At 58.7% G+C, this 41,133-nt stretch carries 34 protein-coding genes, 1 tRNA gene and 2 pseudogenes; 21 read left to right on the top strand and 16 right to left on the bottom strand.

The features are described 5' to 3' along the window. Positions 1-63: 63 nt before the first annotated feature. The 3 genes from FQ187_RS26800 to FQ187_RS26790 form a co-directional block, all read right to left on the bottom strand. Entirely contained in the window at positions 64-984 is a 921-nt protein-coding gene (locus tag FQ187_RS26800) for a hypothetical protein (RefSeq protein ID WP_178122774.1), read from the bottom strand. A 243-nt stretch (positions 985-1,227) separates the two neighbouring features. Then, positions 1,228-2,463 (bottom strand): tyrosine-type recombinase/integrase, encoded by a 1,236-nt coding sequence (locus FQ187_RS26795; protein WP_149631778.1) that lies wholly within the window; start codon positions 2,461-2,463, stop codon positions 1,228-1,230. 167 nt (positions 2,464-2,630) lie between these two features. Further along, positions 2,631-2,707, bottom strand: a tRNA-Arg gene (locus FQ187_RS26790). A gap of 350 nt (positions 2,708-3,057) precedes the next feature. Here FQ187_RS26790 and gabD point away from each other — a divergent pair. From gabD to FQ187_RS26775, 3 genes are all read left to right on the top strand, one after another. Next, complete coding sequence (gene gabD / locus FQ187_RS26785) at positions 3,058-4,500, top strand: NADP-dependent succinate-semialdehyde dehydrogenase (protein WP_134419242.1); 1,443 nt, start codon at positions 3,058-3,060, stop codon at positions 4,498-4,500. A gap of 183 nt (positions 4,501-4,683) precedes the next feature. Further along, positions 4,684-5,961 carry a 4-aminobutyrate--2-oxoglutarate transaminase gene (gabT, locus tag FQ187_RS26780; protein ID WP_149631777.1) on the top strand — a complete coding sequence of 426 codons (1,278 nt, stop codon included), beginning with the start codon at positions 4,684-4,686 and terminating at the stop codon, positions 5,959-5,961. Between the two features lie 149 nt (positions 5,962-6,110). Continuing rightward, entirely contained in the window at positions 6,111-7,325 is a 1,215-nt protein-coding gene (locus FQ187_RS26775; RefSeq protein WP_149631776.1) for a response regulator, read from the top strand. 127 nt (positions 7,326-7,452) lie between these two features. Here the strand turns inward: FQ187_RS26775 and FQ187_RS26770 are convergent, their stop codons facing one another. Beyond that, on the bottom strand, positions 7,453-8,442 hold the full coding sequence (locus FQ187_RS26770) for a sensor domain-containing diguanylate cyclase (protein WP_149631779.1): 990 nt from the start codon (positions 8,440-8,442) through the stop codon (positions 7,453-7,455). Between the two features lie 151 nt (positions 8,443-8,593). Continuing rightward, on the bottom strand, positions 8,594-9,778 hold the full coding sequence (gene desA / locus FQ187_RS26765; RefSeq protein WP_056745676.1) for a delta-9 fatty acid desaturase DesA: 1,185 nt from the start codon (positions 9,776-9,778) through the stop codon (positions 8,594-8,596). 147 nt (positions 9,779-9,925) lie between these two features. Here desA and dibA point away from each other — a divergent pair, with 147 nt between their 5' ends. From dibA to FQ187_RS26730, 6 genes are all read left to right on the top strand, one after another. Next, positions 9,926-11,851, top strand: coding sequence for a phosphodiesterase DibA (dibA, locus tag FQ187_RS26760; RefSeq protein ID WP_149631775.1), 1,926 nt, complete (start codon positions 9,926-9,928; stop codon positions 11,849-11,851). Positions 11,852-11,979: 128 nt separating this feature from the next. Continuing rightward, positions 11,980-12,162: a sulfur starvation response protein OscA gene (gene oscA, locus FQ187_RS26755; protein ID WP_007945260.1), complete on the top strand. Its 183-nt coding sequence runs from the start codon at positions 11,980-11,982 to the stop codon at positions 12,160-12,162. Between the two features lie 71 nt (positions 12,163-12,233). After that, positions 12,234-13,247: a sulfate ABC transporter substrate-binding protein gene (locus FQ187_RS26750; protein WP_149631774.1), complete on the top strand. Its 1,014-nt coding sequence runs from the start codon at positions 12,234-12,236 to the stop codon at positions 13,245-13,247. Positions 13,248-13,431: 184 nt separating this feature from the next. Continuing rightward, positions 13,432-14,250 carry a sulfate ABC transporter permease subunit CysT gene (cysT, locus tag FQ187_RS26740; protein WP_149631773.1) on the top strand — a complete coding sequence of 273 codons (819 nt, stop codon included), beginning with the start codon at positions 13,432-13,434 and terminating at the stop codon, positions 14,248-14,250. Positions 14,251-14,261: 11 nt separating this feature from the next. Continuing rightward, entirely contained in the window at positions 14,262-15,134 is an 873-nt protein-coding gene (gene cysW / locus FQ187_RS26735) for a sulfate ABC transporter permease subunit CysW (protein WP_149631772.1), read from the top strand. A 3-nt stretch (positions 15,135-15,137) separates the two neighbouring features. Further along, complete coding sequence (locus tag FQ187_RS26730; protein ID WP_149631771.1) at positions 15,138-16,127, top strand: sulfate/molybdate ABC transporter ATP-binding protein; 990 nt, start codon at positions 15,138-15,140, stop codon at positions 16,125-16,127. 91 nt (positions 16,128-16,218) lie between these two features. Here FQ187_RS26730 and FQ187_RS26725 read toward each other — a convergent pair whose 3' ends face one another. Then, a complete protein-coding gene (locus FQ187_RS26725; protein ID WP_149631770.1) occupies positions 16,219-16,743 on the bottom strand; it encodes a DUF962 domain-containing protein in 525 nt (174 codons plus the stop codon). Between the two features lie 84 nt (positions 16,744-16,827). Between FQ187_RS26725 and FQ187_RS26720 the strand changes: the two genes are divergently transcribed. From FQ187_RS26720 to FQ187_RS26705, 4 genes are all read left to right on the top strand, one after another. Beyond that, positions 16,828-17,514, top strand: coding sequence for a Crp/Fnr family transcriptional regulator (locus FQ187_RS26720; protein ID WP_149631769.1), 687 nt, complete (start codon positions 16,828-16,830; stop codon positions 17,512-17,514). A gap of 70 nt (positions 17,515-17,584) precedes the next feature. Then, positions 17,585-17,950 (top strand): response regulator, encoded by a 366-nt coding sequence (locus tag FQ187_RS26715; RefSeq protein WP_149631768.1) that lies wholly within the window; start codon positions 17,585-17,587, stop codon positions 17,948-17,950. Positions 17,951-18,060: 110 nt separating this feature from the next. Next, positions 18,061-18,309 (top strand): helix-turn-helix domain-containing protein, encoded by a 249-nt coding sequence (locus tag FQ187_RS26710; protein ID WP_074872489.1) that lies wholly within the window; start codon positions 18,061-18,063, stop codon positions 18,307-18,309. Beyond that, positions 18,302-19,534 (top strand): type II toxin-antitoxin system HipA family toxin, encoded by a 1,233-nt coding sequence (locus FQ187_RS26705; protein WP_149631767.1) that lies wholly within the window; start codon positions 18,302-18,304, stop codon positions 19,532-19,534. The genes FQ187_RS26710 and FQ187_RS26705 overlap by 8 nt, the downstream gene beginning before the upstream one ends. Here the strand turns inward: FQ187_RS26705 and FQ187_RS26700 are convergent, their stop codons facing one another. Then, positions 19,535-20,539 (bottom strand): AraC family transcriptional regulator, encoded by a 1,005-nt coding sequence (locus FQ187_RS26700; protein WP_149631766.1) that lies wholly within the window; start codon positions 20,537-20,539, stop codon positions 19,535-19,537. A 100-nt stretch (positions 20,540-20,639) separates the two neighbouring features. Between FQ187_RS26700 and FQ187_RS26695 the strand changes: the two genes are divergently transcribed. The 4 genes from FQ187_RS26695 to FQ187_RS26680 all read left to right on the top strand — a co-directional run bounded on the left by FQ187_RS26695 (position 20,640) and on the right by FQ187_RS26680 (position 24,623). Beyond that, positions 20,640-21,713 (top strand): fatty acid desaturase, encoded by a 1,074-nt coding sequence (locus FQ187_RS26695; protein WP_149631765.1) that lies wholly within the window; start codon positions 20,640-20,642, stop codon positions 21,711-21,713. A gap of 363 nt (positions 21,714-22,076) precedes the next feature. Next, entirely contained in the window at positions 22,077-22,658 is a 582-nt protein-coding gene (locus tag FQ187_RS26690; protein WP_149631764.1) for an alpha/beta hydrolase, read from the top strand. Positions 22,659-22,731: 73 nt separating this feature from the next. After that, positions 22,732-23,664 carry a sigma 54-interacting transcriptional regulator gene (locus FQ187_RS26685; RefSeq protein WP_149631763.1) on the top strand — a complete coding sequence of 311 codons (933 nt, stop codon included), beginning with the start codon at positions 22,732-22,734 and terminating at the stop codon, positions 23,662-23,664. 176 nt (positions 23,665-23,840) lie between these two features. Further along, positions 23,841-24,623, top strand: coding sequence for a MetQ/NlpA family ABC transporter substrate-binding protein (locus FQ187_RS26680; RefSeq protein ID WP_010464830.1), 783 nt, complete (start codon positions 23,841-23,843; stop codon positions 24,621-24,623). A 714-nt stretch (positions 24,624-25,337) separates the two neighbouring features. On the opposite strand, the pseudogene FQ187_RS31030 reads toward FQ187_RS26680, so the two are convergent. Then, positions 25,338-25,532 (bottom strand): annotated as a pseudogene (locus tag FQ187_RS31030) (AAA family ATPase); the annotation flags it as partial. After that, positions 25,513-25,701 (bottom strand): annotated as a pseudogene (locus tag FQ187_RS31025) (AAA family ATPase); the annotation flags it as partial. The pseudogenes FQ187_RS31025 and FQ187_RS31030, both read right to left, overlap by 20 nt. 157 nt (positions 25,702-25,858) lie before the next feature. On the opposite strand from FQ187_RS31025, the gene FQ187_RS26670 reads away from it, so the two are divergent. The 4 genes from FQ187_RS26670 (at position 25,859) to FQ187_RS26655 (ending at position 33,448) form a co-directional block, all read left to right on the top strand. Further along, positions 25,859-26,962 (top strand): efflux RND transporter periplasmic adaptor subunit, encoded by a 1,104-nt coding sequence (locus tag FQ187_RS26670; RefSeq protein ID WP_149631762.1) that lies wholly within the window; start codon positions 25,859-25,861, stop codon positions 26,960-26,962. After that, on the top strand, positions 26,959-28,026 hold the full coding sequence (locus FQ187_RS26665) for an efflux RND transporter periplasmic adaptor subunit (protein WP_149631761.1): 1,068 nt from the start codon (positions 26,959-26,961) through the stop codon (positions 28,024-28,026). The genes FQ187_RS26670 and FQ187_RS26665 overlap by 4 nt, the downstream gene beginning before the upstream one ends. Then, positions 28,023-31,076, top strand: a complete 3,054-nt coding sequence (locus tag FQ187_RS26660) for an efflux RND transporter permease subunit (RefSeq protein ID WP_149631760.1) — start codon at positions 28,023-28,025, stop codon at positions 31,074-31,076. The genes FQ187_RS26665 and FQ187_RS26660 overlap by 4 nt, the downstream gene beginning before the upstream one ends. Before the next feature lie 125 nt (positions 31,077-31,201). Further along, complete coding sequence (locus FQ187_RS26655; protein ID WP_149631759.1) at positions 31,202-33,448, top strand: glycoside hydrolase; 2,247 nt, start codon at positions 31,202-31,204, stop codon at positions 33,446-33,448. Positions 33,449-33,531: 83 nt separating this feature from the next. On the opposite strand, the gene FQ187_RS26650 is transcribed toward FQ187_RS26655, so the two are convergent. The 7 genes from FQ187_RS26650 to FQ187_RS26620 all read right to left on the bottom strand — a co-directional run bounded on the left by FQ187_RS26650 (position 33,532) and on the right by FQ187_RS26620 (position 40,789). Next, positions 33,532-34,161, bottom strand: a complete 630-nt coding sequence (locus FQ187_RS26650; protein ID WP_149631758.1) for a bifunctional 2-polyprenyl-6-hydroxyphenol methylase/3-demethylubiquinol 3-O-methyltransferase UbiG — start codon at positions 34,159-34,161, stop codon at positions 33,532-33,534. A gap of 185 nt (positions 34,162-34,346) precedes the next feature. Next, complete coding sequence (locus FQ187_RS26645) at positions 34,347-34,991, bottom strand: methionine ABC transporter permease (protein WP_149631757.1); 645 nt, start codon at positions 34,989-34,991, stop codon at positions 34,347-34,349. Then, the gene (locus FQ187_RS26640) at positions 34,981-36,102 is read right to left on the bottom strand and encodes a methionine ABC transporter ATP-binding protein (protein ID WP_149631756.1); all 1,122 of its coding nucleotides are present in this window, start codon (positions 36,100-36,102) and stop codon (positions 34,981-34,983) included. Before FQ187_RS26640 ends, FQ187_RS26645 begins: the two co-directional genes overlap by 11 nt. Positions 36,103-36,104: 2 nt before the next feature. Next, positions 36,105-36,914, bottom strand: coding sequence for a MetQ/NlpA family ABC transporter substrate-binding protein (locus FQ187_RS26635; protein ID WP_149631755.1), 810 nt, complete (start codon positions 36,912-36,914; stop codon positions 36,105-36,107). 51 nt (positions 36,915-36,965) lie between these two features. Beyond that, positions 36,966-38,318 (bottom strand): LLM class flavin-dependent oxidoreductase, encoded by a 1,353-nt coding sequence (locus tag FQ187_RS26630; protein WP_149631754.1) that lies wholly within the window; start codon positions 38,316-38,318, stop codon positions 36,966-36,968. Continuing rightward, positions 38,319-39,524, bottom strand: a complete 1,206-nt coding sequence (locus FQ187_RS26625) for an SfnB family sulfur acquisition oxidoreductase (RefSeq protein WP_149631753.1) — start codon at positions 39,522-39,524, stop codon at positions 38,319-38,321. It abuts the gene before it with no gap. A gap of 23 nt (positions 39,525-39,547) precedes the next feature. Beyond that, entirely contained in the window at positions 39,548-40,789 is a 1,242-nt protein-coding gene (locus FQ187_RS26620) for an SfnB family sulfur acquisition oxidoreductase (protein WP_149631752.1), read from the bottom strand. Positions 40,790-41,133: the final 344 nt, after the last annotated feature.

Below are 41,133 nucleotides of genomic sequence, written 5' to 3'. Positions count from 1 at the left end.
GCCTGAAAGTGTCCGGATGGCCGTGGAATCGGTGTCCGGATGCTCGTGGAATGAGTGTCCGGATCAGCGTGGAATCAGTGTCCGGATGTTGGTGGAATGGGTGTCCGGATGGTCATGGAATCCCCACTCCTGTTCTACCAATGCTTTTTTCAGCTCCCGCTCTGAAATAGTAGGATTGGCCAAAATGTGACGATCAGCTGCCTTGCAAACGCGTTCGCGGAGATCCGCTGCATTCTGCTGCTTTACTGACTCCGGCTTCCTGTTGGCCTTGCCCGCAGCCGCGCCTCTTTGCGATGCCTTGGCGGAAAACGCTTTACTCAGCGCCTCGCTTAGAAAATTGGCCACATTGAAGTTACCCTTCGATACGTCGATGTCCTCAACTTGTCTGTAGAGGCTCGCTAGCATGATCGCCTTGTCGGCATCGCCCATGAATGTGCGGAAGGATTCACGAGCGTCAATTTCTCCGCCTGGATCCTTTAGTCGCTCCTTTTCGGCCAGTGCGCAATATTTCTTAGGATCTGTTACTTGCATTTGGGCTATGAGGTCTGCGTCCAGGTCGAAGACGTAGAGTTCCGTTTCAAAGAGCCAGTTGGCGAGAACTTGAACAGCTTGAATGCTTTGCACCAGGGTGTAAGTCGCCACGAGTTGCGAGTCCGCAGCGTTGCGATCAACGCTATCAAACCGTCGTATGACACTCGGCAATGAGGCTGCATCGGCGTAGCTGGCATGTTCCTCGATCTCGTCGCGGAGTCGAAACATCGTGGCGACCACCGATCCTGCTCGATCAGGATAACGGCCATCCTCAAGCCAGAATGAGGTGGCGTAATTGGCCAGCTCCAGCGCCTCGTTGAAATACTTTCGAAACGGCGAATACAACGCTAACTCACGCACGGCCTGTTCGATGTCGTCTAGTTCCCACAACAAATTACTGACATCGAAGCCAGCAATTTCCAGGCGGCCAATCGGCATATTCTCATCGTCCATTCACCGCCCCTTGGCCCCGCTTGGCGTCATGGATGCAGCGTTTCACGACACGGTCCTCCTCGACCAACAGTGAGGTGGCTGGGCCAGTGTTGTTACACGATTCGACCGCGTAACACATCGTGTAGCGTTGAGCATTTCTTCGTGTAACGTGAGCTAAGCCCTTTATATTCAATAAGTTACAGATTGGCGTAACACCTGTAACACGCGTAACACCGTTTTTTGGGGGGGAGTGGATAAGGAGTTTCATATCACCTTTCCAAATTGGCCTTGCACGACATTGCCAACTACTAGCTCATCAAGATGATCTGCGTACCACTGCATCATGACTTTGCGCTGAGGTAGGTACACCGCCTTGTTGTACACCCCTGCAATTCCCTCTTTGACATGAGAAAGCTGGGCCTCAATGTGGTTTTCGTCGAATCCCTGTTCATTAAGGATCGTGCTAGCAATGTGACGGAAGCCATGGCCAGTTTGCCGGCCCGCATATCCCAGCCTGCGCAGCGCCATCAGAAAGACAGTATTGCTTCGGGGAATGGTTCGATCTTTTCTTCCAGGGAAGAGAAGAGGGTATGCGCCTGTCAGCGTGCGCAGCTCCGTTATCGATTCAATGGCCTGCCGAGATAGAGGCACTACATGCTCGCGCCGACGCTTCATTCTTTCGGCTGGGATCGTCCAGAGCTTTTTGTTGAGATCGATTTCTGACCAGCGTGCTTCTCGAATCTCGCTCGGGCGTGCCGCTAACAGAGCAAGCAAACGAAGCCCAAGACGGACATCTTTTGCGTGAGGGTAAGAGTTGATAGCTCGAAGTAATGCGGGCAGCTCTTCTATTGATACGTGTGCATAATTTTCAGCACTACGTGTCTGAAGAAATTTATTAAGGCCTTCAAGGGGGTTGTGGATCGCTCGGCCTGTCACTCGTGCCAAGTCGTAGATCTCTTTGCAGAAGGCCCGAACTCTGCCCATTTGCTCAATGATCCCTTTCTGCTCCATGCCGCGCAGAAACTCCATCCATTCAAGGGGCAGTATTTCTGTGTAGATGCGTTTGCCGAAAATGGGGAATACGTGAAGCTCCAGGGCTCCAAGGACTCGACGGGACGTGCCAGCTTCCCAGCTTGAGCGCCTAGCCTCAAACCATTCGCGCCCTAACGCTTCGAAAGTGTTGTTGGCAGCCACCCGGTCAGCAATCTTGCGAGCCTGCTTACTGACTAAAGGATTTTTACCAGTCGATGCGTCATCCCGCAGTTGCGCCGCCTTCTGCCTGGCTAGCGAGCCACTGATTTCGGGGTAACCGCCTAGGCCCAGCCAGGACCATTTCCCGTCTGGTTTTTTGTAGCGCAATTCCCACGACTTCTGCCCATTTGCCTTGACTCGAAAATACAAGCCGTTGCCGTCTTGCTCGCGGTACGTCGCACTCTCTGCCTCCAAGCCTGCAAGAGTAGTGTCGGCCAGTGGGCGGCGTTTGATTTCAGTACGCTTCACTGCGTGTATGCCTCCAGTTCAATGAATCTCAAAGCATACACGTGGGCATACACGGCGTGAAGTTATAGAGGTAGACAGGGAGGGATAGCCAGAAACAAGAAAGCCCGCACGGGGCGGGCTTCTTGGGGTGTTTCGTAGACTGTCTGAGACAGGTCTAGACTGCTATATGGTGCACCAGGCGGGATTCGAACCCACGACCACTGCCTTCGGAGGGCAGTACTCTATCCAGCTGAGCTACTGGTGCAATGCGGGCGCCATGATACTCATATGCACTGCGGGCGTCCATGCTGCTGAATCGCCTGCGCTTTTCCAAAGCGTAACCTGTGTCTGCTACGTTGATCAGAAAAATTAGGCAAATGCGCCGTTTTCGTTCTTTTTTTCGAACGCCCTATTGTCCTTTATCGGCATTGATCCTAGGATTCGTTCGAGATTTCAAACGCTCTTGTCTGGGTGCTGAACCGCACGAGTTTCAATCAGTGCGCTATTTATGTGCTTCAGCCCGGTGAATGATTTCCCTGACGGCAGCCTATAAGGCGCCTTTCTACAATCATAATTCGCTCCGCGCTTGCCGCGGTGCTGTTAAGGAAAGCCGACATGCAGCTTAAAGACACCCAGTTGTTCCGCCAACAAGCCTTTATCGATGGCGCTTGGGTTGATGCGGACAATGGTCAGACGATCAAGGTCAACAACCCGGCAACGGGCGAAATTCTGGGCACCGTGCCGAAAATGGGCGCTGCCGAAACCCGCCGTGCAATTGAAGCCGCTGACAGAGCGCTGCCGGCCTGGCGTGCACTGACCGCCAAGGACCGTGCGAACAAGCTGCGTCGCTGGTTCGAACTGATCATCGAGAACCAGGACGACCTGGCTCGTCTGATGACCCTCGAACAAGGCAAGCCATTGGCCGAAGCCAAGGGCGAAATCGTTTACGCCGCTTCCTTTATCGAGTGGTTCGCTGAAGAAGCCAAGCGCGTCTACGGTGACGTGATTCCGGGTCACCAGCCAGACAAGCGCTTGATCGTGATCAAGCAGCCAATCGGCGTGACCGCTGCAATCACCCCGTGGAACTTCCCGGCCGCGATGATCACCCGTAAAGCCGGCCCGGCCCTGGCCGCCGGTTGCACCATGGTGCTCAAGCCTGCTTCGCAAACTCCGTTTTCCGCATTCGCTTTGGCTGAACTGGCCCAACGTGCCGGCATTCCTGCCGGTGTGTTCAGTGTTGTGTCCGGAAGCGCCGGCGACATCGGCAGCGAGCTGACCAGCAATCCGATCGTGCGTAAATTGTCCTTCACCGGCTCGACCGAGATCGGTCGTCAGCTGATGGCTGAATGCGCCAAGGACATCAAGAAAGTGTCCCTGGAATTGGGCGGCAACGCGCCGTTCATCGTGTTCGACGACGCGGACCTGGATAAGGCCGTCGAAGGCGCGATCATTTCCAAGTACCGCAACAACGGCCAGACCTGCGTCTGCGCCAACCGGCTGTACATTCAGGATTCGGTCTACGACGCGTTCGCCGAGAAGCTGAAAGTGGCTGTGGCCAAACTCAAGATCGGCAACGGTCTGGAAGAAGGCACCACCACTGGCCCGCTGATCGACGAAAAAGCCGTGGCCAAGGTTCAAGAGCACATTGCTGACGCGATCAGCAAAGGCGCAACCATCCTGGCAGGTGGCAAGGTCATGGAAGGCAACTTCTTCGAGCCGACCATCCTGACCAACGTGCCGAAAAACGCTGCCGTGGCCAAGGAAGAAACCTTCGGTCCATTGGCTCCACTGTTCCGCTTCAAAGACGAAGCCGAAGTGATCGCGATGTCCAACGACACCGAGTTCGGTCTGGCTTCGTACTTCTATGCTCGCGACCTGGGTCGCGTGTTCCGTGTGGCTGAAGCCCTGGAATACGGCATGGTCGGCGTCAACACCGGGTTGATCTCCAACGAAGTCGCGCCATTCGGCGGCATCAAGGCGTCGGGCCTGGGCCGTGAAGGCTCCAAGTACGGCATCGAAGATTACCTGGAAATCAAATACCTCTGCCTGGGCATCTAAGCCCGGCAAGGCATTGCTTCAAGCGCAAAGGGCACGAGAGCGCTGTCCCTTTGCGTGCTTCAAACGGAATTTTCTCTGTGGTCCGGAAAGCTGTGGCAGTCGATCATCGCATGCTGCCGCAGTTGCCTCCCCGCCGCATTTTCCTTGAACCACGCCGCCCGATGAGCGGTGAATGAGGACTTTATGAGCAAGACTAACGCATCCCTGATGAAACGCCGCGAAGCCGCTGTACCACGCGGTGTTGGCCAGATTCACCCGATTTTCGCCGAGTCCGCGAAGAACGCCACCGTGACCGACGTTGAAGGTCGCGAGTTCATCGACTTCGCCGGCGGTATCGCCGTGCTGAACACCGGTCACCTGCACCCGAAAATCATCGCCGCCGTGACCGCGCAGCTGAACAAGCTGACCCACACCTGCTTCCAGGTGCTGGCTTACGAACCGTACGTTGAGCTGTGCGAAAAAATCAACGCCAAGGTGCCTGGTGATTTCGCCAAGAAAACCCTGCTGGTGACCACCGGTTCCGAAGCCGTGGAAAACGCCGTGAAAATTGCCCGTGCCGCGACTGGCCGTGCTGGCGTGATCGCGTTCACCGGCGCCTACCACGGTCGCACCATGATGACCCTGGGCCTGACCGGTAAAGTCGTGCCTTACTCGGCCGGCATGGGCCTGATGCCAGGCGGCATCTTCCGCGCGCTGTACCCGAACGAACTGCACAGTGTGAGCATCGACGATTCGATCGCCAGCATCGAACGCATCTTCAAGAACGACGCCGAGCCGCGTGACATCGCTGCAATCATCATCGAGCCGGTTCAGGGCGAAGGTGGTTTCTACGTCGCGCCTAAAGAGTTCATGAAGCGTCTGCGCGCGCTGTGCGACCAGCACGGCATTCTGCTGATCGCTGACGAAGTACAGACCGGCGCTGGTCGTACCGGCACTTTCTTCGCCATGGAACAGATGGGCGTTGCTGCCGACCTGACCACCTTCGCCAAATCCATCGCTGGCGGCTTCCCGCTGGCCGGTGTGTGCGGCAAGGCCGAATACATGGACGCCATTGCTCCAGGCGGCCTGGGCGGCACCTACGCCGGTAGCCCGATCGCTTGCGCCGCGGCCCTGGCCGTAATGGAAGTGTTCGAAGAAGAGCAGCTGCTGGACCGTTGCAAAGCTGTCGGCGAGCGTCTGGTCACTGGCCTGAAAGCCATCCAGGCCAAATACCCGGTGATCGGCGAAGTCCGTGCCCTGGGCGCGATGATCGCGGTCGAGCTGTTCGTTGATGGCGACAGCCACAAGCCGAACGCTCCAGCGGTAGCCGCCGTTGTGGCCAAGGCTCGCGACAAGGGACTGATCCTGCTGTCCTGCGGCACATACGGCAACGTTCTGCGCGTCCTGGTACCACTGACTTCGCCGGACGAGCAACTGGACAAAGGTCTGGCAATCATCGAAGAGTGCTTCTCCGAGCTGTGATTTCCAAGCTCTGATCGATTTGTGAACTGATCGACAAAAAAACCCGCTTCGGCGGGTTTTTTTGTGTCCCTGAAACCCATCGATGGCAAATGCGCTGTATCGAATGGCCAGCATTGACTAAGGTGCAAGCACTACTTTGGAGTGTGTAAATGACTGCTGTGGTGTTACCCGCTGCACCGCGTGTGCTGATTGCCGAGGCCGATCCCTGGTCCCGCGACCTGCTCAAGCAGGTTTTGTTGAATGTGCGCTGCGACGCGCGGCTGGATCTGTGTGCCGATGGTCAGGAAGCGCTGCACCTGTTGGCGGAAAATCCTTACGACCTGGTGATCGTCGACTGGGAGTTGCCCGGCGTCGATGGTTTGAATGTCTTGCGCAATGTCCGCCAGCGCAAACGTAATCCCCCCCTGCCGTTCATTCTGATGAGCTGCCGCAATGACAGCGCCAGTGTGCGCGAAGTCTTGCCCCTGGCGCCTGCTGCGTACCTGACCAAACCCCTGAACATGGAAAGCCTGACCCACCGTCTGCAGGATTTGCTGCTGAACGCTGGTGAAGAGGTCTCTTGCGAGACGCCGTCATTGGCGCCGGGCATCACTTTGTCGGCATTTCTGGAGCGTCGTCGCGAGTTTGCCGACGGTGCGCCGCTGATGACTGACGTGCAGTTGGCGGTCAAACGCAGCCTCAATCCCAACGGCCTCGATTTGACCGTGCTGCATGACGAGATCCGCACTGATCCGCAAGTCACCGCTGTGCTGATCGCCGCCGCCAACAGCGCGGCCCAGCACCATGGCGCCGCCGTACAAACCCTGTCCCAGGCGCTGCACCACCTTGGCACCGGGCAAAGCATGAACCTGATTCTGGGGCTGGCGCTCAAACGCAGTGCCCGCCTCAGTGATCCGTTTCTGGCCGACTATGCCGAGCGCTATTGGGAGCTGTCGCTGCGCACTGCCGAGTATGGCCGGACCCTGGCGCGTTTACTGGATCTGGATCAAGAGCGCTGTTATTGCGCCGGCATGTTGCATCGCCTCGGCGACCTTGCGCTGTTGCGGTGTTTGCAGGAATGGAAGCAGGCCGGTGGTGAGCTGGATGAATGGGAGGAGGTCGGCGAGGCACTGGCTGAATTCGGCGCGGCGTATGGTTCGGCGCTTCGCACTCGCTGGCGCCTGCCGCTGGAGCTGCGAGAGCTGATTGCGGCGGTCTACCAGCTCGGTGGCGGGGTTTACTCCCGCGAAGCGCTGGTGATGAACATGGCTGCGCAACTGGCGCGACTGACCGAGCATGAGGGCATTGAGGAGCTGTCGAAGAGCAGGACGGCGCGGTTGCTCAAGATCGGGTTGCCGGAATTGATGCGGTTGCGCAAAAAGTAGCCATTGCCCAAACCCCCTGTGGAAGCGGGCTTGCTCGCGAAGGCGTCGTGTCAGTCGATATCAATGTTGCATGATACGGCGCCTTCGCGAGCAAGCCCGCTCCCACAGGGGTTTTGTGTTGAGCCTGTCAGGCCGAGATGATGCGGTTCTTGCCCTGGTGTTTGGCTTGGTACATTGCCGCATCCGCGCGGGCAAACAGGCTGTCGACGCTTTCGTCCTCGGCGGTGAGGCTGGTCAGGCCCTGGCTGACAGTGATGCCGAACGTCTGGTCGCCATGGCTGAAACTCAATCGCTGAATCTCCCGTTGCAGGCGCTCGGCCACTTGCATGGCCATGTCTGGCGCACAGCCGGGAAACACCGCTGCGAATTCCTCACCGCCAACTCGCCCGAACACATCGCCGCGACGCAAAGCCGCGCGACCGCTCTCGGCGATTCGTTGCAGCACGTTGTCGCCTTCCTGGTGGCCGTAGGAGTCGTTGATCACTTTGAAGTCATCGATGTCCAGCAGCAGGAACGCCAGTGGCGTGCCTTGGTGCCGTGCCTGTTCGAACTCACGGTGGGCGCATTCGAAGAAGTGTCGGCGGTTGCTGCTCTGGGTCAGCACGTCGGTGGTGGCCAAGCGTTGCAGCTCGGTTTCCATCTGCTTTTTGTCAGTAATGTCTTCGGCAATGCCGACAATGATCACCGGTTGCCCCGGCTCGGCCTGACGGTTGATGAAGCACTTGTCACTGAGCCAGCGGACCTGGCCGTCGGCGGCAATGATTCGGTATTCGCGGTCTTCATCGGCGCCTTTGACCAGTACTTCGGCCAGGCTGCGTTCGGCATAGTCCAGATCGTCGGGGTAAATGCTGTCGCGCCATTGGTTGTAGTCGGACAGCAACAAGCCTGCGGAGCGACCGAAAATCCGTTCATACGCAGGGCTGACATAGAGCACACGACGGGATTCCCAGTCGAAGGCCCAAAGCACGGCGTTGACGCTCACCAGCAGAGCGCTGAACAGTTGTTCGCGTTCGCTCAGGCGCGCCACTTCGCCTTGTGCATGCATCAGCGCCAGCAAGGTTTGCGCGGCCTCGGGCCACTGCGGGAGGGATGAGTCTTGCAGGCTTTTATTGACCATCGACACAAAATCTCAAAGGGCGTGCGCCGCTCGAGGTTCGAAAGCGGCCAATACCAGAGCCCGCCTAAATGGCGAAGTGTCTTTGAGATAGGGGATTTGGAGCGAAGTTCCGAAGGGTGCGCCCACGAACGGGGCGCACCGATCAACGGCGTCAAACAGCGGCGGGGCGCAGGGAGTAGGTTTTCAACTGATCGGCGAAGTCGCGCAGGGATTGAATCCCGCTGGCTTCGGCTTCGTGTACCCAATCCTTGATGGCGGCCAGCATGTCGTGACCATTTGAGCTGGTCTTGACCCAGATCTGCTGCAAGGCCAGGCGTTTCTCGTAAATTACCTTCAGCGCCTGACTGTGCTCGAGCATGGTCTGGATGCGAATGTGGTGTTTGTCATCCAGCAGGCTGGTTTCCCGCGAGAGCAAGCGCTTGGCACGGTGGAACTGGTGACGGACCGAGTGATCGACCTTTTCCAGCTCTTGTTTGACCAGCGGTGCGATCACCAATTTGCGGTACTGGGCCATGATCTGGAAGCGGTTGTTGAGGATCGCCATGGCGGTGTCCATGTCCAGGTTGCCTTTGCCTTCGACCCGATGGGCGATTGGCGCGACCCGCTGAACCTTGGCCAGACGCAGGAAGCTGAAGACCTGGATCCAGGCCCAGCCGAGATCGAATTCCCACTTCTTCACCGACAGTTTTGCCGAATTAGGGTAGGTGTGATGGTTGTTATGCAGTTCTTCGCCGCCGATCAGGATGCCCCACGGCACCAGATTGGTCGCCGCATCGCGGCATTCGAAGTTGCGGTAGCCGATGGCATGGCCCAGGCCATTGACCACGCCGGCGGCCCAGACCGGGATCCACATCATCTGGATCGCCCAGATGGTGATGCCGATGGTGCCGAACAGCAGCAGATCGATGACGCCCATGATCGCCACGCCCAGCAGCGGGAAACGGCTGTACAGGTTGCGTTCGATCCAGTCTTCGGGGCAGTTCTTGCCGTAGATGCGCAGGGTCTCGGGGTTTTCCGCTTCGGCACGGTACAGCTCAGCACCTTTGCGCAGAACGGTGGACAGGCCCTTGATGACCGGGCTGTGCGGGTCATCGACGGTTTCGCATTTGGCGTGGTGCTTGCGGTGGATAGCAGTCCACTCGCGGGTGTTCTGTGCCGTGGTCAGCCACAGCCAGAACCGGAAGAAATGTTTCAGGCCAGCATTGAGCTCAAGCGAGCGATGGGCTGAATAACGATGCAGATAGACCGTGACGCCGATGATCGTCACGTGGGTCATCAGCAGGGTGACTGCCACCAGTGACCAGGGCGACAAGCCGAGAAAACCTTCGTACCACATAGGCTATTGGGCCCTCGATAAAGAAAAAAACAGCCGTTGCATTATCACTTAGCCCACAGATAAAACCAGTCGCCCTTTCAGATAAGAGTGGCTGGATGTTTCTTTAAACGATAACTCCATCCTTTTTGAAGGGACATGGACAGCCGAATGTCTGCCACCTATCGCGATGCTTTGCGTGCAGCACTGCTTTACCTTCTGGTTTCTGTAGGTTGGCTGCTATTCAGCGGTCATTTATTGAACAGTTTCTTCGATAGCTCTGCTGAGCTAATGCTATGGCAACTGATCAACGGTTATGCCTGGGTGGTATTCAGTGCCGGTTTGATTTTCCTCGCCCGGGCGCGATTGTTCCGTTGCCTGGGGATCGGCGCAAAATTGCGTGAGCGCACTGAAGACCGCGAGCGTTTGCGTCAGGCGGCGGCGGTGTTCGATTGCACGCGTGAAGGGGTGCTGGTCACCGACAACAAAGGGTTGATCGTCCATGTAAACCGGGCCTTCATGGCAATCACCGGCTATCAGAGCGAGGAGGTGCTCGGCCAGCGCCCCAGTCTGTTCAAGTCCGGTCATCACCCGCCGGCTTTCTACCAGGCGATGTTCGCGACACTCAACAGCACCGGCGAGTGGAGCGGGGAAATCTGGAACCGCCGCAAAAGCGGCGAGATCTACCCGCAATGGCAGACCATCCGCGTCATTGACGACGAGTGGGGGCGGCGCAGCCATTATGTGGCCGTGTTTTCCGACATTAGCGCAATCAAGAACTCCGAACATGAGCTGACGCACCTGGCTCACTACGATCCGCTGACCGATCTGCCCAACCGCTTGCTGTTCACCGACCGCACCGAGCAGGCCCTGGCTTCGGCGCAGATCCACAAGCGCGGCTGCGCGTTACTGATGATCGATCTTGATCACTTCAAGATGATCAACGACAGCCTCGGGCATAGCATTGGGGACCAACTGCTCAAGGGTGTGGCCGAGCGTTTGAAAGCGATGGTCGGTCCGGGAATCACGCTGGCGCGCCTCGGCGGTGACGAGTTCGCCGTGCTGGCTGAAAGCTGTCCGCAAATGGTGCACGCGGCGGCGCTGGCTCAGCGGATCATCGATGGCCTCAAAGAGCCGTTCCAGATCGACAGGCATCAGTTGTTTGTCAATATCAGCGTCGGCATCAGCCTGTTCCCCGGCGACGCCTTGAGTGCCGAGCAGCTGTTGCGCAACTCCGACTCGGCGCTGTTCAAGGCCAAGGGTGCCGGCCGCAACGGCTACGCCCTCTATACCGAAGAATTGACCGCCCATGCCCAGAAACGGGTCGAGACTGCATTCGAATTGCGCCGTGCGCTGGAGCAGCAGGAATTGCGGGTTTATTACCAGCCGGTTCACGACCTCAAGACCAGCCGCCTGATCGGCGTCGAGGCATTGGTGCGCTGGGAGCATCCACAGCGAGGGTTGGTGTCGCCGGCAGAGTTCATTCCCATTGCCGAGCGCACCGGTCTGATCGCCGAAATTGATGCCTGGGTGATGCGCCAGGCGTGTGAGCAGATGTGCCAGTGGCAGCAGGCCGGGGTGGTGTTGTCGTTTGTCGCGGTGAATGTTTCTTCTCGATTGTTCGCCCGCCGTGAGTTGTTTGGGCAGGTGGCGAAGGTGCTGAACGAAACCGGGCTGGATCCTGCCTGTCTGGAGCTGGAAGTTACCGAGAGCGCTGTGATGGATGACCCGGAAGTCGCGCTGGAGCAGATGCACAGGTTGCGTGAATTAGGCGTTCGGCTGGCCATCGATGACTTCGGTACAGGCTATTCGTCGTTGCTGCGCCTCAAGCGAATGCCGGTACAGAAACTCAAGATCGATCAGGGCTTCGTTGCGGGGTTGCCGTGGGATGAGGATGACGCGGCGATTGTGCGGGTGATCATCGCGCTGGCCCAGAGCATGGGGATGCAAGTTCATGCCGAGGGGGTCGAGCAGGTCGAGCAGGCGGGCTTCCTGCTCGAGCACGGCTGCGATCTGGGGCAGGGCTACTGGTTTGGACGGCCGGTGCCGGCCGGGCAGCTGGATTGGAAACGTGCTCCATTGATTCTTCAGCACTGATCAGTTTTTTGGTTATATTAAAATTCTTAAATAGTCTTTTTAAGAATATCCGCGCTTATCTACTATTGGTCTCACGCCGCAAGCAGTCCCGCCACTGCCAGGCAACCTCTAGTTGAAGGAGCAGCACCATGAGCGCATCCCTGCGTAGCGTTGACGGCCAGGACGAAGCAACCATTTTGCGTGAGATCCAGAGCGCCTTGCGCGATCTGCGTTTTGGCGCAGTGGAAATCACCGTGCACAACGCCCAGGTGGTCCAGATCGAGCGCAAAGAGAAATTCCGGTTGCAGAACCCAAGCAACAAACCGAGCTAAAAAACCGGCAACCCGATACCAGCACACCATAAGAAAAAGCCAACACAATCAGAATTCCAGGAGCTTTCACCATGTCGTCGATTCGTCATTTCGCTTTGGCCGCCCTGGCCAGTGCCCTTTTTGCTGGTTCCGCGGTTGCCAAGGATTACGAACTGCTTAACGTGTCGTACGACCCGACTCGCGAGCTGTATCAGGACTACAACGCTGAATTCGTCAAGTTCTGGCAGAAAGACCACGCCGGCGACAACGTGAAAATCCAGCAGTCCCACGGTGGTTCGGGCAAGCAGGGCCGGGCAGTGATCGACGGTCTGCGTGCCGACGTGGTGACCCTGGCCCTGGCCGGTGACATCGATGAAATCGCCAAACTCGGCAAGACCCTGCCAGCGGATTGGCAGAAGCGTCTGCCGGAAGCGAGCACGCCTTACACCTCGACCATCGTGTTCCTTATGCGCAAGGGCAACCCTAAAGGCATCAAGGACTGGGGCGACCTGACCAAGAACGGCGTGGAAGTCATCACCCCAAACCCGAAAACTTCCGGCGGAGCACGCTGGAACTTCCTCGCGGCGTGGGCCTATGGCCTGAAAGCCAATGACGGTAACGAAGCGAAAGCCAAGGAATACGTGCAAACCCTGTTCAAACACGTGCCTGTGCTGGACACCGGTGCTCGCGGTTCGACCATTACCTTCGTCAACAACGGTCAGGGCGACGTGTTGCTGGCCTGGGAAAACGAAGCCTTCCTGGCCCTGAAAGAAGACGGTGGCGCTGACAAGTTCGACATAGTCGTGCCTTCGCTGTCGATCCTCGCCGAACCTCCGGTAGCCGTGGTCGACAAGAACGCCGAGAAAAAGGGCAACACCGAGATCGCCGAAGCGTACCTCAAGCACCTGTACAGCCCGGCCGGCCAGGAAATCGCGGCAAAAAACTTCTATCGTCCACGTGACAAGGATGTTGCCGCCAAGTACGCCAAGCAGTTCCCGACACTGGACCTGGTGACCATCGACAAGGACTTCGGCGGCTGGAAAACCGCTCAACCGAAATTCTTCAACGACGGTGGCGTGTTCGACCAGATTTATCAGGCGCAATAACCTGAAAACGATCAGTTAAACGCAATTCATGTGGGAGCGGGCTTGCTCGCGAAGACGGCGGCACAGTCAATATCGATGTTGTCTGACACACCGCTTTCGCGAGCAAGCCCGCTCCCACAGGTTACGCACCAACGGGTCCCGATTTCACCGTCGGGGCTTTGCGCGTTCTCAACCAAGGACTTTTATGTCGCGTCGTATCTCCCCCGTCATACCCGGCTTCGGGCTGACGCTGGGCTACACCTTGGTGTACCTCAGCCTGATTGTGCTCATTCCACTGGCGACGATGTTCGTGCATGCCGCTCAACTCACCTGGGACCAGTTCTGGGCGATTATCTCGGCGCCACGGGTGCTGGCGGCGTTGAAGCTCAGCTTCGGCACCGCGCTCTATGCCGCGATCATCAACGGCATCATCGGCACGCTGCTGGCCTGGGTGCTGGTGCGCTATACGTTCCCCGGTCGCAAGATCATCGACTCGATGATCGACCTGCCGTTCGCACTGCCCACTGCCGTGGCCGGTATCGCGCTCACTGCGTTGTACACCCCCACAGGATTGGTGGGTCAGTTTGCAGCGGACCTGGGTTTCAAAATCGCGTATACCCCCCTCGGCATCACCCTTGCCCTCACTTTTGTGACACTTCCATTCGTAGTACGTACCGTACAGCCAGTATTGGCTGATATCCCGCGTGAAGTGGAAGAAGCGGCGGCGTGCCTGGGTGCAAAACCGTTGCAGGTTTTCCGCCATATTCTGGTGCCCGCGCTGCTGCCAGCCTGGTTGACCGGTTTTGCGTTGGCCTTTGCCCGCGGGGTCGGCGAGTACGGTTCGGTGATTTTCATTGCCGGCAACATGCCGATGAAAACCGAGATCCTGCCGCTGCTGATCATGGTCAAACTCGACCAGTACGATTACACCGGCGCCACGTCCATTGGTGTACTGATGCTGGTGGTTTCCTTCGTCCTGTTGCTGCTGATCAACTTGCTGCAGCGGCGCATCGAAACCCCATAAGGAGGCGCGAAATGTCCCAATCGTCTATTAGCGCCGCTTCCTCGGCCAACGCCGCCCGCCGTGGCAGTGCCACTTCGCGGCGAATCCTGATCAGTCTTGGCTGGTTGGTCTTTGCGCTGTTTCTGTTGCTGCCACTGTTCATCGTGGTGTCCCAGGGGCTGAAAAATGGCCTCGGTGCGTTCTTCACCGCGATCTTCGAACCCGACGCTCTGTCGGCCCTGAAACTCACGGTGATTGCCGTGCTGATTTCAGTGCCGCTGAACCTGGTGTTCGGTGTCAGCGCCGCGTGGTGCGTGAGTAAATACTCGTTCCGCGGCAAGAGCATGCTGGTGACCCTGATCGACTTGCCGTTCTCGGTATCGCCGGTGATCGCCGGTCTGGTCTACGTGCTGATGTTCGGTGCTCAGGGCCTGTTCGGGCCGTGGCTGCAGGACCACGACATCCAGATCGTCTTCGCCTTGCCGGGCATCGTGTTGGCGACGATCTTCGTCACCGTGCCGTTCGTGGCGCGTGAGCTGATCCCGCTGATGCAGGAACAAGGCACGCAGGAAGAAGAGGCCGCGCGTCTGCTCGGGGCCAATGGCTGGCAGATGTTCTGGCACATCACCGTTCCCAACATCAAATGGGGCCTGATCTACGGCGTGGTGCTGTGTACGGCGCGGGCCATGGGGGAGTTCGGTGCGGTGTCGGTGGTTTCCGGGCACATTCGCGGGGTGACCAACACCCTGCCGCTGCACGTCGAGATCCTCTACAACGAATACAACCACGTGGCCGCGTTCGCTGTTGCGAGCCTGTTGCTGATCCTGGCGCTCTTCATCCTGCTGCTCAAGCAGTGGAGCGAAAACCGTATTAACCGCCTGCGCGCCAGCGCCGCGGAGGAATAAGTCATGTCGATCGAAGTGCGTAACGTCAGCAAGAACTTTCACGCGTTCAAGGCGCTGGACAACATCAGCCTGGACATTCAAAGCGGCGAACTCGTGGCGCTGCTTGGCCCGTCCGGTTGCGGCAAGACCACTCTGCTGCGGATCATCGCCGGTTTGGAAACCCCGGATCAGGGCAGCATCGTGTTCCACGGTGAAGACGTCTCCGGTCACGATGTGCGTGATCGCAACGTCGGTTTCGTGTTCCAGCACTACGCGCTGTTCCGCCACATGACCGTGTTCGACAACGTCGCGTTCGGCCTGCGCATGAAGCCGAAAAACCAGCGTCCGAGCGAAAGCCAGATCGCGGTGAAAGTCCACGAGCTGCTGAACATGGTGCAACTGGATTGGCTGTCTGATCGCTACCCGGAACAACTCTCCGGCGGTCAGCGTCAACGTATTGCCTTGGCTCGTGCCTTGGCGGTTGAACCGAAAGTCCTGCTGCTCGACGAACCCTTCGGCGCCCTCGACGCCAAGGTCCGTAAAGAGCTGCGTCGCTGGTTGGCACGCCTGCACGAGGACATCAACCTGACCTCGGTGTTCGTGACTCACGACCAGGAAGAAGCGATGGAAGTCGCCGACCGCATCGTGGTGATGAACAAGGGCGTGATCGAGCAGATCGGCTCACCGGGCGACGTCTACGAAAACCCGGCCAGCGATTTCGTTTATCACTTCCTGGGTGACTCGAACCGGTTGCATCTGGGTGAAGACAACCATGTGCTGTTCCGTCCTCACGAAGTGTCGCTGTCGCGCCATGAGCTGGAGGATCACCACGCAGCAGAAGTGCGGGATATTCGTCCATTGGGCGCGACGACACGGGTGACGCTGAAGGTCGAAGGCCAGAGCGAATTGATCGAAGCTGAAGTGGTGAAAGATCACGACAGCCTGATCGGGTTGGCGAAGGGCGAGACGCTGTTCTTCAAGCCGAAGGTCTGGCAGAAGCTCGCCAACATCTAAGATCAAAAGCTTCGCGAGCAAGCCCGCTCCCACACTGGATCTATGGTGGACACAAATCCAATGTGGGAGCGGGCTTGCTCGCGAAAGCGATCTACGCAGCGGCGCGATTCGGATTGACCCGCACACCACCCACCCGCGCCTCGATCTGCTCTTTGAGGTCATGCCGCAACCCCAGCAAAAACGCCAACTCAACCACCACGAACAACGGCCCGACAATCAACCCCGTCACATCATCGACAAACGCCGGTTTGCGTCCTTCGTAGTGATGACCGACAAACTGAATCGCCCAACCCACCACAAACATCCCGATGCCGCTGGCAAGCCAGACTAGCGTGCTCTGCTGTGCGAGCACATGACCCAACCAAACACAAAGCCCCAGCAACACGGTCATCAGCACGCCCAGTCGTAACTCCAATCGAAGATAAAACCACGTCGAAGCCAGCGCCAAAAGCACTGCCGGTGACACCCACACCCCGGCCAGCGGCCACGCGGGCCGTGACAGCAGCACCGCCACCGCGACGACGATCAGCGGAATACCGATAAAGTGGGTGGCAATATTGCGCGGGTCACGGTGGTAGGCGGCGTATTGACTGAGATGGTCGACGAGGCTTTTCATTGTTGTTCCTCCTGTTGGGTGATGAATCATGCCCCGGGTCCACAGCTCGCTCTGTCAGGCAGGCGACAATCTCCAGGAGTTTTCATGGACATGCAGGTTTGGCGTTCGCGGCTGGATAAAGGGCAGTGGTTCAGCCATTTACCTGTTCCTTTACAGGATAGTCTGCTGGCCGCCGCCAAGGTGCGGCGGTTGTCGCCAGGCCAGCGGCTGTTCAAGCGCGGCGATCCACCGTGCGGGCTGTACGCGGTGCTCGAAGGTTCGGTGCGAATCGGCGCGGTGAGCGAGCAGGGCAAGGAGGCGCTGTTGAGCCTGGTGGAGTCGCCCCACTGGTTCGGCGAAATCTGCCTGTTCGATGGCCAGCCGCGCACTCACGATGCGTTCTGTCTGGGCCATTGCACCCTGTTGCACATCCCGCAAACCGCGCTGCTGACGTTGCTTGATGAACAACCGGCGTACTGGCGGCAACTGGCATTGCTGATGAGCCAGAAACTGCGCCTGACCTTCATCAATCTCGAACAACTGAGCCTCATGCCAACCGCCGCTCGACTGGCTCATCGCTTGCTGATGATCGCCGACGGTTACGGCGAAATCGACCCGCCGCGACGGGTGTTGCAACTGCCCCAGGAACAATTGGCGTCGATGCTTTCGCTGTCGCGCCAGACCACCAACCAGATTCTCAAGGACTTGCAGGGGCAGGGGATTGTGAATCTCAAGTACGGCGAGATCGAGATTCTGGATGCGCAACGGTTGCGGATGTTGGCGATTATCTAAAACCCGGCGTTAGTGGTGGGCTTTGGACGCGAAGGCGCCTAGCCTGTGATGACGACAATCGAGGTGTGCCATGCGTGTGCTGTTAGTGGAAGACGAACCTGAGACCGCCAAACTCCTGGCTAAAGGTCTGAGCGAGGCAAGTTACTCAGTCGATGTGGCGGTCAACGGTATGGACGGCCGTCGTTTCATCGAGTCTGGCGAATACGAGCTGATCATCCTCGACGTGATGCTGCCCGGGCTCAATGGATGGCAGTTGCTGCAGCAGATCCGCAAGCTCGGCGAAACGCCGGTGCTGTTCCTGACCACCAAGGACGGCATCGAGGATCGCCTGCGCGATCTGGAGTTGCATGAGGATGATTACCTGCTCAAGCCGTTTGCCGTGAGTGAACTGGTGAAGCGGGTGCGTAAATTGTTGCGGCGGGATCGGGGGCGATGAGGCCGGGTCCGATCAATCAATGAGCTAGACTTCGACCTTTTTATGCATTAAATACAATGCAATTAAATTATTTCAGTAAATATGCACTGTATATGATGCAGGTGGGCGGGATGGAAAACCTCGGTGAACTGATCAGGTTGCTGCGCAAAGAACGAAAGTTGTCTCAACAAGACCTGGCAAAGCAGTACGGCATGAGCCGTTCCACGATTTCGGGTATCGAGAACAACACCATTTCCGAAATTGGCCTGCGCAAGGTTGAAGCGATCCTCAATGGCTTCGGGTACGAACTGACGGCTGTGCCGCGGCGGTCGACGCGTCCTACACTGGACACCCTCAAAAAGGTGAACTTCCATGGGTGAGCAGCAGGAAAAGGACAGGCTGCACATCAGTGTTTCCGGCACAACGGTCGGAACCCTCGGCCGTGGTCAGTCTCGCATTGATTCAGTGTTTGCCTACGCCGAAGACGCGCTAGAAGAAAATGCCGTCTCATTGACCATGCCCGCTCGCCTCGAGAGCTACACGTGGGAGCGAGGTGTCCCGCCGGTTTTTGAAATGAATCTACCGGAAGGTTCTCTGCGCGATGAATTGACTCGTCGCTTTAGCAAAGCGATTAGAGGGTTTGACGACTTCGCGATGCTGGCGATCGTCGGCCCGCACCAGCTTGGGCGAGTGGGGATTAAAAACGCGCAAGAGGCGAGTGACCGGCTGCCTGAAACCAGTCTCGCGGATCTGCTGGTTCATGACGGTGCCCAAGGTTTGTTCGAAGATCTGCTGCACACCTATGGCCAATATTCGGGCGTTTCCGGTGTGCAGCCGAAGGTGCTTATCCGTGACCGTGCGACAACTGTCGACCGATTGACCCATCGCGGGGCAACGCATCTGGTCAAATCGTTTCGGCCAGAGGAGTACCCTGAACTCGCTGCCAACGAATACTTCTGCATGAGGGCTGCGCTGCATTCGGGTCTTGAAGTGCCGGTTTTCGAACTGAGCGATCACGCTAAATTTCTGGTCGTCGAACGTTTCGATCTGAATGAAAGAGGTTATCTGGGCTTTGAGGATTTCTGCGTGCTCAATGCCTGGCCTTCGAAGGCCAAATACGATGGTTCGTACGAAGGCGCCGCGAGGCAGATCAAGGAGTTTGTCTCCCCGCCATTGCTCAATGACGCCCTTGAGTCTTTTTTCAAAATAGTGGCGTTGTCGTCCGCTCTGAAGAATGGCGATGCTCACCTCAAGAACTTCGGTGTGCTGTACGAACATTGCGGGGCTGATGCGCAAATCAGACTGGCTCCGGCCTATGACATCGTCACGACTACGGTCTACATCAAGGCAGACAGTATGGCGTTGCTGTTAGGCGGATCAAAGGCGTGGCCCAAATACAAAATGCTGATGCGTTTTGGTCGGTCGGCTTGCAACCTGACCGAGGGACGGTGCAATGAACTGCTACAGCAAGTCGCTCATGGAATGGATGTCGCGAAGGCGGAAATGGTTGATTACATCAGGGGGAATGGCGCCTTTGCCATGGTTGGCGAAGCGATGATCGAACAGTGGAAATCAGGCGTAGCGCGTAGCCTGGTCAAAAGCTGATTACCGCAACCCATCCCTAAACTGCCCCGGTGTCATCCCGGTCCAGCGCTTGAATGCGCGGCTGAAGCTGCTCGTGTCCGCAAATCCCAGCAGATAGCTGATCTCGCTCAACGAGCATTGCGGATCACGTAAATGCAGCAGCGCCAGGTTCTCGCGGCTTTCGTTGAGCAATGTATCAAAGCGGTAACCCTCGTCCGCCAGATGCCGTTGCAGGCTGCGCAAACTCAGGTGCAGTGCCTGGGCGATGTGTTCGGCGCTGGGCTCGCCTTCCGGCAATTGTTCCTCAATGGCGTCGCGAACCTTGCGTTCCCAAGTCAGGGGTTTGAGTTGTGCGAGGGTGCGTTTGAGCACGGCTTCGTTGTGCTCGGCCAGTTCCGGGTTGGCGTCGTCCAGGTGGCTGTCGAAGTCCCCGACGGCGAATTCCAGTCGGTCTTCATCGGCGGCGAAGTACACCGGTGAGCGGAAGACTTTGTGCCATTGATGCGGGTCCGCCGGTTCCGGGCGGCGCAGGTACACCGCCAGCGGGGCGTAATCACGGCCCAGGCGATTGCGGCAGGTGCGTACGTAAATCGCCGTGAAAGCATCGATGGCTTCGAAAGCCGGGGCCGGATTGCCTGGCGGGATTTTCAGGCGGAAGCGGTAGCGGTCCTCGGTGCGGGTCAGTTCCAGTTCCAGGGCATCGCTGACCACCTGGTGATAACGCACGATGCGCTCGAACACTTCTCGCAGACTGCCGCTGGCCACCAGCGCATAGCCGAGTGCGTGAAACGTGGTTGGGCTGACGAAGCGCGATACCCGCAAACCAATCGCCGGGTCGCCGCTGACTCGCACTGCGATTTCCCACAGGCGCGTGGTGCCGGACAACGGGTAACGGGCGTTCGGGTCGTCCATCAGTCGCGGGTCGAGCCCCGCCTGTTGGCACAGGGCGGTGCTGTCGAGGCCCAGCGCATCGAGTTGCTTGCGCAGGGCGCGGGTCCAGCTGGCGAGGGAGGTCGGTTCAGTCATGCTGATTGGCGCTTCCGGTCAACAGGTTGGCGTTCACGGCTACCGCTTTGCGAGGGTTCACAAGGCAGGATGCGAACATCAATAACCAGAGGATGGAAGCATGCACGGTACTTCTGCAAGTCCCCAGCGACTGAATGCAACTCAGCGATCAGCGCATATTCGCCAAGTGGTGCTGGCCAAGGGGGTCGAACTGCGTCAGCGCTACCCGATTCTCAACCATCAGGACGCCCTGGGCGCGGGCATTCTGGCCTTCGCGCTGGTCGGCATGATTGGCTCGGCGACGCTCTACATGACCGGGCACATGGCGTGGTGGGCATGCCTGTTGCTCAACGCATTTTTTGCCTCGCTGACTCACGAGCTGGAACACGACCTGATTCATAGCATGTACTTCCGCAAACAGCGCGTACCGCACAACCTGATGATGGGACTGGTGTGGCTGGCGCGGCCGAGCACGATAAATCCGTGGATTCGCCGGCATCTGCACCTCAATCACCACAAGGTCTCCGGCACAGAATCCGACATGGAAGAGCGCGCCATCACCAACGGCGAACCCTGGGGTTTTGCGCGGCTGTTGATGGTCGGCGACAACGTGATGTCGGCGTTCATCCGCATGCTGCGAGCCAAGACCTGGGCTCACAAGATCAGCATCATCAAGCGCACCCTGAGGGTCTACGCGCCGCTGGCGCTGGTGCATTGGGGCGCCTGGTACATGTTTCTCGGCTTTCACGCGGCGAAAGGCATCGCTCATCTGCTGGGTACGCCTATCGAATGGTCGGCGACTACTTTGTCGGTGATGCAAGTCATCGATATCGCTGCCGTGGTGATCATCGGCCCGAACGTGTTGCGAACCTTTTGCCTGCATTTCGTCAGCTCGAACATGCACTACTACGGTGACGTGGAGCCGGGCAATGTAATCCAGCAGACCCAGGTGCTGAACCCGTGGTGGATGTGGCCATTGCAGGCGTTCTGCTTCAACTTTGGCAGCAGCCACGGCATCCATCATTTTGTGGTGAAGGAGCCGTTTTACATCCGTCAGATGACCGTGCCGGTGGCGCATAAGGTCATGCGCGAGATGGGTGTGCGGTTCAATGATTTCGGGACGTTTGGGCGGGCGAATCGATTTGTGCGCAAGGAAACAACAGAGGCACAGGAGGTTCGTGCCGCTCAGGCTTGATCGATGTGACCGGAAACTCAAGATAACGAATTTCGTCATCAATCTGACCCAATAGGGCGATACGTTATGACGCAAGCAGGGTTGCTTGGTGGTGACAGTATCGCTGATTGATATATGCATTTTGGATCTAATAAAGTAATTAAATATTCCTTTATTGGATATGCATTTCAGCCAATCATCGCATTATCAAATTTTGAGTTTCCGGGGCCGTCTCCTTGGCAGGGTGCGGCCCCTTTTTTTGTCTGTCCCAAACTGCTGCATATTCTTTATAGGTCTTAATAAATAGCTTCTTATTCCTTAACGAATATAACTCTCCTCCCTATACTTGCTCTGGAACAGACACGCAGCAGGAGAGCTCCCCCCATGCGCAACGAATCAATTCGCTACCTGATTGTGCCGGGCTGGCAAGGATCGCCAGAAGATCATTGGCAAAGCCATTGGCAGAACAGCCTGCCGAACAGCGCGCGGGTGGAGCAGGCCGACTGGCTGACGCCGCGTCGTGAAGACTGGGTCGCGGCACTGGCTGAGGCGATTGCCGCCGACAGCACGCCGGTGATCCTGATCGCCCATAGCCTGGGTTGCATCACTGTCGCGCATTGGGCTGCCACCGCGCCCGTGCAGTTTTTGCGCCAGGTTCGCGGCGCCTTGCTGGTCGCCCCGGCGGACGTCGAACGTCCGGCCTGCGCACCGGCCCTGCGCAACTTCGCGCCGATTCCGAGCCACTTGCTGCCGTTCCCGAGTCAGGTTGTCAGCTCCGACAACGACAGCGCCGTGAGCACACCGCGTGCACTGGAACTGGCACGTCACTGGGGCGCCGAGGCGGGGATTTTGTCGGGTGCCGGGCACATCAACGTGAAATCCGGTCACCAACGCTGGGAGCAGGGTTTTGCCTATCTCTATCGCCTGCAAAACCGAATGGAACACCACGCCCTGCGACGTGCTTGAACCTTTTCTTTTTCGCTTTTGTTTTTTAAAACAACGTCCCCCGTCTCCCGGCGGTTTAGGGCGGGAGTCTGCCATGAGTTTCGAAGTCTTCGGTCAGCCGCTGCTGACCTTCCCCGACGCAGAAAAAAGTCCCCTGAGCATTCGCGCCAAGGCGCTGGTGTTTGTCGATCCGCGTTCGCGTCAGTTACGCCAGGAGCTGGAACTATTGGCGCCGCGCTCGATCTCGGTGTTGATCCGTGGCGAAACCGGCAGCGGCAAGGAGTTGCTCGCGCGGCACATCCATCGCGCGAGTGATCGTGGCGGGTTGTTCGTCTCGGTCAACTGCGGCGCGATCAGTCCGACTTACGCCGATGCGGAATTGTTCGGTTATGCCGCCGGCAGTTACAGCGGTTCGGCCAGCAGTCGCGCGGGTTGGTTCGGTTCTGCCAACGGCGGGACGCTCTACCTGGATGAGATCGGCGACTTGCCGCTACCGATCCAGATCAAATTGCTCGCGGCGCTGGAAAACCACGAAGTCACGCGTGTCGGCGCTCACCAACCAAGCCCGGTGGACGTGCGCCTGGTCGCCGCTACCAGCATCGACCTGGCCCAAGCGGTGGCCGCCGGAAAATTCAATGAGCGTCTCTACCACTACCTCAGCGAAGGCCAGCTCGAACTGCCGGCCTTGCGTGAGCGGGTGGGCGATATTTTGTCGCTGTCGGAATATTTCCTCGGCATCTACAGCCAGCGCCTGGACCTGCCGGTGCCGCTGATCAGCGAAGCCGCGCAGCATTTGCTTGAGCAACACAGTTGGCCGGGCAACACTCGGGAGCTGGAAAACGTCATTCACTTTGCGTTGTTGGTCAGCACCGGCGATGAGATTTTGCCCGAGCATTTGAATCTGCCCGAGGCGCCGCCGTCATTGGTGCAGATCGAGCAACAAGCTGCTCGGCTAATTAAAAACGGCACGGCTGCCGAGCGATCTGCACTCAAGAAATTGCTAGAAAGCCTGACGCAGACGCTATAGGGATCTGTATGAACAAAATGGAATATGAAAGTGAATAAAAGATATTGTTCGGGAATAAAAAATCCCGGTATTGTCCGCGTCACGCCAGCGATAGCACTTCATTAGCACTTACAAAAACCACTCGTAATAAACAAGCCGTCGTCGATCACGACCGCGATTTTCGATAAGGACACTGCATGAAAAAGGTTCTGTTGTTCACCGCATTGGCGGCTGCCCTGACCGCGGGCCTGGCCCAGGCTGGCGAGAAACTGGTGGTTGCGGCGACCCCGGTTCCACACGCCGAGATTCTTGAACTGATCAAACCAACCCTCGCCAAAGAAGGCGTGGATCTGGAAATCAAAGTCTTCACCGACTACGTTCAGCCGAACGTACAGGTCGACCAGAAGCGTCTGGACGCCAACTACTTCCAGACCCTGCCGTACCTGAAGAGCTTCAATGAAGGCAAAGGTACCAATCTGGTGACCGTGATCGGCGTGCACGTCGAACCCTTCGGCGGCTACTCGAAGAAAGTCAAAACCCTGGCTGAGCTGAAAGACGGCGCAACCATCGCAATCCCGAACGAAGGCAGCAACAGCGGCCGTGCTCTGATCCTGCTGCAGAAGGCTGGCCTGATCGAGTTGAAAGACCCGAAAAACGCTCTGGCCACCCCGAAAGACATCGCCAAGAACCCGCACAACTTCAAGTTCAAGGAACTGGAGTCGGCCATGCTTCCGCGTGTTCTGGACCAGGTCGACCTGGACATGATCAACACCAACTACGCGCTGGAAGCCGGTCTGAACCCGGCTAAAGACGCGCTGGTGATCGAAGGTGCAGATTCGCCTTACGTGAACTTCCTGGTGGCTCGTCCGGACAACAAGGACAGCGTAGCCATCCAGAAACTGGCCAAGGCGTTGACCAGCCCGGAAGTGAAAGCCTTCATCGAGAAGAAGTACAGCGGCGCGGTATTGCCGGCGTTCTGATTCGACGCAGCATCAAACCCTTCAAGGTTTCAAACGCCGACGGCTAACAAAAGCGTCGGCGTTTTTTTGTGCCTGCACGAAACCCATGTGGGAGCGGGCTTGCTCGCGAAGAGGCCGTGTCTGTTGGTATCAATGTCGACTGACAGATCGCTTTCGCGAGCAAGTCGAATCGTCGCACCGCCGCTCCCACAGGGGATCTGTTCGCCTCAGGAGACTCAGGCCGCCCTGGCCTTCAACGCTCTGCGCAACGCCATCAACAACTTCACGATGTCCTGCGGATCCAGCCGCTGTGGCACTTTTACGTCAGCCATTTTCTCTTCCTTGTGATGGTTCGGCCGGGGAGTCTGGCCAAAAGCTGTGCGTCCTTGGAGGGGGATTATGAAAAAAAGATCCTTCCTACAGCGCAAAGAAAAATAGTCGTCTTCCGCTGCCGCAGCAAATTCGGAGGATAGTTTTTTGCGTGATATCAATATGCCTAAACGGTATTTAAATTCTTCTTTTTATACCTTTAAAGTCGGTGCCTGCCGGGTAGTTATCCACCGCCCTTGGACTGCACCACCGTCGCTTACCCTGCGGCGTCCAGAATGTTCAAATTTATCCTCGGCCCCCTGCCGGCGTTTCTTAAAGCCGTGGGCGTGACGTTGCAAGTGGCAGGAGTGATTCGCTGAGTTATGCGGTGACTTTCCGATCGCGATTCGGTTTAACAGGCGCTGATTAGTCCGGCCAATACCACGCTGGTTCATCCAGCATCCGCTGCCCGACAATCCCTGTCTGGCCCAGGTTCTTCTCCAGCACAATGCAATTGCACTCCAGATCCTGCTGCAACGCCGAAATCAACCGCCGCGCATGAGAAACCACCCACACCTGACACTGCTTCGACGCACGGATAATCAACCGCGCCAACGCGGGCCAACGCATTGACCACGCCGCCCTGAGCGGTTTCCGCCAGCAGGCGCAACGCGCGATAGAGGTTGGATCTGCCGCTGCCGTTGGGGCCGGTGATCAGGTTCAACCGACCCAACGGAATCACCCATTTATTGATCGAGCGGTAATTGGCCGCGGCGAGGGTTTTGAGTATGGGGAGCTTCCTGCTACGTGGTGCGCGATTCTGCCTTATTGTCCACGTCATCGTGCGCCAGGCTTTATTTCAAACCGTGAGGCGCACCCTTTGAACCCTGTTCTAAGCTCACAGTCGTATCGTCACTGGCACGAACGTACAACGCAAAGGAGTCTGCATGCTGGGTCCCGGATTGAAAACAGTGGTTGGCCTGAGCCTCCTTGTTCTGCTGAGCGCCTGTGGCGATAAAAAACCGGTCGAAAAGGACCGTCCGCGGGTATTCGTGCAAGAGGTAAAACCTGCGGATTACGCGGCGACGGTGACCCTGACCGGTGATGTTCAGGCGCGTGTTCAGACCGATCTGTCGTTCCGCGTTGGCGGCAAGATCATCCAGCGTACAGTCGATGTCGGTGATCGGGTTTCGGCCAAACAGGTACTGGCCAAGCTCGATCCCAAGGACCTGCAAACCAGCGTCGACTCGGCTCAGGCGCAGGTTGTTGCCGAACAGGCGCGAGTCAAACAGACCGCCGCCGCTTTCGTCCGTCAGCAAAAACTCCTGCCCAAGGGCTACACCAGCCAGAGCGAGTTCGATTCCGCCCAAGCCGCCTTGCGCAGCAGCCAAAGCGCCCTGACGGCTGCCCAGGCGCAACTGGCCAACGCCCGTGAACAACTGAGCTACACCGCGTTGGTCGCCGACGCGCCGGGGGTGATTACCGCACGCCAGGCCGAGGTCGGCCAGGTGGTGCAGGCCACCGTGCCGATTTTCAGCCTGGCCCGGGACGGTGAGCGCGACGCAGTGTTCAACGTCTACGAATCGCTGCTGAAAGAGCCTCCAGAGGATAAAACGGTGGTCGTCAGCCTGCTCGACAACCCCGCGATCAAAACCACCGGCACCGTTCGGGAAATCACCCCGGCCGTCTCCGCGCAGACTGGCACGGTGCAGGTCAAAGTCTCGCTCAACGGACTACCGGAAGGCATGCAGCTCGGTTCGGTGGTGAGTGCCACGGCCAAGACGCCAGGCAAGTCGGCGGTCGAACTGCCCTGGTCGGCACTGACGAAAAATCTCAGCGACCCGGCCGTGTGGCTGGTGGACGACGAGGGCAAGGCGCAGCTGCACACCGTCACGGTCGGCCGCTACCTGACTGGCAAAGTGATCATCAGCGCCGGCCTGAAGGGTGGCGAAAAAGTCGTCATCGCCGGCGGCCAGTTGCTGCACCCAGGCGTAAAGGTGGAAATCGCCGAAAACACCTATAAGGATTTAGCCGCGGGAGCCCAGCCATGAAGCGTCTGTTACTGGTTTGCGCCGGTGTGATGCTGGTGGCCTGCTCGAAAAAAGAACCGCCGCCGGAGCCTGTGCGTCCGGTGCTGTCCATCAAGGTCCAGTCCCTGGACGAAGAAAGTCTGGGCCGCTTCGCCGGCAGCATCCAGGCTCGATATGAAAGCAATGTCGGGTTCCGGGTGCCGGGACGCATTGCCAGCCGTAACGTCGATGTCGGTGCCGAAGTTGATAAAGGCGCGTTGCTCGCCACGCTCGACCCCACCGATCAGCAGAATCAGTTGCGTTCCGCTCAGGGCAATCTGGCCAGCGTCCAGGCGCAACTCATCAACGCCCAGGCCAACGCCCGGCGTCAGCAAGAGTTGTTCGATCGTGGTGTGGGTGCCCAGGCACAACTCGACGTCGCACAGACCGACCTCAAAACCACCCAGGCCTCCCTCGATCAAGCGAAGGCTGCGGTCGATCAGGCCAAGGACCAGCTCAACTACGTCGAACTGCGCGCCGATCACAAGGCCATTGTCACCGCGTGGAATGCCGAAGCCGGGCAAGTCGTCAGCGCCGGCCAGCAAGTGGTGACCCTGGCGCAGCCGGACATCAAAGAAGCGGTGATCGACCTGCCGGACACCCTGGTCGACCAGTCGCCGGAAGACGTGGTGTTTCAGGTTGCCGTCCAGCTCGACCCGAGCATCACCACCACAGCCATCGTTCGCGAAATCGAGCCCCAGGCGCAAAGCGCGACTCGCACCCGTCGCGCCCGCCTGACACTGACCGACACGCCACCGGGGTTTCGCCTGGGCACGGCGATCAGCGTGACCCTCAGCTCCGCGATCAAACCGCGTATCGAACTGCCCCTGACTGCGCTTCAGGAGGTCGATGGCAAACCGCGGATCTGGGTCATCGACCCGCAGACTCAAACCGTTTCCCCACGAGACGTCAGCCTGGTCAGCCGCACTGACTCAACGATGGTCCTGGCCAGCGGCGTGAAGTCTGGCGAGCGGGTGGTCAGTGCCGGCGTGAATAGCCTGAAACCGGGGCAAAAAGTAAAAATCGATGAGGACAGCCCGCAATGAAAGGGAGTTTCAACTTATCCGAATGGGCCCTCAAGCATCAGTCGTTTGTCTGGTATTTGATGTTCGTCGCGCTGCTGATGGGCGTGTTCTCGTACCTGAACCTGGGCCGCGAGGAAGACCCGTCGTTCACCATCAAAACCATGGTGATCCAGACTCGCTGGCCGGGCGCGACCCAGGAAGAAACCCTCAAGCAGGTCACTGACCGGATCGAGAAAAAACTCGAAGAGCTCGACTCGCTCGACTACGTGAAAAGCTACACCCGCCCCGGCGAGTCGACGGTTTTCGTAAACTTGCGTGATACCACCAGCGCCAAGGACATTCCGCAAATCTGGTATCAGGTGCGCAAGAAGATCAACGACATTCGCGGCGACTTCCCCCAAGGCCTGCAAGGGCCGGGATTCAACGATGAATTCGGTGACGTGTTCGGCTCGGTGTATGCCTTTACCGCCGACGGTTTGTCGATGCGCCAATTGCGCGATTACGTCGAGCAAGTCCGCGCCGAGATCCGCGAAGTGCCGGGGCTGGGCAAGGTCGAGATGGTCGGCGAGCAGGATGAAGTCCTTTACCTGAACTTCTCCACTCGCAAACTGGCGGCACTGGGCATCGATCAGCGTCAGGTGGTGCAGAGCCTGCAATCGCAAAACGCGGTGACGCCGGCCGGTGTGATCGAGGCCGGTCCCGAGCGGATTTCCGTGCGGACTTCGGGGCAGTTTGCCTCCGAGAAAGACCTGGAAAACGTCAACCTGCGACTCAACGATCGTTTCTACCGCCTCGCCGATGTTGCCGATATCAGCCGTGGTTATGTCGACCCGGCGACACCGGAGTTCCGCTTTAACGGCCATCCTGCTATCGGCCTCGCCATTGCGATGAAGAAGGGCGGCAACATTCAGGTGTTCGGCAAGGCGTTGCACCAGCGCATGACCGACCTGACCGCCGACCTGCCGGTGGGCGTCGGTGTACACAACGTTTCCGACCAGGCCGAAGTGGTGGAAAAAGCCGTCGGCGGCTTTACCAGCGCACTGTTCGAAGCGGTGGTGATCGTGCTGATCGTCAGCTTCATCAGCCTCGGCGTGCGCGCCGGGCTGGTGGTGGCGTGCTCGATTCCGCTGGTGCTGGCGATGGTCTTCGTCTTCATGGAATACAGCGGCATCACCATGCAGCGGATTTCCCTCGGTGCGCTGATCATTGCCCTCGGGCTGCTGGTGGATGACGCGATGATCACCGTCGAAATGATGGTCACGCGCCTGGAAATGGGCGAGACCAAGGAGCAAGCAGCGACGTTCGCTTACACCTCGACTGCGTTCCCGATGCTCACCGGTACGCTGGTGACGGTGGCCGGTTTCGTGCCCATCGGCCTGAACGCCAGCTCGGCCGGCGAGTACACCTTCACGCTGTTCGCGGTGATCGCGGTGGCCATGATCGTGTCGTGGATTGTCGCGGTGCTGTTCGCCCCGGTGATCGGCGTGCACATCCTCAGCGCCAACGTGAAACCTCACGACGCAGAACCGGGACGCATCGGTCGGGCGTTCAATTACGGCATGTTCTGGTCCATGCGCAATCGCTGGTGGGCGATCGGCATCACCATCGCACTGTTTGTTGCGTCGGTGTTTTCCATGCAGTTCGTGCAGAACCAGTTCTTCCCGTCTTCGGACCGCCCGGAAATCCTCGTCGACCTGAACCTGCCGCAAAACGCCTCGATCGCCGAAACCCGCAAGGCGGTGGACAAGCTCGAGGCGACGCTCAAGGGCGACCCGGACATCGTGCGCTGGAGCACCTACATCGGCGAAGGGGCGATCCGTTTCTACCTGCCCCTCGACCAGCAATTGCAGAACCCGTACTACGCGCAATTGGTGATCGTCAGTAAAGGGCTGGAATCGCGTAACGCGCTTAGCCAACGCTTGCGCGAGCGGCTGCGCAAGGATTTTGTCGGTATCGGCAGTTACGTCCAGGCGCTGGAAATGGGCCCGCCGGTGGGGCGGCCGATTCAGTACCGGGTCAGCGGCAAGGACATCGATCAGGTGCGCAAGCACGCCATCGCCCTGGCCATCGAACTGGATAAAAACTCGCACATTGGCGAGATCATTTACGACTGGAACGAACCGGGCAAAGTCCTGCGCATCGACATCGCGCAGGACAAGGCACGGCAATTGGGGCTGTCGTCGGAAGACGTGGCCAACCTGATGAACAGTATCGTGGTCGGTGCGCCGGTAACTCAGGTCGACGACGATATCTACCTGATCAACGTGGTGGGTCGTGCTATCGATGCTGAGCGCGGCACCCCGGAAACCCTGCAGAATTTGCAGATCGTCACGCCGGGCGGCACGTCGATTCCGCTGCTGGCTTTTGCCTCCGTGCGCTATGAACTTGAGCAACCGCTGGTCTGGCGCCGCGATCGCAAACCGACCATCACCATCAAGGCTGCGGTGCGCGACGAAATTCAGCCGACCGACCTGGTGAAGCAACTCCAACCCGACATCGATAAATTCGCCGCCGGTTTGCCGGTGGGCTACAAGGTCGCCACTGGCGGCACCGTCGAGGAAAGCGGCAAGGCCCAGGGGCCAATTGCCAAGGTTGTGCCGTTGATGCTGTTTTTGATGGCGACTTTCCTGATGATCCAGTTGCACAGCGTGCAGAAGCTGTTCCTGGTGGCCAGCGTTGCGCCGCTCGGTTTGATCGGCGTGGTGCTGGCGCTGATCCCGACGGGCACGCCGATGGGCTTTGTGGCGATCCTCGGGATTCTGGCGCTGATCGGCATCATCATCCGCAACTCGGTGATTCTGGTGACGCAGATCGATGCCCTGGAGAAGGACGGTCACGCACCGTGGGATGCGGTGGTGCAAGCCACGGAGCATCGTCGCCGGCCGATTCTGCTGACGGCAGCGGCGGCGAGCCTGGGGATGATCCCGATCGCCCGAGAAGTGTTCTGGGGGCCGATGGCTTACGCGATGATTGGCGGGATTATTATTGCGACGTTGCTGACGTTGCTGTTTTTGCCGGCGCTTTACGTGGCCTGGTACAAGATTCGCGAACCGAAGAAAGAAACCCGTTAAGGCACAAACCCTGTGGGAGCGAGCTTGCTCGCGAAGGCGTTCTACAATTTTCCAACATCTTACTGACCGACATTCCCGTTTCACTTGCCTTACCCTCCCTGCTCTTAACGCAGAAGGGACGCCCCATGCAGCCACTTCATCGCTATCTGATGCTGATCTGCACTTTGCTGCTCTCGCCGTGGGCCTTGGCCGATATCGTTCTGGAAAACCCGCTGTGGCGTGTCGAGCTTGACCCCGCGACCTTGGCGGTTCGCGTCACTCCCGCGCGGCGCTTGCCGGTGCAAGCGTCGGCCGGCGTGCCCGTGCACAAGGTCAGCCGTCTTGTGCAGACCACCAAGCGCATTGACTGGCAGTGGGATGATGGTGCCTGGACGCTCAGCGCCAGCCTCGATCAACGTGATCTGTCCCTGTCCATCAGCGCTCGCGATCCCGGTGAACTGAGCTTCCTCAAGCAACCGGGCAGCGCCATGGGCAAAGGCCTGTTCTGGCCGCTGGCAGAGGGGCATTACGTACCCGCCGGGGATCCGCTGTGGCAAAGCTTTCTGTTGGATCAGGGCGAGTTCACTACCACCCAGGACCTGAGCCTGCCGCTGTGGGGTGTCGATCACGGCAGCTTCACACTGAATTGGTTGATGACTAACCCCTTCAACAATCGGCTGACTTTCAGCGCCGAGGGCAAGACCCTGGCGTTGGCCGCCCGTCACGAGTTCACCTCCCTTGATTCAGGCACACCGCTGACGTTAACGCTGTCGTTGGGCGATGCTGATCCGTTGGCCGGAGCCAAACGCTATCGCCAATGGTTGATCGACAACCGGCAATACGAATCCTTGAGCGACAAACTGCGGCAAAACCCCGAGGCGAAAAAGCTGTTGGGAGCCAGCCATGTGTATCTATGGGGCAACGACCTGTTGGGCCCTGACGATGTGTGCAGTTGGCCGGCGTTGTTGAAGCTGTTGCGGGGCAATGACGCACTGGCCAGTAAATTGCGTGACAGCTTCGACGCCGAAACCCGGCAGATCCTGAGCCGTGCCGGACTGCCCCTCGACCGTTACCAGCAAACCACGTTGCTGCGTAGCCTCAATGGTGCGCTGAACAAAAAGGCGCGAAGCGGCTGGCAGTCAGTCGCTGAGCCGGACATGCAATCACTGGCTGAGGGTTATGGTCGACTGCGCACGCAAGTGGCGAAAGCATTTGCCGAGGCGCTGACAGCAACCCCTGAAGGCTGGGGCAACACGTTGTCGTCTGGAACATTCGAACAGTTGCAAGCCGCCGGGTTGTCGCGCTTATGGTTAGGGCTCGGCGAGGGTTGGGAGGGCGGCCTCTGGCATCCTGAAGCGGTGCGCCAAGGCGTGGCGGCCGGGTATCTGGTGGCGCCTTACGACTCTTACGAAACCGCACTGACCACCACTGAAAACCCGGACTGGACCACCGCGCATCTGGGCTCTCGGGCCAACCTTGAGTGCGCGATTGTCTTGAGGAGTGGCGAATTCAAAAGCGGTTTCCAGCAATCCGGGCACTACACCGATCCGCGCTGTGTGCGGCCACTGCTTGAAGCCCGAGTTCGTGCGGTACAGGCCAAGGCCGGGTTCAATAGCTGGTTCCTCGATGCCTACGCCACCGGCATGGTGTTCGACAGCTATCGCCCCGGCGCCACCATGAGCCAAGCCCAAAACGCCGAGGGCAATATCGATGCCTCCCGCTGGTTGAACGAGACACTGCAGTTGCCTGCCGGCTCCGAGGACGGCAACGCCACCACGGCTCGGGGCGTGCTATTTGCCCATGGCATGCAGACACCGGTGATCGGCTGGGGGGATTCGGACATGAGCAAGAACCCCAAGTCGCCGTATTACCTGGGCCGTTGGTTTCCGAACGAAAAGCCCCAGGTTTTTTTCAAGTCGGTGCCGCTCAAGGAACCTTATCGTACGGTGCACTTTGCCCCGCAGACCCGGTTGCCGCTGTATCAGGCAGTGTTCCACGGCTCGGTGATCACCACTCATCACTGGCTGTTCGACAGCCTGAAGCTGAGCAATGTGCGGGTCGAGAACGAGCTCACTCAGTTGCTCTATAACGTGCCGCCGCTCTATCACTTGAGCGCGGATACGTTGAAGCAGCGATTGCCGGTGATTGCACGACAGGATGGGTTTTTTCGGCCACTGCACGAACGCTTGGCGACTCAGGCGATGACGGATTTTCGCTGGTTGACCGAGGATCGCCAGGTGCAGCAAACCACGTTTGCCGATAGCACGCGGCTGGTGGCCAATTTCGATGTGCGCGAGCGTGAAGTTGAAGGCAAACGGTTGGCCGGGCAGAGCATCACGGCGTTTGGCGTGGATGGGTCAGTGGTGAGCTATCAGGTTGCTTCGTCGCGCTGAAGACCTTCGCGAGCAAGCTCGCTCCCACAGGAGAATGCGGTCAACTGTGGGAGCGGGCTTGGCCGCGAAGGCGTCGGCACTGACTACGCAGGCTTGCGCCAGACACTCGCCAACCAAGGCTGCTGCTCCCGCGGCAGCCCCGCCGGTCGGTAGTAATGCTCCAACTCTACAAACCCCGCCTCGGTCAGCAAATCCTGCCACGCCTCAAGATCGTGATACGCCCCATAACGCGGCCCATTCCACCCCTCTTGATTCTCCCCACGAGGATTGGAACTGAACAACACCCCGCCCGGTTTCAACGTCCCGCGTAATTGCGTCAACACCCGAGGCAATTCCTGACGCGGAATATGAAACAGCACCGCATTGGCGAAGATCCCGTCAAAGCGCTCTGCCGGCAAATCCAGCTTCAGAAAATCTTGCTGCCAGACCTCACAGCCACTGTCTTCCCGCGCCATCTGCGCAAACTTCTCCGAGCCATCAAGCCCGACAGCGGTGTGGCCCATGCGCGTGAAGGTTTGCAAATCACGCCCCGGCCCACAGCCAAAGTCGAGAATGTCGAATGGCGCCTCCCCCTGAATATGCCGCAGCAGCGCCTCAATGTTCTGGCTGACATCGTGATCGCGAGTCCCCTCGCGAAAACTTTCAGCTACCGAGTTGTAATGGCCCAGGGTGGTGGAGGTGATCTGCTCGAGGTCGGTGGGGGTCTGTTTCATGGTCGGCTGCGCAGGCAATGTGAGTTCGCCGAATATACGCCATGAGGCAGAAGGCTGCTGCGCAGCCATTCGCGAGCAAGCCCGCTCCCACATTTCATCGCGTCCACCCGGGCAACGCGGTCGAATGTGGGAGCGGGCTTGCTCGCGAAAGCGGTATCACTGACAACCAATGACTTCAGCCAGGCTCAACGCTTATTGAGACCCCGCGCCAACCGATCCCCGCCCAATTGAATCGCCGCCACCAACACCACCAGCAATACAATCACCGTCAACATGATCTGGCTATCAAATCGCTGATACCCGTACCGATAAGCGATGTCGCCCAACCCGCCGGCACCAATCGCCCCCGCCATGGCCGACGAGTTGATCATCGTAACCAGCGTAATCGTGAAACCGCCGACAATCCCCGGCAGCGACTCGGGCAACAACACATGCCAAACGATATGCCAGCGCCGGCAACCCATCGCCTGCGCCGCTTCGATCAACCCGTGATCAACCTCACGCAAACCGACTTCGGCGATACGCGCAAAGAACGGCGTGGCCGCAATCGTCAGCGGCACCACTGCCGCCCAGACGCCGTACGTGGTGCCGACGATCAGCCGGGTGAACGGAATCAGCGCCACCATCAGAATCAGAAACGGAATCGAGCGGAACAGGTTCACGAACGCGCCCAGCGCACGGTTCAGCGTCGGCGCCTCATAGATTCCGCCCTTGGAACTGGTGACCAGAATCACCGCCAGCGGAATGCCCGCCAGCAGCGCGATCAATGACGACACGCCGACCATCAGAAAGGTGTCGATGACGCCTTGCAGCAAGCGATCAAACCACATAACCCAGCACCTCCACCTGTTGCGCCCAGTTGCCGGCGCGTTGACGCAATTCCTCTGCGCCGAGGGACGAACCGGTCACCGCCAATAGCAATTGCCCGAGGGCATGGCCCTGAATCCGTTCCACGTCACCTTGCAGCAAACGCACGCGACCACCGAGGGCACTGAACAACGCCGCAAGGTCAGGCTCGTCGCTGGCGCTGCCAGTGAACTGCAAACGCAGCACAACAGCGGCGTCCGAGGACTGTGGTTGCGGGCTCAGGCGGCTTTGCAGTTCTTCCGGCAACGCGTGTTGCAGCGGCGCGAGCAAGGTCTTGCTGACCTCATGCTGCGGATTGCCGAAGACCTCCCAGACCGGCCCTTGCTCGACGATTTGCCCGTGTTCGAGTACCACGACGCGATCACAGATATCGCGAATCACCGCCATCTCGTGGGTGATCAGCACGATGGTCAGGCCTAGGCGTTGATTGATCTCGCGCAGCAGGCAGAGGATTGATTGCGTGGTTTCCGGGTCCAGCGCTGAAGTGGCTTCGTCGCACAGCAGAATCGCCGGGTCATGCACCAAGGCGCGGGCGATGCCGACGCGCTGTTTCTGCCCGCCGGAAAGCTGCGCCGGGTAGGCCTTGTGTTTCTCTTGCAAGCCCACCAGTTCCAGCAATTCGCGGACTTTCTGCTCGCGTTTTTCCTTCGGTACACCGGCCACTTTCAGCGGCAACTCGACGTTCTGCCAAACCGTCTTGGCCGACATCAGGTTGAAGTGCTGGAAGATCATGCCGATGCGCCGACGCAGCGCCACCAGGCGGTCTTCATCGAACTCGCCGATGTCGAGTTGATCGATCAGCACGCGACCCGTACTCGGTTGTTCCAGACGGTTGATCGTGCGAATCAGCGACGACTTGCCGGCGCCGCTGCGACCGATGATGCCGAACACCTCGCCGCGCTGGATCGCCAGGTCGATGCCGTGCAGGGCCGCCACTGGACCTTGCTGGCCGTTGTAGGTTTTGCCCAGGCTGATGAAGCGCACGTGAGCGCGGTTGAGCGCTGGATGCAGTTCGGTCTGTTCGACTTTGTGGGGCTCTGGAGTTTCCAGTCGCAGTTGGGTGGCTGCCGTCATATTCAGCTTTCCCAGCCAGCTTGATAGAGCTTGCCATGGGCTTTATCCAGCGCTGCACGAACGGCCGGCGAATGCTGGTAGATGTCGACGAATTTGATCAGGCGCGGGTCGGTTTTGCTTTTCGGCTGGATCACGAACTGGATCACGTATTCCTTGTGATCGAGACCGTCGAACAGCAGGGCGGAGCCGGCATCGAAGGTCTTCGACAGGCGAATGTAGGCTGGGTAACCCTGGACCAGATCGGCGTCGTCATAGGCGCGTACCAGTTGCACGGCTTCGACCTGCAAGATTTTGATCTTCTTCGGATTGGCGATGATGTCTTCTTCGGTGGCCTTGTAGCCAACGCCCGGTTTAAGCGTGATCAGCCCAGCCTTGGCCAGCAGTTGCAAGCCACGACCGCTGTTGATCGGGTCATTGGCGATCGCCACGCTGGTGCCTTCCGGGAGCTCGTCGAAGCTTTTGTATTTCTTCGAGTAGAGACCGACGTTGTTGATGATCCCCGGTGCGAACGGCACCAGGTCAAAACCGGCGGCGGCCTTGGCGTTTTCCAGGAACGGGACGTGCTGGAAGTAGTTCACATCGATGTCACCGGCGGCGAGGCTGACGTTGGGGGCGATCCAGTCGCTGAACTCCACCAGGTCGACTTGCAAGCCTTGTTTTTTGGCTTCTTCGACGGCGGCTTCCAGGGGAATGGCGAAGGCTGCAGTGGTGCCGACTTTCAGCGGCGCATCGGCGGCGAAGGTGATGGAGCTGAAAAGGCCGAGGGCCAGGGCCAGTGCTTTGACTGGGTGAGAGAGATAGTTTCTGGTCATGATGAGTTTTCCAGGCAGTGCATAGTTGTGTGGTGTTTGCTCGCAATACTTTTAGCTCCGGTAGGCCGCGCCGGTGTGTTGCTCGGGCAAATGCGCCTCGCCGTGAAACAGTTTTTCTCGCAGGCTGCCTCTGTCGTAAGCGGTCTTGTACGACCCTCGGCGTTGCAACTCCGGAATCACCCAATCGATGAAATCCACATAGCTTTCCGGCGTGACAATTCGCGTCAGGTTGAAGCCGTCGAGGCCGGTTTCCGCGATCCACGATTCCAGCTCATCGGCGACTTGCTCAGGCGACCCAACCACGGTGATGTAGCGACCACCGAGGGCGTGTTGCTCGAGTAATTTGCGGCGAGTCCAGTCGTTGTTTTGCAGGTTTTTGGTGGCGGACTGGATCGCGTTGCTCTTTACGTACTGGATCGGTTCGTCGATGGCGTATTCGGAGAAATCGATCCCGGTGGAGGCCGAGAAATGCGCCACGCCGGCCTCGGCGCTGGCGTAGCTCAAGTACTCGGCATGCTTGGCCCAGGCCAGCTCTTCGGTGGCGCCGACAATCACGTTCAGCCCCATGAATACCTTGATGTCCTCGGGGTTTCGCCCGGCCTCGACGGCACTGGCGCGCACCTTGTCCACTTGAATTTTGGTCGACGGTTTGTTCTGGCCGCTGATGAACACGCACTCGGCATGTCGCCCGGCGAACAGCAAACCACGATCCGAACTGCCGGCCTGGAACAGCACCGGCGTGCGCTGCGGCGAGGGTTCACAGAGGTGATAACCCTCGACCTGATAGAACTCGCCCTTGTGCTCGACCTTGTGCACTTTCTCGGGTTGCGCGTAGATCCGCTGCTGCGGATCGTTAAGCACTGCGCCGTTTTCCCAGCTGCCTTCCCAGAGTTTGTAGAGCACTTGCAGGTATTCGTCGGCCTGGTCGTAACGACGGTCGTGTTCGACCTGTTCGCTCAAACCCATGGCCTTGGCGGCGCTGTCGAGGTAGCCGGTGACGATGTTCCAGCCGACCCGGCCACGGCTCAGGTGATCGAGCGTGGACATGCGTCGGGCGAACAGATAGGGCGATTCGTAAGTCAGGTTGGCGGTGAGGCCGAAGCCAAGGTTTTTTGTCACTGCGGCCATGGCCGACACCAGCAGCAGCGGGTCATTGACCGGAAGTTGGATCGACTCTTTGAGCGGCACGTCTACCGAGTTTTGGTAGATGTCGTACACGCCGACGATATCGGCGATGAACAATCCGTCAAACAGACCTCGCTCTAAAAGTTGTGCCAGTTCGGTCCAGTATTCGATCGTCTTGTATTGGGTTGAAGTGTCCCGTGGATGCGTCCACAGACCATGGTTGATGTGCCCGATGCAGTTCATGTTGAACGCATTGAGCAGAATTTTTTTCTTGCTCATTTAGATGGTCCCCCGCAATGGCGGGTTTTCATCGTTGAGGTAGTAATTGCCGACCGCGTGATACTTCCAGCGCACCGGGTCGTGCAGCGTATGAACCCGAGCGTTGCGCCAGTGGCGATCCAGACCGTGTTCGATCAGGGTTGACTGGCTGCCGGCCAGTTCAAACAGCGTGCTACCGGCGGCGAGGGAAATCTCGGTGCTGATGGCGCGGGCTTCGGCGACCGCAATCGACGCGGCGGCGACGGTCTCGGCGTTGGTGTCGGCCTGAGCCTTGTCGAGGAATTCGCCAGAGCGTTCCAGCAAGGCTTCGGCGGCGTGCAGACGAATGCTCAAGTGGCCGAAGCTCTTGATGGTCAGCGGGTCTTCGGTGGCTTTGTCGTTACCGGAATCGATCCACGGCCGGGTCTTGGTGCGCACGAAATGCAGCGCATCTTCATAGGCGGCGCGGGCGATACCGGTGTCGATAGCGGCATGAAGAATCTGCGCCAGCGGGCCGACGGTGGTCGGGCGCTCGAACGCACTTTGAAACGGGATCACGTCTTCGGCGGCGACGTAAACATCTTCAAACACCACCGAACCGCTGCCGGTGGTGCGCTGGCCGAAACCGCTCCAGTCGTCGATCACCGTCAGCCCTTTGCTGTTGCGCGGCACGAACGCCAGTTGCTGCATGCCATTTTCATCCACCACCGACGTCGGAATGCGCTGGGCGTAAATCGCCCCGGTGGCGTAGAACTTGCGACCGTTGATGCGATAGCCGTCACGTTCTCCATGCAGATCAGGGGTCAGGCTGGTGACGCGGTCGTGGGCGGTTTTGGTGCCCAGTTCCGCGAGGGCATTGCCGAAGCGTTGGCCGGCCAATACTTCTGCGTAGAGGCGTTTTTTCTGCTCTTCGCTGCCATTCACCCGCAATACTTCGAGCGCATAAAAATGGTTCTGCGGGATCTGGCCGAGGGAACCGTCAGCCTGGGCGATCAGCGCGATCACCTTGGCCAGGGTGACGTTGGAAACCCCGGCGCCGCCGTATTCTTTTGGCACGCTGATGCCCCAAAGACCCGAGCGGGAAAACACTTCCAGTTCCGGGTGTGGCAAACGGCGTTCGCGGTCGCGCAGGGCGCTGTCGCGTTTGAAATCTTCGGCCAGGTCACTGGCGACGATCAGGGCTTGCTCATCGCTGGTTATGACCGCGACGTGGTGAGAAAGAGTCATGTGTTTCTCCAGAGATCTGGTCGTTAAATCCAGGAGTGGCGAGCGGGCAAAGTGCCGTTCAGGTGATACGTCCCGACGGCGTGATATTTCCAGCGTACGGGGTCGTGGAGCGTGTGCACGCGGGCGTTGCGCCAATGGCGGTCGAGGTTGAATTCGGCGAGGGTGGCGCGGCTGCCGGCCAGTTCGAAAAGCTTTTCGCTGGCCAGCAGTGAGATCTCGGTGGTCAGGACTTTGGCTTCGGCCACGGCAATCGAGGCGCGGGCGGCGGACTCGGCGGTGAGCGGCGCGGCGATGACCTGATCGAGCACTTGTCCGGCCTTGCGCAGCAGCGCTTCGGCGGCGTGCAATTCGATTTTCAGTTTGCCGATGTCGGCGATCACATAAAGATCGTCGCTGGCCCGTTCGACCTTGGCGTCGATCCACGGCCGTGCCCGGGTTTTCACGAACGCGATGGCGTCGTCGATGGCGCCCCGGGCGATGCCGGCGTCAATGGCTGCTTGAATCAGCTGCGACACGGCACCCTGAATGTTCGGGCTGTCATTGATCTTCCAGTTATCCACCACCAGCTCGGCGTCGACCTGCACGTTGTTGAGCAAAAGGGTGCCGCTGGCGGTGGTGCGTTGGCCGAAGCCCGACCAGTCATCCACGATGCGCAGGCCCGGTGTGCCGCGGCGGACGAAGGCCAGAACCTGCTTGCCATCGTCGTTCAGCGCCTTGACGGCGACCCAGTGGGCGAACAGGGCGCCGGTGGAATAGAACTTCTGCCCGTTAAGGACGAAGCCGTCGCCGCTGGCGGTGATTCGCGCCTTGAGTTCAAGGGTGTTTTTGGTGCCGCGCTCAGGGCCCGCGTTACCGATCCGCCAGCCGTCGAGCACGCTTTTGAACAGCTGCTTTTTTTGCGATTCAGTGGCGCTGCCGAGCACCAGGTTGAGAATGCCGAACTGGTTCTGCGGGATCTGTCCCAATGCCGGGTCGGCCGCGGAAATGATCGCGAAGACTTCGGCAAGGGTGACGAACGAAACCTGCGGGCCACCGTACTCACGCGGGATGGCAATGCTGCCCAGGCCGCTGCGGGTGAACTGTTCGATTTCCGACCATGGCAGCTTGCGCTGCTGGTCGCGTCTGGCTGCTTGTAGACGGGCGACTTGCGCCAGCTCATGGGCGGCCTTGATGGCTTGTGCGTCGTTGCGCAAGACCTGCGCGGGCAACAACAACGGGGCGATGTCCAGATCACTCTGGACGATTGTATCTGCCAGACTGGACATCAGTGCCGCTCCTTGGCTGCACGCAATGCCCTGGCGATCTGCACTGGGGTGATTGTGTTCCGGACCATACCTACCTCACATCTCATGGAAACGCCGCGAGGGTTGCGACGAACGAAAACAAGAATGTCCGGTGGTCCGGTGCATATACCCTAAGCGTGTATAAAAAATTAATAAACTAACTTTTAGGAATATGCATAGAAGGTGGTGCCACAGATTCATGTAATTGGATGGACTCGCCCAAGCCGAGGCGTCAATGCGCCACGGTGGCAGTCTAAACAGCCAACGACAGCGAGGGCGAGTCCATGAAAAATCATAGTTCGATTGATCAATCCCTGTCTTCTTCC

The sequence above is a fragment of the Pseudomonas sp. ANT_J28 genome (assembly GCF_008370005.1).
In the GTDB taxonomy this organism is placed as follows: domain Bacteria; phylum Pseudomonadota; class Gammaproteobacteria; order Pseudomonadales; family Pseudomonadaceae; genus Aquipseudomonas; species Aquipseudomonas frigoris.
This window is presented reverse-complemented; position numbering and strand designations above follow the sequence as displayed.

Excerpts from the sequence above, each read along its gene's own strand:
- FQ187_RS26800 (WP_178122774.1), bottom strand. The coding sequence starts at position 984 with ATGGACGATGAGAATATGCCGATTGGCCGCCTGGAAATTGCTGGCTTC.
- gabD (WP_134419242.1), top strand. The coding sequence starts at position 3,058 with ATGCAGCTTAAAGACACCCAGTTGTTCCGCCAACAAGCCTTTATCGAT.
- gabT (WP_149631777.1), top strand. The coding sequence starts at position 4,684 with ATGAGCAAGACTAACGCATCCCTGATGAAACGCCGCGAAGCCGCTGTA.
- FQ187_RS26775 (WP_149631776.1), top strand. The coding sequence starts at position 6,111 with ATGACTGCTGTGGTGTTACCCGCTGCACCGCGTGTGCTGATTGCCGAG.
- FQ187_RS26770 (WP_149631779.1), bottom strand. The coding sequence starts at position 8,442 with ATGGTCAATAAAAGCCTGCAAGACTCATCCCTCCCGCAGTGGCCCGAG.
- desA (WP_056745676.1), bottom strand. The coding sequence starts at position 9,778 with ATGTGGTACGAAGGTTTTCTCGGCTTGTCGCCCTGGTCACTGGTGGCA.
- dibA (WP_149631775.1), top strand. The coding sequence starts at position 9,926 with ATGTCTGCCACCTATCGCGATGCTTTGCGTGCAGCACTGCTTTACCTT.
- oscA (WP_007945260.1), top strand. The coding sequence starts at position 11,980 with ATGAGCGCATCCCTGCGTAGCGTTGACGGCCAGGACGAAGCAACCATT.
- FQ187_RS26750 (WP_149631774.1), top strand. The coding sequence starts at position 12,234 with ATGTCGTCGATTCGTCATTTCGCTTTGGCCGCCCTGGCCAGTGCCCTT.
- cysT (WP_149631773.1), top strand. The coding sequence starts at position 13,432 with ATGTCGCGTCGTATCTCCCCCGTCATACCCGGCTTCGGGCTGACGCTG.
- cysW (WP_149631772.1), top strand. The coding sequence starts at position 14,262 with ATGTCCCAATCGTCTATTAGCGCCGCTTCCTCGGCCAACGCCGCCCGC.
- FQ187_RS26730 (WP_149631771.1), top strand. The coding sequence starts at position 15,138 with ATGTCGATCGAAGTGCGTAACGTCAGCAAGAACTTTCACGCGTTCAAG.
- FQ187_RS26725 (WP_149631770.1), bottom strand. The coding sequence starts at position 16,743 with ATGAAAAGCCTCGTCGACCATCTCAGTCAATACGCCGCCTACCACCGT.
- FQ187_RS26720 (WP_149631769.1), top strand. The coding sequence starts at position 16,828 with ATGGACATGCAGGTTTGGCGTTCGCGGCTGGATAAAGGGCAGTGGTTC.
- FQ187_RS26715 (WP_149631768.1), top strand. The coding sequence starts at position 17,585 with ATGCGTGTGCTGTTAGTGGAAGACGAACCTGAGACCGCCAAACTCCTG.
- FQ187_RS26710 (WP_074872489.1), top strand. The coding sequence starts at position 18,061 with ATGGAAAACCTCGGTGAACTGATCAGGTTGCTGCGCAAAGAACGAAAG.
- FQ187_RS26705 (WP_149631767.1), top strand. The coding sequence starts at position 18,302 with ATGGGTGAGCAGCAGGAAAAGGACAGGCTGCACATCAGTGTTTCCGGC.
- FQ187_RS26700 (WP_149631766.1), bottom strand. The coding sequence starts at position 20,539 with ATGACTGAACCGACCTCCCTCGCCAGCTGGACCCGCGCCCTGCGCAAG.
- FQ187_RS26695 (WP_149631765.1), top strand. The coding sequence starts at position 20,640 with ATGCACGGTACTTCTGCAAGTCCCCAGCGACTGAATGCAACTCAGCGA.
- FQ187_RS26690 (WP_149631764.1), top strand. The coding sequence starts at position 22,077 with ATGCGCAACGAATCAATTCGCTACCTGATTGTGCCGGGCTGGCAAGGA.
- FQ187_RS26685 (WP_149631763.1), top strand. The coding sequence starts at position 22,732 with ATGAGTTTCGAAGTCTTCGGTCAGCCGCTGCTGACCTTCCCCGACGCA.
- FQ187_RS26680 (WP_010464830.1), top strand. The coding sequence starts at position 23,841 with ATGAAAAAGGTTCTGTTGTTCACCGCATTGGCGGCTGCCCTGACCGCG.
- FQ187_RS26670 (WP_149631762.1), top strand. The coding sequence starts at position 25,859 with ATGCTGGGTCCCGGATTGAAAACAGTGGTTGGCCTGAGCCTCCTTGTT.
- FQ187_RS26665 (WP_149631761.1), top strand. The coding sequence starts at position 26,959 with ATGAAGCGTCTGTTACTGGTTTGCGCCGGTGTGATGCTGGTGGCCTGC.
- FQ187_RS26660 (WP_149631760.1), top strand. The coding sequence starts at position 28,023 with ATGAAAGGGAGTTTCAACTTATCCGAATGGGCCCTCAAGCATCAGTCG.
- FQ187_RS26655 (WP_149631759.1), top strand. The coding sequence starts at position 31,202 with ATGCAGCCACTTCATCGCTATCTGATGCTGATCTGCACTTTGCTGCTC.
- FQ187_RS26650 (WP_149631758.1), bottom strand. The coding sequence starts at position 34,161 with ATGAAACAGACCCCCACCGACCTCGAGCAGATCACCTCCACCACCCTG.
- FQ187_RS26645 (WP_149631757.1), bottom strand. The coding sequence starts at position 34,991 with ATGTGGTTTGATCGCTTGCTGCAAGGCGTCATCGACACCTTTCTGATG.
- FQ187_RS26640 (WP_149631756.1), bottom strand. The coding sequence starts at position 36,102 with ATGACGGCAGCCACCCAACTGCGACTGGAAACTCCAGAGCCCCACAAA.
- FQ187_RS26635 (WP_149631755.1), bottom strand. The coding sequence starts at position 36,914 with ATGACCAGAAACTATCTCTCTCACCCAGTCAAAGCACTGGCCCTGGCC.
- FQ187_RS26630 (WP_149631754.1), bottom strand. The coding sequence starts at position 38,318 with ATGAGCAAGAAAAAAATTCTGCTCAATGCGTTCAACATGAACTGCATC.
- FQ187_RS26625 (WP_149631753.1), bottom strand. The coding sequence starts at position 39,524 with ATGACTCTTTCTCACCACGTCGCGGTCATAACCAGCGATGAGCAAGCC.
- FQ187_RS26620 (WP_149631752.1), bottom strand. The coding sequence starts at position 40,789 with ATGTCCAGTCTGGCAGATACAATCGTCCAGAGTGATCTGGACATCGCC.